Raw genomic sequence first — 57,671 nt, 5'->3', positions numbered from 1 at the left:
ATTGATGAGCTTTATGAAAAAGGACGTTGATTTAACCAGCCGGACCAGGAACTTGAAAATGTAAATTTTTCCCAAGCCCCGGGCCATTATATCCAGATCGTCAAAATAATGAACCTTAAAGCCCTTTTGCTCCAGGTCCAGGGAAATGGGCCCGGGATGCGGGTAGACCATGATCATCCGCCATTTATCGGAGTCCATCTTTACGGCCAGATTACGCAGGGCAATATCACCGCCGCCCAACTCTGAGCCATTGGTGGCCAGGATCACCGGTTTAGGATATGATTTTTTCATAGACCTGATATGTTTTAAAAGCAGTATTGCGCCAGGTAAAATCCTTTGCCCGTTCTCGGCCTCTCTGCCTCAGCTTTTGCGCCAGAGAGGGTTCATCCAACAGCGAGGTAATCTTAACGACCCAATCGGAAGGATCTTCCGGGTCGGCCAGCAAACCGGCGGTTCCCACTACTTCCGGCAGGGCCGAGGCATTGGCGGCCACCACCGGAACCCCTGCGGCCATGGCTTCCAGAACTGGCAGACCAAACCCTTCGTACCGGGAAGGAACCAGCGCTCCCAGGGCGCTTACCATCAGGGCCGCCAGATCCTCCTGCGGCACCGGGCCGGCAAAAATAACGCTGGACCCCAGCCCAAGTTTAAGGCACTGTTCTTTGATGGCAGCGGCCCCGAAACCGTCACGCCCTATAATGCAAAGTTTCAGACCGGACCTGCCCTTTTGTCTCATGATTTTCATGGCCTGGAAGAGGACTTTCAGGTTTTTTCTGGCGGTAACCGTGGAAACCGTTATCAGGTATGGCTTCTTCAGTCCGTATCTGGCCAGAACATCATCCGCTTTGGCGGCCGGAACCTGGCTGCAGCTCGAAACGCCCAAAGGTATCGCAAATATTTTTTGGGGATCTATCCCCAACAGAGACACTATCTCCTCCTTGGAAAATTCTGAAATGGTTATTACAGCCCGGGCGGTTTTGGCGGCCTGTTGTGTAACCCAGCGCAGATAAATATTTTCTTTTAGACTGTAAAAGCCGGGGTGGCGCAAAAAGGCCAGGTCGAAAAAAGTAACGGCGGACGGCATTTTTAAACCAAACGGCAAGGTAAAAGAAGTTCCATGAAAGACATCTGTTTCATAACGATTTGCCATTGAGCCAACCCCTCGCAGGTCCCATCCAAAGCGGCCCACTTCTCCGCCAGGCCATCCAACCGGGGTTATGGTCTCCAATTGTGACCGGCCTGAGGACAGTATCAATTTTTGTTCCAAAATGTTTTTATTCAAACCGAACAAATACTTGAACGGTCCTTCATCCAAGCCATCCAAGCCCCGCAGCAGGTTGAACAGATATTGTTCGGTTCCGGTCCAAACCGGCCGTTCAAGATAACGGCAGTTAAATCCCACTTTCATGAAATACCACCAGGACTCAAGGTTCCTGCCAGTTTCTCGATCTCCTCCGCGGCCGAATCCCAGCTGTAATATTTTCGGGCTATTTCCACGGTCCGCCCCTTTAACCGTGTTTTCAATCCTTGATCCCCGGCAAAAGACACTATCCCCTCCGCCAAATCCTGCGGTTTGAGACTTTTAAAAACCAGGCTTTGGTCCAGCCGGTTAAGGATCTCCGGGATGGAACCGACCGGGGTACCCAGCACCGGAGTATCGCAGGCCAGGGATTCGGCGATAGACAGCCCAAAGCCTTCCAGCGAGGTGGTTGGCATCACCGAAAAATCGGCCGCCTGGTAAAGCCTGACCTTTTCCTCTTCGGTGACATATCCGAGAAATTTTATCCGGTCCCTCAACCCCAGTCCAACTGATCTTTTTTCCAGTTCGTCTTTTAGCGCACCCTGCCCGGCTATCAGCAACATCGCTCCCGGAAGTTTTTTTACCACAGACTGCATGGCGTCGATCAGCAAATCTACCCCTGTGCGGGGGATCAGGCGCCGTACCGTCAAGAGCAGCGGTTGCGCTTGATCGTAACCAAGTTGCTTTTTAAGAGCCGCCTTGTCTTCTGCAGGGCGATATATTTCGTTATTGGCCCCGCCTGGTATGACTGTCATTATCTTTGGAAAAAGTCCGAAATGGCGGTTAATTATCTCTTGGCTGTGCATACTTAAGGTGGCAACTGCTCCGGCGGCGGCGATATGTTTTGACGGTTGGCGTTTCATCCACCATCCCAGTAGCGGCAATCCCAAAGTAGCAACCGATCTGGCGAATACCCCTTTTGATCGGGCCAGACCCAGCAGCTCTGTCTTATATTCCAGATCCATAGGCCCGTAAAAAAAGTAGATGCTCGGTAATTTATTTCTCCGGATCCACTTGAAGGCAGCTCTGTCGGAATACAGCGAGCCACACAGAACGGCGTCATAATCATCGGAATCAATATTTTTCAGGAGATTTAAGCAGCTTCGGCCCGCCGCTATTCCCCTGCCGGGATTTTCGAACCGGCCGGCATATCTTACAACCCTTACCCCATCCGGCCAAATCTCTTCTGCCGGAGTTCCCCGGTCGGTCCGGGCGGCCACCACCGTGACCCGGTGTCCTCTTTTTTGCAGTGATTTAACGCAATTATAAACATGCACTCCGCTGCCGCCGCCGGGTTCGGGGTAAAAAACACTTGTGATCCACAATAACCGCAAACTCTTCATGACTTGAACCAACCCTTTTGCATTTCCCAGGCTTTGAAATACGATACCATGGGATACAGCAGGGAATAGGTAGCTACAAACAGCCCCATGGTACCATCCAGAAAACCCAACCTGATAAAATAGAACACTAAAAATACTTTCAACCCTTCCAGAACTGCAACAAGCCCTGAAAAATATTTACTGGTTCGTATTTTCTGAGGATAAATCTTTTTTGCCTCCAAATCGGTGTAATAATTAAATTTGGATATAAACTCGGTATAGCCGTCATAACCCAGGTGCATGATCTTGCCTTTCAGCTTTGCGGCGGGTCCCTGAAGTTTTATGGTCTCGTCCGTGAGCAGATCGTCATATTCCCCGCGGCCTTTGCGGAAGAGTCTTATCAGACACAAACCCTCAAAACACCGGATACGTCGGCTACCCAAATATGTGCTGATCCTCAGGTAAAAACCGGCCGGGGCACCCGGACGGTTGATCTCTTTGACGATCTCCCTGGCCAGACCTTCCCCTACTATCTCATCAGCATCAATGGAAAGAATCCAATCATTCCGGCATTTCCCGATACCCCAGTTTTTCTGGGGCCCGAACCCTTGCCAGGCATGGTGGTACACTTTGGCGCTTTGCTGCCGGGCGATTTCCACAGTACGGTCGGAACTGCCTGAATCCACCACCACTATCTCGTCAGCCCAGGCCAGGCTCTGCAGGCATTCTTTCAAATGCCGCTTCTCCTCGTTGTAGGTGACCAGTAAGGCAGAGATGCCCATATCTACTGCCTCCCCGCTGGCGGTTTGTCGGTTTCCAGGGATTTGACGGCGGCCGTAAACCGGTAAATGGCCGAAAACAAGGAAATGTAAAAGCCAGGCATACCGTCTTTAAATCCACCGCGTAAGATATAATAATCAAAAAAGGTCTTTACCGGCCTGGCAATCCCCTGCAAGAAAAAACTATTTCCCCAGGGTTTTTGCCTTTGGAGATCTTTAAGAATAACGGCCTCGGCGGTGGTATAACGGTTGAATTTCGCCAAATATTCATCAAGATTGGCCACCGCCCGGTGATCCATGTAACCCTTCATACTTCCGGTGGATCCCTGGACCAGCAATCTCTCGTGCACGGGTGTTGTCTCGAAACGGGCCTGACCATTCTTAAAGAGACGCTGTTGCCAGTCTGGCCACCAGCAATGCATAAACCTGTCGTTGTAATAATTCCGGCGCAAAATCCGATAAGCCGAATGCTTTGGCCTTTGTTGCAATGTTCTCTTTATTTCATCAACCAAACCAGTGGTCATCTCTTCGTCGGCATCCAGTGATATTATCCATTCCCCCTGGCAGTGCTCAAAGGCCCAGTTCTTTTGGCGACCAAAACCTTGCCACGGATGATGCATTACTTTTGCCCCATATTCCTTGGCTATCTCCAAAGTGCGGTCGGTGCTCCCCGAATCCACCACCAGGACCTCATCCGCCCAGACCACGCTTCTAAGACAACGTCCAATGTACTTTTCTTCATTCTTGGCTATTATTACCGCTGATACCAGCAAGCTCAAGTACCTCCCGTTGTCAAACGGCTGTTCCATTGGGCCAGTAGCCCCACAAAAAACCAGAAATAGATGCTTACCGGGATCGTTTCTATACCGCCGGAAAAAGTAAGCACGATTACCGCCATCATCAAGGCAAAAAGCGATGCCGACATGGAGTGATGGGGAAAATCGTCCCGGCGGGATATTTTATATGCCGTGGCTGCCGACACAACAAAAACCGCGAGCAATAAAAACAATCCGGGCCAGCCGTAGTTGGTGGCGATCGTAGCATAGTAATTATCGGTTATATAAACCGAACGGCTGTCGTTTTGTCCTAATGCGCTCTGGGCCTGACCCCGGCTTCCGCCCACCGAACCTGCTCCCAGTCCCAATGGGTGGCCCATGACGGTGGGAATCCAAGTGGTAGCCAGTGCCCCCAGGCGGCCTTGCACCGAGACGCTTTCCTTGGGATTTCTTAAACTATTTACCATAGCTAAAAACGGATCATCTGTAGTGTCCTTGGCCGCAATGTCAAAAAGGATGATTATGAAAGCAACGGCCACCGAAAAAGCCAGGAACCGGTAGATTTTGCTGCCTTTTTTAAACAGCAGATAAAACATCAGTCCCGCCGCAAACCCAACCCAGATACCGCGGACCTGGCAGGCAAAAATGCAGAATACGCAAAGCAATGCCGTAAGCAGGTAAAATAGATTTAGCAAAAATCCCTGACCCCGCTTGAACCATGAGAGGGAAATAAAGAACATGAACAGCATATAGGTGCCGAAAACTCCAGCACTGATCATGGTGGAAAAATATCGGATCCCTCCGGTGGAGGAGACCGGAGTTTCTCTTATCCACCAAGCTTCAGCTGCAGTCCAGCCAAAGATCATCTGTTTTATTGCATAAAGGCCGCACAGCCAGATAAGCACCAGAAAGAATGTCTTTAGAACCGCCAAATGCCGATCTTCAATTAAAAAAAGCGCCAGAAAAAAAGTTATGGCCGGAAAAACGTCGCCCCGGTAGCCAAATAAAGCAACACTTATAGAAGGATTCTGTGGGTTTATCACCTCCACTATACCCCACAACAAATATGTTATGGTCAACACCACCAAGTGCTGCTTGTATTGTCCAAAACCTATCGACATCTTTTTATTGAAAACGAAGCCCCCCATGCAAGCCAGCATAATGAGGTCTGTGGCCGCTCCCACATTGGGAATTATTCCCAGCCTCATGATAAAGCCCATCAAAGGAGTAACCAACAGCAGTCCCAGGAGCCCATTTAACGGATAGTTTATTCCGGCAAAGGCAATGCCGCTGCCAAAGATGAACAGCAGTATCAAACTTAAAAAACCGTTGTTTATGCCCCATCCCATAAACCATCCGGATATCACCAGCGCCAATAACCCGAATATCTGCAAAAGCAGCATCCGGGGATTCGATCCGCGCCTTTGATTTTCACTGCGCCAAAAGTATTCGGTAAACAGCAACTGTCTTTTCTCCTATGGCCTGCGGCGAGTAATGTTTTTTATATGTTTCTAAGGCTCCGGCGCCGAGTCTGTCTTTTAGTGATTGATCCATATGCAAACCAGTAATGGCTTTTACCAAGGATTCAGAATCCCCGGCAGGAACTGCCACCCAGGGAGTTTCGCCCTCAGGCCGGTTTTGCTCATCCGTCACCACCAATGGCTTGCCCAGCTGCAGCATCAACGGCAAGGTGGAATGGCGCCCCAAATCCTGGCTCTTGGTGAAAATGGCCAGCCCGATATCGGCGGCGCATAGTGTAAAACTGGTTTCCCTGACGCCAAGTTCTCCCGTAAAAACGATATCGGAGTCAAGTCCCAACTCTTTTGCCATCTTCATCAGTTCGGTCAGGTAGGTCTTTTCGTCCCCCTCGGAACCAACATGAATGTAACTCGTCCTTAGATTTTTTTCCTTCAGTGCTTTAAGTGATCTAAGGATAAGGGGGAAATCCTTGTCGCGGTAAATAAATCCGAAAGAAACCAGCAGCGGTGCCTTCGAGTCCAGGAAATATTTACGGCAAACTTCTTCCTTATGGCCCTTGCCCGGCAAATCCACTTCCATTCCCGGGCCGATAGGTATATTGAATATTCTCTTGGCTACGGCCGGATGAATACCGGCGATTTCGTCAGCCCCCGATGGATAACCGATAATTATGGCATCGGCATATTCCCACATCTTTCTCAGGACGGCCTTTTTCCGGAAGCCCAAACGGCCTGCGCCCTTGAAAAGATAAGGATAGTTCAAGTCGTGCTGGGTAACTACTACCAGGGCTTTGGGCAGCCAGCGTTTGATTTGCCCCGGCAGGGAAAGTCCCAGCCAGCCTGGATGAAACAAGGCCTGCTGATATTGTATATGAACGATATCCGGGTTTTCAGATTTTAGTATTGCTTGAATGTGCGTTTTTTGGCTTATCTTCCAATTGGAAACGGTATGCACACGGCTCAGACCGTACTGCTTAGCATCCACCGGATCGTCTCCGGTCAAAAGGGAAATCTCCAGTCCCATGCCGGTCAAGGCCTTGATCAACAAAGCGGCATAGTTTCCCACTCCGCATACCTTGGGTGGGAAAGCCGGACAAACAAAAAGAACTTTCATGGCCCGGCCAATATTTTATACTGCTCAATAATTTTCAAGGCATTTTGCCGGATGGTGAACCCCTGGGCGATACGTTTCTGCCCGGCCCGCCCCATGCGGCGCCGATACTCCGGATCGCTGGCCAGCACCATCACCTGGCGGGCCAGTTCAATGGCATCCAGTTTCCGCATGACGATCCCTGTCAGGCCGTCTTCCACCGACTCCGGCAATCCGCCCTGGTTAGAAACGATCACCGGGCGGGATTGGGCTTGGGCATCAATCGAGATCAAACCAAAAGGTTCTTCCTGCGAGGGAACCGTAACTATGTCCAAGGCGCTTAAGAATACGGGCAGGTCGGAAATAAAACCAGTGAAGCTCACCCTGGAATCCAACCTGTAATTATTTATCAATGTGTCCAGTTCCTCCAAGTAATTGAGATCGGCCGTTTCCCGGTCCCCGGCTATGATCCATTTGATGGAGGTTTCTTCCTTCAAAATATCCACGGCTTTTAGGAACAGATGCTGGCCCTTACGGGGATGGATGCGGCTACAGATGCCAACGGCAATATCGCTTGGACCCAAACCCAGACGTTTCCGCATGGCCCGGACCGGTTCAGCAGCGGCTTCCGTCAAAGGTTCAATGCCCGGCCTTATGGTCAAGCATTTATTTCCATTGATTTTGTAAGTCAGAATGACGCGTTTTCTTAGAGCCTCCGAATCTGTAAAAACCACGGGGATCTTACGCAAGGCCCAAAGGGAAAACCGGTTAGATACTTCAAAATCCTGGAGCTTGCAGCATATGGGAATCTTGCCAAATAAAGCAAAAGGCATCAGCCAATGCAGTGAGTTGGCTCCTTGAGCGTGTATCAGGTCAGGCTTAAACTTCTTTACTTCCTTAGATATCGAAATCACCGAGCGTATATATGGCAGGGGTTCGCCTTTTTTAAAAAAATCCAGACAGATCTCCGATACATTAATTCCAGCTTCAGCAGCCTTTTGCGCTAATGGGCTTTGAGGGGGGCAAAGCAGCCTTGGTTCAATCCCCATATTTTTCATTTCCTTGACCAAGGCCAGCAGATGTTTTTCGCCCCCCCCGTATTCCACCCGGCTCCAATTTATAAAAAGGATACGCATCAAGCACTCTCCATTTCGGCCTTAGCCGGCCTGATGTATTTGTGCCAAAAATCCATCCATTCGTCTTTTTCCAAAAGCCAGATGACAAGCAAGTACCCTATTGACAAAAAACCAGCCTTTAATATCAGCAACACCAATAGAGAATCTGTTTTGGGAAGATACGCCAACATCGAAAGTGCCAGCCCGGCACCGGCGGCCAGGGCCGGATTTAATAATATTTTACCGAAATTCAGATCCACTTCCTTCACCACTTGGCGGTAAACCACTATGATCCCGACGGCCGAAGAAACTGCCACACACATGGCCACGCCCTCTTTACCCCAAAGATAAACAAAGGGAAAACAGGTCAGTACCATCCAGCCCCCCTGCCAGATCAGGGCATCCATGGCCGCCTTGGGACGGCCCACTGCCGCCAGCAAACCGCCGGCCAGATCGTAGAATGGCCGCAGCAGCATCATCAGAGCCAGCCAGCGTAAAATATTTACTATGGGCAACCAACGTTCACCGATCAGAACAATGGTTCCCTCATGGGCGCAAAACACCATCCCCAGTCCGATCCACAGCGAGATGCGAAAAACAGCTGAGAGCACTTTCTGATATGCCTGGGAAAGCGCCGGCCTGTTATTTTGCAGGCGGGAATAGGTGGGAAAGGCTGTGGAGGCGATTACGTGGGCCACCTGGGTGGTCGGCAGGTTCGCCCAATTCAGGGCTTTACTGTAGAAACCAAGCTCGGTGTTGCCCCGGACTGTTCCCACCGTAAAACTGTCAAACTGCTGTGACAGGGACTGGGCGCTCATTCCCAAAAACCAGCGCCAGTAAGGGCCGTAACTTAAGAACCAGTTCTTAATATTTTTGTCGTATTCCCACCCTATGGAAAAAGGGCAGACCAGCAGGTTCCCAACCAATCCTACCACAATACCGGATACGGTTCCCGCCACTAATGCCCAGGGTCCCCATCCCAACCAGGCGGTAAAAACCATCAGCCCGGATGAAATCAAACAGGAAGCCAGGGCGATTAGGGCGATCTCCTTGTACATCATCGTTTTTTGCAATATGACACTGGGCGTCAGGGAAAATATGGCCGATCCGCTGGCAGCCATTAAGGCGATGAATATCAGTCCCACGGTCTGGCCGTAGAATTTTGCCACCAGCCAGGTGCCTGGCACAGCCAGTGATAATATGGCCGAATAAATGCCTAGGTTCAAAAGCCGGTGGGTGGAGTAATGGGCGGCAACAGGGTTGGGCTGGTGCACCAAGGCTTCGTCAAATCCCAGCATCTGAAAACGGGCCGCAAAAAAAACGAATACTCCGGCCATGGCATACTGGCCGAAAGCCTCCGGCGCCACCAGCCTGGCGGTAATGATCGAGGCTACTGCCGTCACCGCAAAGCGGATATAGTTGGCCCCGGCCACCCACAATGTGCCGCTCACGGCTTTCTGGGCAATCGCTCTGCTCATTGGATATAATTATTTTCGGTTTTCAGCATCAAATCGTCTTTAGCTGTTTTTTATAGCCAGACAAAATCCCTGTTCCCATACAGATTGCATTTTTCCTCTAAGCGTGTATTATTCGCCCGGTGTCAAAGCCCTGGCTTACCAGATGCTGCCCGGCCCGGTTATCAGTCCGGCAACTATTATGACTCATCTATTATTTTTTGCGGAGATACGGAAGGATAAGCTCCACTGCTTTATCCTTGAAATTGTGCCAGGAATAATCCAGCGCCCGAGTCCGGGCATTTTTCCCCAGATGCAAACAAAGTTCTGCATCCGAAAACAAAACCCCCATTTTCTGGGCCAATAAGCCCGTGTCGGCCACCGGCACTATCCACCCGCTTTTGCCATCATCAATGGCAGATTTCACCCCGCAGTTTTCAGTGACGATGGCGGGAAGGCCGGCCGCCATTCCTTCCATGACAGCCATCCCAAATCCATCGGCCAGCGAGGGCAGCACTGTAAACCTGGCCTTTTCAAAGTATGGTCTGAGGTCGGTTTTAACCCCTGCCAACTCCACGCTGGCATCCAACATCTGCTGATTAGCGTCCAGCCAGTTTTTTAAGCAAGGCTGCAAATTGCCAATGAGTACCAGCCTGCGACCCGGCTTTTTAACCCTCTGCCAGGCCGTAATCAGATGATGGACACCCTTGGCCAGTTCCAAACGGCCGATGTACAGGGCCCAGGGTTCCTTGGTTCCCTGAACAGCTGAAGGATGAAAGTAATCGCAATCAACACCCGGCGGCATTATCAGAAATTTATCCGGTTCGAAACCGCTGGCGATGAATGAATCCACCACCAATTGTGACGGTGCGGCTATGATATCGGCCAAGCCAAGTTCGTACAGGCTGTCTGTCACTCTTTTTGGTCCGAGGTGCCAGGGAAGCGGAATGTTGTATCTTTGGAATTCGGCTGCCAGCAGATCCCGAAAGGCGGGGGGATAGATCATGCCGCATTCCAGTACTGATTTTATTCCCTGGGAGCGGCAGGCTTCTAATGATTTCTGGGACTGCAATACCCAACCGTAATAAAGACCAGACTCTCCCCTGCAAATCTCCTGTGCCACTTTCTTTTGATAAAATGCCTCTTGTCTGGAAAGCAACAGTTTCCGGCCCCAGTCAAACCGGCCCAAAACGGGAATGCGGACTGGTGCAATGGCCCGGGAATTTTTGATGCTATTTTTTAATGGCTGGCCATCGATATGAAAAAACCTCAACAGTAAGCCGGCCTGGGCCAGCCCTTCGGCGAGATGCTGAGCCACTTTGCCTATCGCCTCCTGCCCCAGCGGACTGGATGTGGCCAATATGACTTTTTTCAATTGCTCCAGCGGAACATTCCTCAAGATCTTATTCCCATCTTGCATTTAATTCTGTTCTGCAGCCGGACCGCCGGCAGCAGTTTGAATCCTGGTTTTGCCCACACCGCCAGGGCATAAAGCGATCCTTGAGGAAGGTAGTATATTTTTACCATCCTGGCCCCGAGTTTTTTCAGATCGCTTTCGCTCCAAACAGACCTATGCCTCTCATGCGGATTATCCAGAACCTCGCCCTGGCCCCAGTCCTCACCCAGTGGAATGGCTACCAGTAACGCTTTGTTGGCCTTACTGAAAAGATCTCCGATGACATTGCTGGCCGCACTTTTCTCCAGATGCTCCAGGACATCGCCGGCAAATATTATGTCATAATTGGGAAGCTCCGGAAGCTTATCCTCAATCTTGCCCAAGTGTATCTTATCGTAAACATGCTCGTGCTGGGGGCAAAGATAATCCCGGTGAACCTCCACCCCTTCTATCCTAACCAGCCAATTTTGTTTTTGGTAGCGGCCGTGATAAATGTCTCCGAACTCCCGGGCCAAAAAACCCCAGCGGCCAAAGCCGCAGCCAATATCCAGAAAGCTCTGGTAGCCCAGATGGGAAATAATGGAGATGACATCCGAGATGTGTTCGTATCGGCTCGACGGCATGTTGCGTTCAACCTCTTTATGTTTTTTTTGCCACCACTGTCCAGTAAAACGGATACCTTTGAATACCCGGCAAAAGCCCGATTATAAAATCCATCCTGGTCAACAGTTCCACTTCCCACTGCCTGGTGCCAAGACGATCCCGGTGATCTTTATGAAGCAACCTGTAAAAAGCTTCGGTGCTTTGATACAGCAATCCGGTTAAAAAAAACTTGGGCTGAATATATAACGGCTCAAGCCCGGCCCTCTCGCAGAACCTCACGATATCGATATAACTCACTCCCCGGTTGGCCTCATCGCCCACTGATTGGCCCCACAACTGCTTGGAGCGTATCCCCATCAATTGAGCCAATGGCCTGAGGATCTTGTAAAACCAGGCATTGGGTTCGGCCGCCATAATAAACACGCCGCCTTTTTTCAAAACCCTGCCAACCTGTTCCGCCACTTTATACCGCTCCGGCATCTGGTGCAGAGCGGCGCAGATGTATACGGCATCAAAGGTCTCAGCTTCAAACGGTATCTGTTCAGCGTCAATAGCCGCCACCGCCCAGGGATGCTTACAATTAGCTTCCCGGAATTTTACTGCGGCCGCAAAACCGGCCCTGGGAGCTAGATCAGTTTCCAAAACCTCATGCCCCATTTGACATAAAGATACCCCGTGCCTGCCGTCCCCGCCGCCCAGGGTAAGTATCAGGCTGTGCGGCTTTAAAAAAGAGATGGCTTTTTCTTTTATCTTCCGTTCATATTTAGTAAAGCGGTAATAATTTCTGAAGACGCTTGATTCGCTGGGGGAAATAGCCTCACGTCCATAATAATCTGATTCCAAGTGTTTGAACTCGTCGGAAGAATTCCAAAATACCGGCACGCTGTCTTGAATTTCAAATTTTTGGCCGCATTCCAGGCACTCAAACTTGCCCAAATTGCTCCGGAGCTTGCCCAGACAATTGGTACAGGCTAAACGACGGGTTAAATATTGGGGGAGGAGTTGTCCCAGCCACTCCTGCTGAGATTTATCTTTTTTGCGATTATTCATTTTTACGCAGAATCAAGGCCGTATTGCCGTCAAAAAATAAGTCTCCGGGCCACCAAGGAATAGGTGCCATCAGGTCTTCAAGAGGAAAAGACACCCACCTTACCAAAGGGTTCATCACTTTTATCATCCACCATCTTTGCCAAAGCAGTTTTTTATCGCCCAGCAGTTTCATTTGGACCCGGTTGACGTATACAAAAAACGGCAGCAGCAGATGGTGATATGCCCACAATACCCTGCCGGGGTTTTGAGCGCCGCAAACGGCCAAATGCTTTTGAGCCGCCATGATCAGCGATCTTCGGTTATAGGCCCTGACGTGCCCGTGCCTCTCGGCTTCGCCGGGCTTTAGCTTTCCGGAGTATGAGGTGGGGCAAGCCAGCCAAAGCAAACCGTCATTCTTTAGGACCCTTTTGGCCTCTTGCAGGGCCAGATCCTCATCAGGGATATGCTCCAGCACATGGTTCATCAATATCACATCAAAAGAACAATCCTTGAAAGGTATGGCGGTGACGGTGGCGCTGGCAAATATTACGTTTTTCTTGCGCTGGCTGGCTTCCCTGGTAAACTCTATGTCAAATCCGAACAGAACGTGCCGTTCAAAGGGTTCCAAATTATCCGCCGTCTGGGAGCCAATGTCCAGCACCCGGCCGCCTCTAAGAGCCGCCAGTTTTGAAAGCTGGTGACGGGTATATTGAGAACCCAGATTATGCTCAACCTCGTAGCGTTGTTCTTCAAATGTCAGTGGCATCTGATTTCTCCCATCGGGCTGTGATAATGGCAGTAGCACACTTCGGTCCGGCATGGGAAATCGAATCCGTGTTATGTGCTGTCATGGTTTATTCTGATCGTTGTGGTCTAATCGGAATCTATTTGCTCCGCTGAACATTCAAGTTTTCTGCGGCACAGGACTTGGTAATATCTGCAAAATCGATATCAAAAACATCTCAAACACTTCCCTGGGTGCCCATGGATTAGCTGACATTCATAATGAAACCGGCCGGGTTTACTTTTTCGCGAATTGGGCTATGATAAAAGATCCTCCTTGGTTTACCACCGGCACGGAGCGCAAAAACCGGTCGCAGGTTCTATAAGCCCCGGGAATATCCCTTTCCAGGTATTCCCAGATCCTTTCCGGCAAGATCGATGCGCTTGACGACCATGTTTTTTCAAAGCCGGCTGCACGGCACATTTTGAAAAGCTCACTTCTATCCAAAAACCTCAGGTGTCCCGGGTCCTTTGAAAAGTCTTTCAGTTTTTTTCCCGACCATAGCCTCCGGGGCCAATCCTTCCATCTTATGGCCGAGGGCGTGGTTATGATCAGCGATCCTCCGGGGCAAAGCATGGCCCGGCAATTGGACAAAAATATCTGCACATCCGGAACATGCTCCAGTATCTCCGAAGCGATGATAACTTTGAAACTACCCGGGCCTAGGCCGGTCTTCTCCAGGTCGGTGACCACCACCCGCCCCCCGTTTAACGTACAAGCCCGGCGGGCTCTGTTTGGAGAGATATCCGCTCCCCATACATTTGTAAAACCGGCTTCTTTGAGCATCTTCAACAACACCCCGTCACCGCATCCGGCGTCAAGAATAGCGGCGTTTTTTTCGGCGCTTACCCGTAACATTCGCTCCACCACTGTTTCCAGCTTTTGCCTGAAAAAGGATAGTTCTTCCAGAACAACATGGTCTATCCTTTGGGCATCTTGCTGGTAGAATTGATAGTATTGTCCGCAGCCCTCCTCATCCAATAAGATCGGCACTCCCTCTTCGATCCTGTAACTTACGAGACAGCGATTGCATTTAAGTTCCATTTTCCCAATTTCAAGCCCTTCCCGGCAACGGGGACAAATATAAGTAACCACTAGGGTGGCCCTTTCTCCGGTATTGTAGCCGTCTGACACCGGTGAGGTCATAGTACTGAAGTTATTAATTCCTCTTCCAATAAAACGGAAAGTTTTTCATAGGAAAACAGTGCGTCGGCCAATCTCCGGCCGCCATCCCCCAAAAATAGTTTTTGGCGGTTATTGTACAATTCCAATATTTTCTGAGCCAACCGGGGCGGATAATCTAAATCCACAAGACCTTGGTATGGGATCAGCATTTCTTGGGGCAAAATATAATGGGCCTCGCCCACGTCGCTGGTTAAAATATAACGGTTGGCCGCCAGATACAGCGGCAACTTGCCGGTGGTGCGCACCCAAAAGGCATCCGCGTTAGGCTGGGTGTTAAGCGCTATATCGAACATGGAAATCCATTCCGAAGTTTGTTCCCGGGACATCCTGCCCAGATAACGCACGTTATCTTCCAGCCCGTATTCTTTAATCTTTGTCTCAAATTCATTTTGTCCCGGCCCGTAACCCGCCAAAGCGAATTTTATAGGGGTATCTTTTAATAGCCGGGCTGCTTCCAGCAGGTCCCACCCATACCATATCACACCCAGATTATTTGGCCAAAGCAAAAAGCCTACCAGCCCTACCACAAAAGAACCGGGGCCAAACAATTTTTCCTTAAGCGCACTGGAATTCGTCTCCCGCACTTCTGCCAGATCCACCCCGTCAGGGATCAACAGAATATTCTTAAGTCCCCCTTTTTTCAAATACTCAACATGCCAGCGACCCCTTACCACCACAGCGCTGGCAAGCCGCAGGATCAGCCATTCATATATACCGAGCAGATGGGTTTGAAGACGGGTATAAAAAAATAGCTTGGATAATTTATAAGCCAGATCTCCGGTATCGAACACAAATTTTAGCCGGGGCCAAAATATCCTGCACCCCAGGGCCAGCATTAAAATGAAATAGTTATAGCTAAAACAATAAACCGCTGCCGGCCTCTTTTTCCAGATCGAAAACCAGATATCTCTTAATCTTGCCCCACCCGGATGACAGAACACAAAAACCGGTTTAAGCCGAAGCCAGTGGCCGGCCAGATTTATTGCTCGCTGGGCATCGGACGAAGATTCGTCGCCCATTATTATGAACCAGATATCCTTATTCTGGGCTTCAAACATCATGCGTCTGCCGCTGCGGCGGGTTTTCTGGCATACAGCACCAGCGCATAGCTTAAATGATCGTCCCAAATGGTCGGCCGTTCCGGCTTGATGTCAGAGATATCTGCTTTTGCAGGACTTTCAACGGTTTCACGCTTCAGCAGGAATTTATTGACCAGCCGCCAGGGATTTAAAAGCCCCATAAAATATCCGGATTGTCTCAAAGACTCTCCGAAAACCTGGCCTTCTTCTGTTTTCAGTTTACGGCATAGCGCAAACAATTCGCGCCGGGAATATGGATATTCTTCGCCCACCAGCCATTTTCCGGTAAGCTGGGCCACAAATTTATAGAGCCGGTATGGCGGGCTGTATTTATTGGGAACCGAAATAAAAGTTACGCCGCCTGGTTTTAAAACATCTAAATGTATCCGGTTGATGGCCAGCCTCTGCTCTCCCAAAAAATGCTCGGTCAGGCCGAAGGACATGGAAACATCATACTTGCCCAGCAACCCGGAAGGAAGATTCAGGGCATCCTGTAAAATGAAATTGGCCTTTACCTGATTTCGCTCGAAAAATATTTTGGCTTTATCCAATGCTCTTGCAGAATAATCCAGTATGGTAACCTCGGCTCCCTGTCTGGCCATTAAGGCGGCATACGTGCCGGCCCCGGCGCCAATTTCTATCACTTTAAGGCCGGAAAATGATCCAAAAACTTTTTCTACCCGGTCTTTGATCTTTCTCCATCGAACCGTATACTCCTCTTTGGTCAGACAATAAATATCCTCTTCGGGAGTATTTATCTTCCAAAGATGGTCCCACAATTGAGGGGTGTTTTGGTTCATGCTTTTAAAATCTCCCGATATAATTCCGTGATTTGGGCCACCATACTTTGGATGGTAAATATTTCTTCAACTCTTTTCCGGCCGTTTTGGCCCATAGCCGCTGCCTTTTGCGGATCGCCCAACAGCTCCAGCATGGCCCGGGCCAGTTCTTCCGGATCGTTGGCTATCAGCCTCCCCGTCACATCATCCACAATGATCTCTGCGGTCCCGCCGGCTCTGATGCCAATTACCGGGCGGGCGGCAGCCATGGCTTCGATGGTGGCCCGGCCGAATGCCTCAATGGGGCAGGCCATGACTACTACATCAACTTGAGACAACAATTTCCAAATGTCGGATTCAAAGCCGGTGAATCGAAGATTATCCCTTAAACCTAGATCCGGGGCCAGCCTTTTCAAAAACCCGGCATATTCCGGGTCTCCCAAATGTGTGTCGCCGACAATCAAATACTTTACCTGATCGGTTTTTTGCGACACTAATGCCGCGGCCTTTAAAAATAATTCCTGGCCTTTGTCGGGCGACAGCCGGCCAATGATGGCCGAGGTGTATGGCTTTCTTCCAAAAGGTGGTTTTGTCAGGGAAGGAACATCTATCCCCTCGTAGATCACCTTGACCTTTGGTTTAAGCCCGCCAACTGCTCTTTTTTGTTCCAGAAATGCCAAAGGAGCTGCGGCAGCCTGTGATACCGACATAACTGCCGCACTCCAAAAATAGAGAAACCTGTAGAGCGGTCTCATGGTGAACAGGTTCCTCACCGTCCAGATCAGGGGTACGCCGGCCGCAAAACAGGGCAGACATAAGAAAGCGGCTTCCAACGCTTCATTGGCATGGGCGATTTCTATCTCTTCATCCTTTAATATTCTATACAACCGCCACAAAGCCGGTCCGACGCCAAGAACATATATGATTTTCCGGAAGACACTCTTAGGTCTTATGCTCAATAAACCGGTTGGAACCGGACCGCAAAATCTTACCTTAACCCCAAGCTTTTTAACTTCCTGGGTCAACGGGCCATCCTCAACGGCGGCAAATACCGGAATTTCCCTGATTTTATCAAGCCCTTTAAGAATGGCCAAAAGGCTTGTTTCCCCTCCTCCGATCTTAGGCACCCGGGAAAAGAAAAGTATATTTATGGGTTTTGGAATAGGCATCAAATCCTTGATAGAACTCTTTTTCCCAAAAACCTGATCCAACCAGGAACTGAGTGAGTGTGGGTGCGCCCGTAATCGTAAAAGTGTTTCAGGAATAGTTTCCATCTTTTTTTCAGCATCTGCCACGGGCCGCAGTTCTTCACTTTTTTCGCGTAGGTGATTGACCCCACCACGCCCACCTCGGCATATTGCGGTTTCAGGAAGATCTCATCGCGGACCAGCCTCTTTGGACCAAGCCAGTCTACGGAATCATGGAAAGCTATGGTCCCCCCCTCATTCAAGAAAGGGCTCCAAAGTTCAAAATCCTGTTTTACCAGTTCATACTCGTGGGCTCCGTCTATGAACAAGAGATCTATTGGACCCTTCCATTCCCGGGCCGCCTGTTCCGAAGTTTGCACCAAAGGAATCACTTCCCGATCAACTCCGGCCTTTTTGATATTGTTCTTGAATTCGTCCAAAGTATTGACCAAGCCCATTTGCTGCTTGTGCTCGCTGGAACCGGAGTGGGGATCTATGGCGTATATTTTGACGCCCTCCCGGGCTCCGGCAGCCAGGCAGACCGTGGACCGCCCCTTCCAGGATCCGATCTCCACTACCGCTCCCTGTCCTTGGCATGCTCCGGCCCGGCGGTACAGGAACTCACCTTCCTCCGGTGAAAGAAATCCTTCTGTGGCCAGAAACGCTGGCGCAGTTTTTTCCCAGGGACTGATTCCGCTCATCTAAATTCCACCTTTCTGGCGTAAGTGTCCGGATCGTTTGGGTCGTGCGGCTCGTCGGTGTAGGCCAGCAAATACATCATCTCATCTCCGATGTTCTTGATGGCATGAGCTGTACGCAGAGGGATCTCCACTGTCGCCAGGTTGTTCTCGCCGATCTCCAGTTCCCGCCTTAGCCCGGTTTCGATATCCTCGAACACCAGCAGCCCCCGCCCCTTGATGACGCAGAACCACTCGTGTTTGCGCAGATGGTAATGATGGCCCTTGGAGATACCGGGGTGGGCGGTGGTGATGAAGAATTGCCCGAACGCTTCTTTGCCGGGATGGAGGTCCTCTTGCCTTAGAATCTCTGCCAGCCAACCGCGCTCGTCGGTCTTTATGTCAAGTTTCCTGGAATTCATTTTACAGCCCTCATTTTAACTTGTCCCTAATCTGTTCGAAGCTTTCGGCAGGGCTGCAAAATCCGGTCTTCAGAAATGACCTGGCCCTTGAAATATCCAGGGAAGCATCCCTGGGCCGGGGAGCCAGGAATTTATGGTTGGAGAATGAATTGGCCTTTACCAGCGATTCTGGATACCCGAAGCTTGCGGCCAGCTGCCGCAGGAACTGATATTTGGAAATCCTTTCCGGTCCCCCCAGGTGCAGGATGCCATTTGGCCTTTGTTCAACGATCTCGGTCAGCATCTCGGCCAGATTGTAAATGGATACTGGCGAGAACCATTGATCCTCAAAGCCGTATATTTCCCGGCCGTTCCCCAACCCTTCCAGTGATCTTTCAATGAAGGTCGGTTTTTTTTCATTTCCCAGGATTCCGTAAATGCTGGTTCTTACGGCGCAACCCGAAACGGGAATCTCCTTTTCCCCCAGATATTTAGTGCGGCCATATTCCGAAATAGGACTGGCCTGGTCAATTTCCCGGTAAAGTCCTTTTTGTCCGTCGAATACGAAGTCGGTGGAGATATAGATAAAATATGCGCCGGGGCAGGCCGCAACCAGGTTCCTGGTGGCCAGGACATTCGCCTTATAAGCTTCTTCGGGATTGCTCTGGCAGAAATCCACGTCGGTTTGGGCAGCGGTGTGCACTACGGCATCAAAAGCCGGCAAAGTCAGATCACCGGCGGCCAGATCACAGGGAATGGCCGTGGCTCCTTTGAATTCGAAGCCGGTACGATGCACGGTATAGCTTACCTGACATTCCCGGGAAAGTCTGCGGACTACGGCCCTCCCCAGCATGCCTGAGCCTCCGGTGATCAGAACCTTCAATCGTTATATCTCCCCGTCCTTATCTTTTAAGTCCAGCCATCCTTCCTGCCCCAAAAGCTTTTGTATCGCTGTCCGGCTCATCCGGGCCGCCGCATCGGAACTGTATTCAAACGGCTTTTTGAAATACTTTGCTTTGCTATAGTGCCGCCCGGCCTTCTCATTTTTCACTTCCGGAATCACAATGAAGTGATCCTTGTGCTCCAGGCATCTCAGCGATTCTTCTTCGGAGATCAGGATCTCATGCATTTTTTCCCCGGAACGCATCCCCAATTGCCTGGACCTAAGCTTTTGACCGCTGGCGCCGGCCATTACTGTCGCCAGATCCCCTATACTTAGGGCTTTGGATTTTAATACAAAGATCTCGCCTCCTACCCCGTCGCGCATGGCCGTAAAAACCAGCCAAATGGCCTCTTTTAATGTTATGATAAAACGCGTCATCTCCGGCTCGGTAATGGTCAGGGGCTTTCCGGCCTGCAGTTGTTTTTTGAACAAGGGCACCACGCTTCCCCGGCTGCCCAGCACATTTCCGTAGCGCACGATCTGAAATTCAGTGCTGGCGGCATCCGGTCTGATATTGGCGGTAATGAACAACCGTTCCTGCAGCGCTTTGGTCATACCCATCACATTCACCGGCTTCACCGCCTTGTCGGTGGAGATGGCCACCGCTTCCGGTATTTTATTCTGCACGCAGGCTTCGATCACGTTGGCGGCCCCCAGGGTGTTGGTCATCACCGCTTCCATCACATTGTGCTGGCAGGAAGGCACCTGTTTCAGCGCCGCGGCATGGAATAACAGCTCCACCCCGGCGCTGGCGGATACCAGCGTTTTTCTGTTCCGGACATCGCCGATGATAAAGCGCAGCCGGGGGTCGTTGTTGAACCAGTACCGCATGTCGTCCTGCTTCTTCTCGTCCCGGCTGTATATCCGGACCTCGCGCGGAGAAAACTTCAGGATGGTGGACACTATCTGGTGCCCAAATGAGCCGGTGCCTCCGGTTACCAGAATTGTCTTTCCTTTGACGAATTCCCTCATCGCTCAAATCTCCGTCAATATTTTTTGGATGCCTTTTGCTGTTTCAGCAATTCCGAAGTGCCGCTCCGCTCTTTGCCGGGCTTTTTCCCCCATGACCTTGGCCTTGCCGGGGTCGTAGATCAGTTTTTCCAATATGAACGGCAACTCACCCGGAGTGCATAGAATCCCGGTCTTGCCGTCTTCTATGATCTCGGGTATGGCCCCGGACCTGACAGCCACCACCGGCTTGCCCAGGGACATGGCTTCCACCAGCACCCGGCCAAAAGGCTCGGGCTTGACCGGCATGTGCACCACTATATCGGCCACCGTCATGTAGGGAGCGGGGTTATCCATCCAACCACTGAAAACCACGCTGCCGCTAACCCCAAGGCGGCTGGATAGAACCCTGAGTTTCTGGGGATATGACTTGTCAGCAAATACGGCGTCTCCCACCAACAGTAACTTACAGAGTATCCCCTTTTTTATGAGAACAGCCAGCGCGGTTATCGCATGTTCCTGGCCCTTCCATGGGGTCAGCTGCCCAAAGCAGGCTATCAGAATCTCACCAGGCGCAACTTTGAGCTTTGCCTTTGTATCCAGACCGCTTGTTTCTTCGCTTTCCTGGCGCCACTGCAGATGATCGATCCCGTTATATACCACCTGCGGCCGGCATCCCGGCCAGGACAAAAAAGGCTGGACGGAGGCGGCCCGGGACACGGCTATGATTTTAGGGTGTGTCAACAGCCCAAGGCACCATAGCAGTATCCCCCCTATACCGGCAAATATATCGCGGATGTGCCAAAACAGCTGCCGTTTTTGTTTGTTTTTATAAAATCCAATGAATACTGCAGCCTTGAATGTATTGGCGTATAAAATATCCGGATTTTCAATCCGGCATATCTCCGAGAATTCTGCCTGGGCTTTGGCCAATTCCATCCAGAACCTTGGATCCAATGCTTGGAATAAAGCCTTACTCTGGGTTATATTGGCTAGTCTGGGACCAATGCTTATAGTGCGGCATTTGATCTTTAGTTTGGCCGCTTCGGGAACTATCCTGCTGTTTTCCGCCAGTAATAGAATAGGTTCTACCGGCTCAATTAAAAGAGGCAAAAATGCCAGCAGACTTTTCTCGGCGCCGCCGTAAACCTGAGAATGATCAAAAAATAAAACTTTCACTATAACCTTGAATTATAACAGATTATGTTAACATAAGATGCTTATAAAGTCAATAAAATAGGCCTGGTTATGCACATTTTTTTACCAGGCCCTGAAGGATTTATACAATTTTTGGAATTCAATGAAAACATTATCCGGGGAGAGCCGGGAAAGGCATACCGGAACAGGTTCCCGGCAGCCGTACTTGTTGGCTGGGCGATAGCAGGGACTGCATTCTGCCTGGCTTTTAACGGTCTTGGCTGACGGACCGTAAGGGCGGCTTAAGGCCGTGTCGGTGGGACCGAAGATTGTCAGTGTGGGAACCTGCAACGCTGCAGCGCAGTGGGCCAGCCCGCTGTCATTGGAAACAAAGGCTCGGCAGTGTTTGATCAGGGCCAGCGTGGCCCTAATATCCTGCCCGCCAACCATGGAAACTGCGCCAGGTCCGACCTTTAAAGCCACATCTTCCGCCAATCCCTTTTCCTCCGGGCCGCCAAAGACCATCAGGGATAATCCCCGGTCAGTCAGGGATTTTCCCAAGATAATGAAGTTCTCTTTGGACCATCTTTTTTGGGAATTCCCTGCCCCCGGGTGCAGGCCGATCAATTTAGATGGTTCAATTTTCAGCCGGAGCAGCGATCCCTTTGCCTGTTTTATCTCCTCCGGGGCAAGAGAAAGGCCGTAGCCCTGAAATTTCCGGTCGATGCCCGCCGCCCGCAGCATTTCCAGATTGCGTTCCAGATAATGCCGGGATGCGGCTTGTATTTTCAGGTTGCAAAGATCATATTTCCTCTGCTCCGGCGACACCCTGTCACGGGCACCGGAAACAAGGGCAGCCAGGCAGTATCTGATACCTGGAAAAGGCGAGCTGGTAAAGGTGATCTCCGGATCTAGTTTTCTGATGTCTCGGATCAATTTCCAGGTTCCCTTCAAACCCCGGTATTGTGGATCATCTATCGCCAGTTTTTTTTGCATCCCGGAAGGAAGCAACGAGAGCATGGCTTGCTTTTGAGAGATGACCGTGATCTTGGTGTTGGGCAGTTCCTCCCTGGCGGCCTCGATGGCCGGCAGTGCCATGATCATGTTGCCGATGCCTCCCCAGACGAAAAAGGCCAGCGACCCCGGCCTTTTTATTTTTGGCGCCTGTCCAAATCCAAAATCCCAGGGCCTTCCCCATTTTTTGGTAAAAACCCTGCGGCTGGCGGCGGCGGCCTGTTTCCAGGCATCGGACTGGCGGCCCATCTCTCCGGCAAAGCGCGAGGCCCGGCCGCCGAAGTGGTAGAACAGGCTGGAGCGGACCCTTAATAATTCCGTCTCTTTCAGCGCCAGACGGTAGAACAGATCGGGATCCGATCCGGGGCCCGGATTGAAGCGCTCGTCCAATCCATCCAGCTGCTCCCATAATCTCCGGTGGATCAAAAAGGGATAATTGACCCCCGGTTCAAAAGCCCCCTGTTTCTGCCGGTTTTCGGCCCCGGCATAGGTTAAGAATTCCTGTTCCCGGAATTCTTCGAAGGTCTGCCCAAAATCCCGTTTGATATGACAGGGCGCCACCGGCACCCACCCCGGCTCTACCTGGACCCCGCTTAAGACCCGGTCAGACGCGGCCATGGACATCAAGGCTTCATCCCATCCGGGGGAGGCAACCAGGTCATCGTTGGCCAGGAACAGATACTCGCGGTCGGCCAGGCGGGCGGCCTGGTTGGTGGCGCTGCAGATGCCCTGGTTTTTACCGAGGATGACCTTGTCGATCCCAGGATAGTTTTTAAGATATTCATTGGTGCCGTCGCTGCAGCCGTCGGCGCAGACTATTATCTGGTGGGGATATGCCGAGTGTTCCTTAAAACTTTTAAGACAAAGTTTCAGATAAGGAAGAGTATTGTAGGTGGGAATTATTATGGAAAAGCCTGGCTTCATTTAACCTTTCTGGCCGAAAGCGACAAGGGCAGTCCGAACAGCAGATGGCCCAGTTTAAGGCTTAATCCACCGAACAGCAGTCCCGGAGCCGATCTGGCCAGGCCGGAAACCGCCCGGGCGGCAACGAGAAATTTGTGCCGGGGATTAAAATTGTTTTTCTCCAACCGCATTTGAATACTCTGGGGGAAAAACACCCTGCTTTCAAATCCGCAACTGGCCAAGACCCCCCGCCAGGCGGCCAGGGAATAGCTGGCTTCCTTGACATCCTCGTCCTCGATGGCGGGCTTGGGCAAAAAGGCCTCGGCCAGCCCCTTCACCGGCTCATTGGCCAGCTCCAGCCGGCCCCCGGGGATCAGCGTCCGGCTTATTTCCCGGACCGCTCCGCTCAGGTCATAGCTGTGGTGCAAAGCGGCCGAGGCGGCCGTCAGGGACAGCGACTGGGTTTTGAATGGAAGCCGGTTCATGTCGGCCAGTATCCGGTCGAAATAAATATTGGGGCTGAAAAAACATTCTCCCAGCTCCAGCTTGTTGTCTGTGCTGATGTCCAGGGCAATGCCCTTATAGCCCAGGGCCGCTATCCGAGAAGTGGTCCAACCGGTCCCGGCGCCCAGGTCCAGGGCCCAGCCACCTCCGGCCGGCAGTCGATCGATCAACTGGGCAAAGTTGATCCGGCTGTCGCTGGTGTAAGTATTTTCAAGATGCTCCCGGCGGGCCAGCTGTTCCCGGCTCCATTTATCGGCGGTAGAGACCTTTGAGCGGCGATAGCTTCTTTGAGCGCTCTCTATCCAGGGATGGGACCTAACCAGACAATCCAGAATTCCGTTGTTTATGGGATAGATATTGCGGCAGACCAGACAAACCACGCTTCCCCGGCGGATCTCCCGGCCGTCCTCCTTTAGTGACTCAAGCCGCCAGTCGCTTTTACGGCAGCTTGGGCATTGCAGTATTTCCAGCAGTTGCCGGCGCATCAGCGTTTCTTCTGTTCTATGATTTCCATCATGGATATCATGGATCTTTCCCAGGTATGTTTTTGATAGACCAATGCCTGCCCGGCGGCGGCAATACCTGCCCGGCCGGAATCATTATGAATATATTCTTTTATGATTCTCAGCATTTCTGATTGATCCTTGAACCACGCCAGGTGTTTGAGGTTGTCAAAATAGTCTTCCAGCCCCGGAACATAGTGGGATAGGTGAAAACCCCGGCAGGCCAGTACCAGCAAAGCCCGGTCGGAAAAGTAGCCGGGATGATCGTTGCGGTTGTTGACTCCCAGGACGATCTTGGCCGAGGCGCAGACCTTGGCTAATACTTCGCCGTAGGCGAAATTCCCGGTGTAACCCAGATCCCGAGGCCAGCCCGGCTGGCCCCAGATCCTTACCTTATACCCCGCCTGGCGACAGGCTCTGAGGAGATTTATCCTGTCGGGAGCCGGAGCCCCCGCAAAAGCCACATCGCAGGCATAGTTGCCATCATAACCTGCGGGTTTATGGACCTCGGGGTCACAGCCTTCAAGCAGGTGGTGAACATTGTTCTGTCCGGTGATCAGTGATAATGGTTCTACCAGATGTTTGCCGGTGACAAAGACAAGATGGCTGGCTTTGGAATGGCCTGCCACATATTGGTGGAGCGGAGCATCCATGTACCGGTAGGCCACCAGCATCTGCCGGGCCAGTTGTTCTGTGATCCCCGGGTCCAGGCGCTTTCCTTTGACTACGATCACGGCATCAGGTACTTGGGACCGGGCCAGTCCCAGCAGTTTTTTGCCGAGGGCTTGAGCTTTGACTGAGGAGGATAGTTTGAACCACAACCTTTCGTTCATGTCCAAAGGGCGGGGGTGCGACCAGTCCAGCTCTAACGGCAATACCTGATGCCCCAGCCGTTCCAGGTGCTTCTTCATGAAATGGTTGGTGGACCAGGGAACATTGAACACTCCGGCCAGGATGATTTTCATATCAGACTCAAAGGAGGATAAAATTCTTGATTTCTTCCGAACCGCAGTTGAACAGCATATCCATTACTGACAGACCGGGCACGAATTCTCCCCAAAGCTGGGGATAGGGCTGGGGCTGGTATTTTGTATAGGTAAGCCCTATGCCGGCCCGCTGGAACTGTTCCTTATCAAGGTAGTTCTGGCCGCCGGACCCTGAGATATATTCCCGGGCCTTAAGCGCCAGACAGGCCGAGACCAGCATCTCGGTGGATTTTCCTTCGATTTTCAATTCGGATAAATTTATGAATTTTGTTTTTATACCCAGATACTCAGCCAGCCTTACTATCACCGTCCGGTTCAACTGCGAAAGGTTCTCCCAATTTTGCCGATAAACCATATCCAGCAGCCAGGAGCATTCTTTGAAATAAGGCGTCCGGGAATAGCATGATTCCAGGGTTTTCAGGTGCTCGGCCTGCCACGGCCGTTGATTGTCTATGGCCACTTGGTTGACGTTTTGAAAATACCGGCCCTTTTTGAGCACCGGCACCGAAAGCCAGCTGGCCCGACCGTCGCATTGTTTGACGGAGCAGCGGGCGGTGTAAGAGGTGCGTGAGTATTGGACGCTGTCCAGGAACACAAAGACATCGCAGCGGGCCATTTTATAAAAATAGCCCGCCCACGGCAGGTAATTCGGTTGATGAGCGGCGACGATCATGTTTTTATTGTGGTTGGCATCAGATAACCCGATTGAAGTTACTTGAGAACCCAGCGTATAACCTCAAATGCCTCGGCGTATCTGGCCCCGATCTGGGTCCCCCTGGTTGTGGCCAGCGCCCTGATGAATTCCGGATTGGCGTAAAACCGCCCCAGCTGTGACTTATAGCACTTGAGGGCCCGGATCTTGGCTTCGATATGCTTCGGCTCCAGCAGAACGAAGGACTGGGTCTCGAAGGTCTTGTTGTTCCATGGGATCTCGTAACCCAGGATGGTGCGGTCCTTGAAGGCCCGGAAACCCTCCTGGGCAATGGTCAGATGGTCCTGATGGGTATCGTTGAAACAGGGCATCAGCACCAGACCGGGATCGATCTTTCTTTTCAACTTTATCAGGTCGTCCAGAATGGCCTGGCGGTGCTGGGGAAAATCACGCACCGGATAATCATAAATGTACCGGTGCTGTTTCTTAAGCCCCAGGCTGTCCAGGGCCGCCTGCAGCTCCTTTTTAAGGGTGCCGGGATCGGCCCCTTTGGGCAGCGATTTTTCGGCCGAGGAGAACGCGGCATAATGCACCTGGGCCTTCTGCTTCAGCAGTTTGGCCATGAACCCCCCGCAGCCGAACTCCCCGTCGTCGGTGTGGGGCGCCAGCACCAGCACTTTTTTGAACATGAGGCAACCCTTTTATGTTGTCTGTTTGATGGCCTGCCGCCACAGATCATGGCAGCGGTTGAGGGAAAGCACTTCGTCCACCAGTTTAAAACCGTTCTTCCGCAGACGGGGATGATCCTCTATGAATTTCTTTTCCTTTTCCAGCGGTTCCCCGGCCTCGGGGTCCACCACCAGCCCGCAATCATATTCTCTGACCAGCCGGACCGCGCCTTCCACAAACGGGGTGCAGATCACCGGCAGTCCGGCGGCCAGGTATTCCCCCAGCTTGACCGACAGGCAGACCCTGGTGTTGGACGCTTTACGTTCCAGGATCAGCCCGGCGTCTCCCAAAGCCAGCATCTGGGAAAGCTGCTCCGTCGAAGAAGGATTGACCAGCAGGTAATCTCCCTCTTTCAGTCCGGCGGCCCCGAATGCCTGGTGTATAGAGGGGGCGAAAGCCGGAGTGCCCGAAGCCACCGCCAGAAAAGCTTCCGGCCTTGCTTTTTTAAAGCGCTGCAGGTAGGCGGCCACCAACCCCCGGTCCCCGGGAGCGCCGAATGATCCCAGGTGCAGCAGCACGAACCGGTCCTTAAGGCCGTATTGATTTTTTACTGCTTCCCGGCGGGCTGGATCGAATTTTATTTTATGCTGATCCACGCAGCAGGGGATGACCAGGGAAGGCGCATCTGGATCAATGGTCTTCAGATATTCAGCGAACGGCTCCGATACCACTACGTTCAAAGCCGCCTGAGATATCAGGGATATTTCCTGTCCTTTCCAGAACCGGTGGTCCTGCGAGCCGGCGGCAAATATCCCGGCATTGACCGATTCTTCGGGGTACATCCCCCTCAGGTCAAAGATGTATGGGATGCCGAAGTATCTCTTGGCCAGCCGGGCCAGCGACGCCGCCGGATAACTGCGGGCGACCACCAGACCAGGACGAAATAACAAAAGATAAACCAAGAACGGCCCCAGCGCCGATGCCATATAAAGGTAATATTTTGCCCGGGTCAGATTGAAATCACGGGGAAACAACGGGAATCCTATCGGCCAGATGTCGGTCCGGCAGCCCAGGCCGGAGGTGAATGATCTTACCGCCTTCCGCTTGGCCAGTCCAGCCAGATATGTTTTAAAAGGCCGGCGGCGCCCGGTGTAGAACATGAACGGAGCCAAAGACAGATACCTGAATTCCGGTCCGGGCCCGCTATTTCCGGAGCCCAGTATCGGAGACAGGAACTGCCCCTCAATCAGATTTCCGCGGAAAGGCACTTCCAGCGAGGTCAGCAGCAGCACCTTTTTCATAGATTGATCAGCTCCCGGTATTCCTGCCAGTCTTCTTTATTCAATATCAGGCTGGGAACTATCTCCACCCTTAAATGGCGCTTGAGCCAGAACAGCGACAACAAGCCGGAGCAGCTGTAGGCGGCGGCCGAGGCCCAGGCCGCGCCTATCATCCCGAACCTGGGGATCAGGATAACATCCAGCAGCAGGGTCAGGCCCAGGCCGCTTAAGGCCAAGTAACTGACGTATTGCGATTTTCCCACCCCGGCCAGATGGCTGACTATCAGCTTGGCTGGAGCCAGCATCACCACCCCGAAAAGAAGCACCTGCAGCGCCCTGACGGCCGGATCAAAGGCTGGCCCATAAAGAACTCTGATCAACCCCTGGGCCGAAAGCGCCAAGACGATCGCGGCGGTCAGGCTTAAAAATACGGTATGACGGATGGCCTTAAGGCTGATCTCTTTGGCCCTGGACTCCGAATCTGCCGAAGAAACCGCTGGTAACAAAACGGTGGAGACCGCCGCCGGAATGTACCAGATCAACTCGGCTAAAAAAACCGCGGTGGCATAAATGCCCACTTCGCGGTTGGTCCAGAACAGCGCCAGCAGGATCAGGTCCAGCCGGTAGTTGAAGAACTGGATTATCTGGCCCGGCTGGCCCTTCAGCCCATAACTTAATGATTTTTTTAAACCGCTCCATGACGGGACCAGCGACAAAGCTGTTTTTTTTATAAGTCTAAAACCGCTCCAAAGCGCCGCCAGTAAGATCGAAATATTGGCCGCCCAAAGGGCCGAGGCCACAAAACCGCCTAAGGCCGCCACCAGCAGGCCCAGTGCCAGTAGCCGGCCAAGCTGTCGCATCAGGCCAGCTTGATTGAATCCCGCCAGATCTCCCAGGCCTCGCAGCAGGTTTATCTGGTAGTCCAACAGCAGCAGCAATGGAAGCCCGCACAACACGATGCCCAAAAGGCCCATATCCACCGGCCTTTTCACGATGATCCCCAGGACCGGGAAAAGAAATATGGTCAGTACGGCCAACATGGATCCGGTCAGCACCGACATATAAAGGGAATTGGCCCAGGCCCGCCCCGGCAGTATCTGGCCGCTGCCGACCAGATGGACATTGGCCAGGCCCAGGCCCAGATTGCCAGCCAGCGCCAAAAAGCCGGCTATCAGCCCGTACAGGGCTATGGCCCCTTTGGCGGTAGGGCCCAGGTACCGGGCCACTATCACCCCGCACCCCAGGCCCAGCACCATGTTCAGGGCCTGGTATAAAAAAGTCTGCAAACTTTGGGCGCCTAATTTTTTCATTAAAGCATCATGGTGATTTATTGCCGGATAATGTCCGGTGCGGATCGTTCTGTCCCCATGGAAAACCAATTCCCACTTAAATAATCTTTAGCAAAAGACGGGGAGATTTTAACTCTGCCCCGTCTTTTAATATTTCCGTAGTCCCGGCTTTGGTGGTTATTTAGGCCTTGGTGCGTTTTTCCAACTCTATCACCTTGCGCCGGATGTCCTGGATCTTCTGAGCCAGGGCCAGTTCTTCTTTTTTGTGATTGATAATCTTCTGCATCAGGTCGCGGTCCTCCTGGGTCAGCTGGGTATGCCGCTCTTCAGGAGTGGCCTCCAGCATTTTCCGCCTCTGTTCCATCTGCACCCCCAGCTCGGTCACTTCCCTCTTCAGCCCTTCCAGTTTGTAATTCTCCTCTATCTGTTGTTTGCGCAATGATTCCACTTCGGCCGCCAGCCCGTCCTGCGCTGACTTCAACTCTTCGGCCTTGCCCAGCTCCCGGCGCAGGGATTCCAGCCTGGTGTTGATGGATGATTCTTCGGCCTTCATGGCCTGGGCTTTTCCCGCACCAACCGGGGCTGCCGAAGCAGCAGACAATTGTTTGGTCATGGCCGGTACTGCCGCAATGGGAACGATCAATCCGATCAGCATGGCCACCAGCCCTATTATGATCACCATGCTTTTGCCGCCGCCGGAGCTTTTGGCCTGTGGCAATTCCACCAGCATCCGGAGCCCGCCCTTGATCTTGTTATTATAGACCGAGGGCACGGCCACCAAAAGCTGGCCCGGGGTTATCTCCTGTATGTCCAGTTTGTCGCCGGCCGGGGGCTTGGCCCCCTTGGGCAGCTGGTAAGTTTTATCTATCTGATCTTCAATGTCAGAGCCCACTATCAGGCCGGCGGGATCGGTGACTGTGATGGACTTGATGGCCGGAAGCTTTGATTTCAGGTCGGCCAGCACCGGACTCATGTAATCTTTGACCTCGTCTGGATAGGTAAAAAATATGAAGCCCGTCAGACGGCTGGCAGTAGAGGCAAACATCTCCAGCTTGGTGTCGGCCGCACCGGGCTTGGCAGGGGCAGCACTTCCGGGCCAAGTAGCCAAAGCCACTCCCAGCACCGCTCCCACCGTCAGCAAAGCGGAAAGAGCCAGCACCATGATCATAATGCCCAAATTAGGGCTTTTATTGCCAGCCATAACGTTATCCCCTTAATTTATGATTGCTTGAAATATTCTGAAACTACAGGACATTTTTCCAGGGAAGGACGAAACTGTCTTAGGCGGGTTTGCTTTGATATCGGCTATTTTACGCCTATGGTTCTACGTTGTTTTTTTATTGAACCAGAAGGTTTCGCTAACTGGGTAAGCTTTTAGACGTCAAGAACATAATTATTAACATATTTTAATCGTTTTGTCAAATAAATTTTTTAATTATTTTTATATTTTTGGGGCTGTCCGTAAAGCCATCTCCAAAATCAGCATCAACCCGGCTAAAAAAAGGAACAGCCTGGCTGCCGGACTTTGAGCCGGAAAAGCCCCAGGGCCTGATCCGGATGACTGCCACGTAATGTTTTGCATGATAGCCTTTAGTTCCTGGTTTGAAACCGGCGTCAGATCGGACTCCTCAGCCGCTATGTTCAACGCTTCCGGTACCCCCTCTTCTGTTTGGGCCCAGCCGGATCCTTGCCTTGCTCCCGGGTTTCCGCCGGAGCTGGTTCCTTCTGATCCGGTCACCGACTGCCGGCCGGTTTTTTGGGTCAAATGGTCTGCGGTTTGCAACAGCATTACCAGAAAGGCCGGTTTAAAAACCATATCGCCAAAGCCAGTTTGCCCGCCGGTCAGGAGAACCGCCGTCTTAAATTTCTGACCGGTGCCAAAGATCAGCGCCGGGTCGGACCGGTTGATGGCCAAAACTGTGTTTTGCCGGGTGAAGGCCTTCCAGTATGTTTTTATTTTAACCGCCTCCAGCTCGGCCGGACTGAGATCGCTTAAGATGCCTTCATCACTGCCGGTTTTGTTCAGGCGATAGAGGTTATGGGACAACGAGTCCGCCAGGCCCGAAAGAGTGATGTCGGAAAACTGTTTTAGCAGCTCCTGATATTGTTCCCGGTCGGAATTGAGCGGCGGGGCAACCAGCAAACCCGCGCCGTTATGCACTGAATTCATGATTCCGGCCAGCAAAGCCTTGTTAATTGTGGCTTTGGCCACCACCACCAAATCAAAGCCCTTAGAATACTGGCTATTCCAGATGTTGGCCCGTTTTATTTCGTAACCGGCCCGGGCCATGGCCGCAAAGGCCCGGTAGAGATGCTCGCCTCCGTTATCCGTATCATCCGAAAACAGCAGGACCTTTTTAATGCCCGTGACCGCAGCCGCCAGGTAATACTTGTCGTCCAGCGGCAGGTCATCCCCGGAGGTATACAGGAAAAGAGAGTCCCGGTCCGGCAGGCCAAAGCTTAAGGAGATCGTTCCGTCCGGGGCTGGCCGGGAGCTTGCCTGATATATTGTCTTGCCGCCGGCCGCCAGTCCGATCTGGGGCGTCTGCCCGCCCAGGGTCCTGGCCCTGACGATGATCTTTTTGATCAAAGGTTTTACCTGGATCTTTTCCCAGATCAGGTTGTTCAGGCTCCGGGAGGGTTTTATCTGATATACCGTGACCGGTGGGGCGCCTGGCAGTTTGCCAAGGGGCGAAAGGCTGGGGCCAAAGGCCGTTCGCTGCAGGTCTGAAAAAACTATGATCCTTACTCCGGAAACCCCTGCGGCCTCAAGTATCCTGGCTGCCGTCTGGATCGAACCCTCCAGGTCGGTGCCGAGCTCGGTCTGGGGCAGCGCGGCCACCGCGCGTTCGGCCGTCAGGGCAGCAGACAGCCCGCAGACCACCGGGCTGCCCGGCACGGCCGAAACCACCGCCGCTCTGGCGTTGGGCCCCAGCCCTTTAAGTACCTGCCGGGCTCTCTGTTTTGCCCTTTCCAGCATAGTGGTATCCCGGCTGACGGCCCCCATGCTGGCCGAGTTGTCTATGACCAGAGCGCAGGTTTGCAAAGACCCGGAGAGCCAGCCCGGCAGATCCAGGTTAACTGCGGGCCGGGCCAGGGATAATGCCAGAAGAACGATGATCAGGGTGCGCACCGCCAGCAGCAGGTATTCCCTGATCCGGCTGGGCCGGACCGCGGCGTTCTGGACCTGCTGAAGCAGCCGGATGTCGGGGAAAGGGATCACTCCGGCCCGCCGCCTCCGGAACAGGTGGATCAACAGCGGCAGCCCGGCCAGGGGCAGAAACCAGAGGCCGGCGGGATTGGCGAAAGAGAGAAAGGGCATCGTTTGAAAAATTGAAAGTGTGCGCTGGTTTTGAAACTACCTGAACATGGGGATTCGATACGCCCTTACGGACTACTCAGCCCCTGGCCGCAAACTGAAAGGTGGCTGAGTGACCGCCTCTGGCGGTTGTATCGAAGCCACCTTCTTCTACCTCACAAACATCAGCATGCTCACCGCCATCACCGCCATGCCGGCCAGCAGCCCGTAGATGGCCAGGTGATGCTGTCCGCACTCCCGGGCGGTGGGGAAAAGCTCGTCGAAGGAGATGAACACCATGATCCCGGCCACCGCCGCCAAAAGGACCCCGAAGACAGCATCGGTCAGGAATTCATGGAACAGCAGGTAGGCCGCCACCGCCCCCAGCGGCTCGGCCACCGCCGACAGGAATGAATACCAAAGAGCCTTGCGCTTGCTGCCGGTGGCGTGATAGATGGGGACCGCCACGGCGATCCCCTCGGGTACGTTGTGTATGGCGATGGCCAGGGCGATGAACAGCCCCAGGGTGGGGTCCTTGAGCGTGGCGGTGAACGTGGCCATGCCCTCGGGGAAGTTGTGGATGGCGATGGCCAAAGCGGTGAAGGTTCCCATCCGCAGCAGGTCTATGTTCTTCTTGTCTTTCAGTTCCTTGGCGGCGTGGGTCTCGTGGGGGTTTTCTATGGCCGGCACCAGCTTGTCTATGATCCCGATCAGCAGCACCCCGCCGAAGAAGGCGGCCACCGCATACCAGCTTCCGGCCAGGTTGCCGAAATGGGAGACCAGCCTTAAGCGGGCCTCGGGCAGTAATTCCATGAACGAGACATAGACCATCACCCCGGCCGAAAAACCCAGGGAGACCGACAGCACCCTGGTGCTGGTTTTTTTGGTGAACAGCACCAGAAAACTGCCCACCATGGTGGAAAGGCCGGCCAAAGCGGTCAGGACGAAGGCCATTAAAAATGAAGGAGAGTGCATGGCGTGCTTACCTGAAAAGTTGATAACGAGGACGGCGGGATTATTTTATTTCGGTCTCCCAGAAATGATCCAGAGGGCCGTGGCCGTGGCCGATGGACAGGGAATTCTTTATCCCCCCGGTCACATAGCGCTTGGCCCGGGCCACGGCGCTGTCGATCTTCTCTCCCCTGGCCAGAAAGGCTGTGATGGCCGCCGAATAAGTGCAGCCTGTGCCGTGGGTGTTGGAGGTGTTGATGCGCGGGGCCTCCAGCACGGTGAACTTGTGGCCGTCGAACAAAAGATCGGTGGCATTGCCCGGCAGATGCCCGCCCTTGATCAGCACGTGGCGCGGACCAAGCACCGAGATCTTGAAGGCCGCCTCCTTCATCTGGTCCAGATTGGCGATGGTCTTCATCTTGGATATCCGCTTGGCTTCGTCCAGGTTGGGGGTCACCAAAAAGGCCAGGGGGAAAAGGCAGGATACCAGGGCCGCTTCGGCCTCGGGCTGCAGCAGCGAATGGCCGCCCTTGGCCACCATCACCGGGTCCACTACCAGAGGTCCCATCTTGTGCTTGCGGAGGTCGTGGGCCACGGTCTCTATCACCTGGCGGTTGAAAAGCATCCCGGTCTTGACGGCCTGGCAGCCCATGTCCTTAAGCAGAACCTCCAGCTGCCGGCTGATGAACTCGGGCTTGACCGGAAAGATGCCGAACACGCCCTGGGTGTTTTGGGCGGTCAGGGCGGTGATGACGTTGATGCCGTAGACCCCGCAGGCGGCGAAGGTCTTGAGATCGGCCTGGATCCCGGCCCCGGCCCCGCTGTCGGAGCCGGCGATGGTCAAAGCAATTTTCATTTGCGCTTTATCTGGTTGAGTTGGGGGATGTCGTACAGCACTGTTCCGAAATCATGGCCTATGTCCTGGACCCGGTGGGCGTCGCTGCCCAGGGTCAGCCTGGTGCCCCCCATTTTCAGGTATTCCAGCACCGCCGGGTAGGGGGGAAAGGTCTCCTTCACCTGCTGGCGCAGGCCGGAGGTGTTGACCTCCAGCATCATGCCGGCCTGGATCAGATGCTTCAATATTTTCTTATAATTCTTCTCGTACTTTTTGTAGACCAGCGGACCGTAATGCAGATGCCCGTATCTTTTGCACAGGTCCAGGTGGCCCAGGCAGTCGAACAGCCGGCTGTCTGTCAGCTTCTCCACTTCCTGAAAATACTCGCCGTAGGCCTGTTCCTCCTCGATGGCGCTGTAATGTTTTTTGGCCAGCTCCGGTCTCGAGATATCCTTGGAGCCCACCATGTGCACCGAACCGATGGTGAAGTCGAACTGGTGCCGGTGGATGAAGTCCAGGATCTGCTGGCGCCGCCGGGGCTGGTAGGTGATCTCTATGCCCTTGTAGATTTTAAGCGAGCGGCCCATGGCCACCCGGGCCTCGGTTAGCTCTTCATTGTACTTCCGGTCATCATAAAAACCGCAGCCCTGATCCGAAGGGTCAAAGTCAGCGTGCTCGGTAAAGACCAGTGCCTTCAGCCCCAGCTTAAGGGCCTGGCGGCAGGCGGCCTGCATGCCCATCTCGGAATCGCAGGAGATCCGGCTGTGAAGGTGGGTATCTATAGCGTCCAGGGGATATTTTAGGATTTCAGAATTCATGATGGCGAATTATTCACAATATGATGATTTCTTTGTCCCGGCAGCCGGAATTATTACCGGAACAGGATCAACGCCGGTGGGGCCTCAGAGCCTCCTCCACCCTGGCATCAGGGGTCATCCCCAGACTTATCGCTTTGTCATAATGATCAATGGCTTTTGGATATTCCCGGGCCCGGTAGTACAGCGAGGCCAGATGAAAGTTCACTTTTATGTCTTCGGGATCAAGCGCCGCCGCCTGCAGAAAATATTGTTCGGCCTGGGGAAGCGATCCCCGTTTAAAATGGACCACCCCCAGGTTATCGTAAATCTCCGCCTTGCCGGGGTTCAATTTTGCCGACTCCAGAAACTCCCGTTCGGCTTCGTCCAGCCGGTTCTGCTGCAGGTAAAGCAGGCCCAGATTATTGCGGGCCCCGGCATTGGAAGGCTCCCTGGCCAGCAGTTCCCGGAAGACCGCCTCGGCCTCGCCGGCCCGGCCCTGGCCCAGATACAGCAGCCCCAGATCGTTATAGGCTGTGGTGTGCTGCGGATTCATCTTCCAGGAAATGATGAATTCCTCCTCCGCCCTGGCGTAGGACCCCTCCTGGGCATAGCACCGGCCCAGCATGTTATGGGCATGATAGGAATGGGGGGAATTCTTTACGGTGTTGCCCCAGTAGCTGAACCGATTGGCATAGTTTCTTGTGTGAAGAACATTCAGCAGGACAAAAGCCAGCAGCCAGATCGTAACGACGGCGGCCGCAGCCGTTCGCTCCGGGCGGCTTGACAGCTTCAGGCCCGACTGGAGCAGCATCACTGCAAAACCGCACAGGGGAAGGTACATCCGGTGCTCGGCAAAATTGGCATAGGAGGTGTTGCCCAAAAAGGTCGGCACCAGGAACAAGATGAACCACGACAGACCGAACCAGAACAGCTTCCGGTCCCTGATGCCTCCCAGGATAAATACGGCGGCCAGCCCGGCCAGAGAGAACAAGCCGTAGCCTACCGGCAGATCGGCCGGGATCGGGTCCCCGGATAGTTTAAAGGGGAAGAACACTTTGCCGATATAGCTTACAAACCCCGTCAGGTTCTGGGATAAGGTATTGACCCTGGCGGCGGCCACGCCGGCCCCGGGCTTAATTGCGTTCATCCTTAATAAATAATAGACCGCAGCCATCATTATCCATCCCGCTATCGGCAAAATGATATTCACGCCGCCGTCATTTTTGTCATTCTTCCTTGAAAGCAGCCAATAGACAAAAGCCATGACCGGCAGGAAAACCGCGGTCTCTTTGCTAAGCAGTGCCAGGAGGAAGAGCACTAAATGGGCGTCCAAAACCCAATTACTTCCTTTTTGGAGGTATTCAATGAAAGCCAGGAACGAACCCAAAACCAATACTGTCAAAAGCGGGTCGTTCCGGCCGGGGATCCAGCCCACCCCCTGGGCCAGCAGCGGGTGCACGGCAAAGAACAGGGAGGCCACCAAGCCCCGCCCGGGAGGTATTCCCAGCCGCGACAGGAACCGGAACAGTAAAAGCACCGCCAGCAGGTGCAGCAGCAGGTTGCCCAGATGAAAGGCGAAGGGTTTCATCCCGCCCCAGATGGCGTCGGCCATGAAGGAAAGCGTCAGCACCGGGCGATAATACATCTCCTGATGTCCCCAGACCACGTCTGTTTCAAAGGCTTTCAGGACATTGGCCAGGTTGGTAAGCATCCCGGCCTTTTCCTTGATGAGCTGGTAGTCGTCGTGGCCGGAAAAATCAAAGCGCAGGGTCTGGGCATAAAGACCCGCTACCACCAGAGCCAACAGGACATACGGCCGCCAGGAAGCTGTCATAGAGCGAAAAATATTTCCGGCCGCTGCCGCATTCTTACCGGACATGTTATCTGCTTCCTTTTAATTGTTGGAGTTGGGAAAAATGCTGTCGGGCCGCCGAGTCAGCGGGGTTCAGGGAAAGTGCTTTCTTCAAATGATATTCGGCAGAATCCAGTTTGCCTGCCTGCATTAAAAGCACGCCCAGATTGTCGTACGGCTGGGGGGCCGAAGGATCAAGCCTGATGGCCTCCTGAAGCTGATGTCGCGAAGAATCCAGCATCCCCAGGTTGAAATATACCAGCGCCAGGTTGTTGCGGACATTGGCGTAGTTAGGGTCAAGCTGCAGCACTTTCTGGAATTGCTCCCCCGCCTTTTGAAATCTGCCATAATCCAGGTACAGCAGGGCCAGGTCGTTGGGTATCGACGGCCCTTTGGGATCCAGTTGCGCGGCCCGCAGGAATTCCCACTCGGCCAAAGCCGGCTGCTGTGCCCTTACCCATGCCCTTCCCAGCATTTGGTGGGCCAGGCCTGAGTTGGGCGAGGTTCGGGCGGCGTTGCCCCAGAATGTCTGGTCACTTTTAAAGTCGGCAATGTGCCTTGTCGCAAGCACCCCGAAGACAATAAGGACGGGCAATCCGGCCATCAGCGCTGGTTTCAGGGTGATTTTTCGGACGAGGTTCGTTTCCAGCAGCATTACCACCACGCCGGTCAGCGGCAGGTAGAGCCTGTGTTCCAGGTAGTTGATCTGCCCGGCCAGTTTGACGAAGGTGGGCAGCAGGAACAGCAGGTACCAGCCTAACCCAAAGAAGAACATTTTACGATTGTGGATCCCTTTGACCAGCGCCAAGGCAAGCATCAGCGCTATTGCCATCAGACCCCAGAATATCTTGACGTCCCCGGCCAGCGGCAGGACTGATAGATTGAAGGGGAAAAAGACTTTGCCGGTGTAGGAGACCAAACCTATCAGAATTTCCTTAAAGTTGGCGAACTGTCTTTCGTGGGCGTTGACCGCCGGAGAGATAGCCAGCCACCGCATCCCGTACCAACCGGCCAGTATGATGACCCAACCAGTGATCAATGGGGTCAGTTTTTTTAAAGACAGATTTTCTTTGAAACCGGCCCAGATAAAAACGAGCCCCATGACCGGAAAGACCACGGCTGCTTCCTTGGTCAGGCAGGCCAGCCCGAAGAAAATAAAGTGTCCAAAAAGATCGTAGACCTTGTGTTTCTCAAGATAGCGGATCAGAAATATGAACCCGGCCAGGATCATCAGGGTCAGCAGGGTATCGTTGCGTCCGGGGATCCAGGCCGCAGCCTGGACCAGCGCCGGGTGGGCTATGTAGAACAACGAGTCGGCGAAAGACCGCAACCGGCCAAACCCAAGCTTCTGGAAAAAAGCAAATATAAGCAGGCCGCAAGCCAGGTGCAGCAGGATGTTGGTAAAGTGATAGGCAAAGGGCTTCGTGCCGCCCCAGGCGGCGTCCAGCATCAGCGATACGTTCAACAGCGGACGGTAGTAGGTTCCGGGGTTGCGCCAGTAGACGTCTTTGAGAAAGGCCTGGGGCAGGTTGGCATGATTTGAGATGTGAGGGTAGTTTTGGACGATCAGATGTTCGTCGTCCAGGGAAACATAGCCCAGGCCCAAGGCCCGGAAATAGAGGAGGAACCCCAGGCCCATGATCCATAGATAGGGCCGGAAGCTTTTTAGAAATATTTTTTGATAATCAAATTGCAACAAATGTGTTTTAAGATCTTATTGTTTTCAACAATTCTTCTGACTTTTGATCTAAAAGTGACTGCGACTCCGCCTCCACGTTCAGCCTCAGCAGAGGCTCGGTGTTGGAGGGCCGGATGTTGGCCCACCAGTCGGGATAGGAAATGGTCAAACCGTCCAAATGGTCCAGCTGGGCGCCTTTGGCGGAATAGATCTTCTCCAGCTCGGCCAGTTTCCCCGGGATGTCCTGCACGGTGGTGTTGGTCTCGGGAATGCGCACATAGCGGTCTATCTCGTCCACCAGCTGGGACAGCGGCTTGTTCTCCTCGGAGATCAACTGCCAGCAGACCAGGAAGGCTATCAGCCCGGAATCGGCGAACCAGTTGTCCCTAAAGTAGAAATGCCCGGAGTGCTCGCCGCCGAAAATGGCGTTGTGTTCCCGCATCAGCGGCTTGATCAGGGCGTGGCCCACCTTGCTGCGCACGGCCTTGCCCCCGTATTTCTCCACAGTCTCCTTGACGCAGCGGGAACAGATGGCGTTGTACAATATGGCCGAGCCGGGGTTCTTCTTCAACAGCATTTTGGAAACCAGGGCCGCCACGTCCGAGCCGGCCAGGCCCCGGCCCTTCTCGTCCACTAAGAACATCCGGTCGGCGTCGCCGTCAAAAGCCGCCCCAAAGTCGCAGTGTTCCTTGACCACCGTCTCCTGCAGGGCCGCGATGTTCTCCGGCTCTATGGGACTGGCCGGGTGGTTGGGGAAGGTCCCGTCCAGGTCAAAGAACATCGGCACCAGGGTGCCCGGCAGCTGGCGGAAAATGGGCGGGATGGTGCGCCCGGCCATGCCGTTGCCGGCGTCCACCGCTATCTTGTATCCCCAGATCTTCTTGTGGTCCACAAACGACAGACAGTGGCTGATGTAATCCAGGTCTATGTCCCGGGATATTATCGTTCCCTTGGAGGCCCCCGTTTTCAGCTTGCCCTGGTTTATCAGGTCCCGCATCTGGTTCAGGCCCTCGTCCCCGGAAAGCGGGATGGCGTTGGCCTGGCAGATCTTCAGGCCGTTGTACTGGGCCGGATTGTGGCTGGCGGTGATCATCACCCCGGCATCAAAGCCGAACTTGCCCACCGCAAAATACAGGCCGTCGGTGGAGACCAGCCCCACGTCTATCACCTGAGCCCCTTGCATGGTGATGCCCTCAGCCAGGGCGGTGAACAGCGGCTGGGACGAGGTCCGCATGTCCCGGCCCACGGCCACGGTCTTGCAGTTCAGGTGGTCCACCAAAGCCCGCCCGATCTCCTTGGCCTGGGCCTCGTCCAGCTCATTGGGATAGACCCCGCGGATGTCGTAGGCCTTGAATATTTTTGGATTGACCGGCATATTGCTCCTTGCTATATGATGGTTAAAGATTTATTTTAAATTTAGTAATTCAGGTACCTGTTTGAACTCATCCCCCGTCCCCTTCTCTTTAAAAGAGAAGGGGATATAGGGGTTGAGTTTACAGCTTATAGAACTTAAAACGGTTTGTTGAACCGTTTTACCATAACTTATAAGTTTAACCCCGCCATATTTCAAAGTCAACAAAAAAATGATGCAAAAAGGCCTCTTCCCAAAGGGAAGGGCCTTTTTCATTGATTTCTACATTTCCCGGGAGAACCTTTATTTCAGCTTGTCCTTGGCCAGGGCGGCTTCGGGGCTTTTGGGGTATTTTTTAACCAGCAGCTGCCAGTATTGCCGGGCCTTGGCCTTGTCGCCCATCTCCTGGAGGCACAGGCCCATCTTGTAAAGCGCGGCCGGTTCCTTGTCCTTGCCCGGATAGTTTCCCACCACTTTTTCGAACTCGGTCAAAGCCGGCTCATACTTCTTCTGGGCGTAATACCCTTCGCCGATCCAGTACTGGGCGTTGTCGGCCAGGTCGTGCTTGGGGAACCGCTTGATGAACTCGTTGAACCCGGCCAAAGCCAGGTCGTAGTTGCCCTTGGTGATGTCCAGATACGAAGCATCGTAAAGTTTCTTGGGGTTGGTCTCGGCGGGAACTTCAGCTTTCGGCTCCGGGGCCGGCCCCTTGGGGTCCGGCTGACTGGGGCCGATGGGCAGGGGGCGGTACTTGTTGTCCTCCTGCTGCTGCTCGGCTATGCTCCACTTCTCCCCGGCGGTGGAGGAAAGGCTTTTAAGCTCGGCCCGCAGTTCGTAGATCATCCCCATCTGCACCTGGATCAGGCTGTCCATCACCGCGGTCCGGCGGTCGATCTTCTTCTCCCGCACTTCGATGGAATCCAGCTGATCGGTGACCCGGATGTATTCCTTCTTCATCCCGCAGCCCATGAAGACAGCCAGGGATAGTGAGACCAAGAGCAATGTTTTTTTCATGATGTATTTTTGAAATTATTGTTGTAAGATAAAATTGTCAAAGGTTTGTTGGCCTTCGTGGTTCCCGGTATTTTAAGTGATCCTGTCGATCATGTAAATCCTGTCCTTCCCGGGAAATACTATTTGGCTGCCGGAACGATCTCCACCCTGCGGTTCTTGGCCCAGCTGGCTTCATCGTTGCCTGCTACGGCGGGTTTTTCCTTGCCGAAGCTGACGGTGGACAGCCGGGAGCGGCTGACGCCCAGGTTCTCCAGGTACTCCCGGACGGCGTTGGCCCGCTTTTCGCCCAGGGCCAGGTTATATTCGGCCGTGCCCCGCTCGTCGCAGTGGCCTTCCAGCCGCAGGGCGACATCGGGATAACTGCGCAGCAGGCCGCCGGCCTGGTTAAGCAAAGCCTTGCCCTCTTCGTTCAGGGAATAGGAATCAAAGGCGAAGAATATCGTCTTGAATTCTATCTTAGGAACCACCGGCTGGGCCTCGGCCGGCGGGGTGGCCACAGGCGGTGTTTGAATAGCCACCTCCGGTTGTTTGATGGGTTCTTCCTGTTTCACGGTCTGCTTTTTGGTACAGCCAAAACCAAGCGCCAGGATCAGGCACATCGCAATTACGGTAAAATATTTGTTCATTGATTTCCTCAGATTTAATTTTGAACTGATTATTGGTGCCCAAAAAAGGTCAGCCTTGATTATATACTAAATCACTTATTTATTCAACCGGAAACGCCTTACTGGGCCGGGCCCCAGGCAGGCATGTACGAGCCGCCGTTGTTGGTGATGGCCTGCTGGGCGCTGCCGTCCCAGTGCATCCGCCAGACCTGGTGACTGCCGGTGCGGCTGGAGGAGAAGCACAGGTGCAGGCCGTCCGGCGACCAGCTGGGGTCCTCGTTGTCGCCCTCGTAGGTCAGCTGGGCGAAGTTGTCCCCGGTGATGTCTATGGTGCAGACCTGGAATTTCCCGTCGATCCGGGAGACGAAAGCGATCTTGTCGCCCCGGGGAGACCAGCTGGGAGAGGTGTTGTAGCCGCCCTGGTAGGTCAGCCGCCGGATGTTAGCCCCTTCCGTGTCCATGATATAAAGTTGGGGCGAGCCGGGCCGGTCGGAATTGAAGACCAGTTCCCGCCCGTTGGGCGACCAGGCCGGCGAGCAGTCTATGGCCCAGGTATTGGTGAGGCGGCGCAGTTCCTTGGTTTCCGGCGACAGCAGGTAGATCTCGGCGTTGCCGTCCTTGGACAATGTAAGAGCCAGGGACTTTCCGTCCGGGGACCAGGCCGGAGAGGTGTTAAGCCCCTCGGTCTGGGAGATGATGGCCGTTTTGCCGCTGGCCAGGTTCAGGGAAACAATGTCGGTACGGTTGCGGTAGAAGGAGACGAAGGCCAGCGCCCCGCCGCCCGGCTGCCAGTCGGGTGAGATGTTGATGGAGTTGAAGTTGGTGAGGGCCCTGAACCCGCCGCCGTCGTAATCGGCCAGCATCAGTTCCTTGTTCTTTCCGCTTTTCAGGCTGAAGGCTATCTTGGTGGAGGAGACGCCGTTCTCGCCGCTCAGGTTCTTGATGATCTGGTCGCTGGCGGCGTGGGCCGTGGCCCTTGAGCCGTCCGGCTCGATGGCCTTGCTGAATACCTGGCGCTGGATGCCAAGGTCGAAGACCGAGAGTTTAAGAATGACCTTCTTCTTCTCCTGTTTCAGCTCCGGGATCAGCACCTGCCTGGCCCCCAGCATCTGCCAGGCCCCGATGTCCAGCTGGCCCTTCTTCAGCCCGTAGCCTTCCAGCAATGACGGCGGGTAGACCATCTTGAAGTACAGGGAAAAGGCCAGGTCGTCGCCGATGATGTCCAGCATCTTCTGGGCGTTAAACGCGGCATCGGGAGAAGCTTTGGTATCCAGGGTCTGCAAAGGCGCGATGCCCAACTCCAGCTGCCGCCGCTCCGAGGTGGAAAGTTTCAGATAGACGTCGGCCTGGCCAAATGCACTCTGGCAGATTATCAATGGTGTCAGGAAAAGGAGAAGAATTTTCGTTTTCATATATAAATGGTGTCTCTTCTTTCGCGTGTTTCGCGGGCGGTCACTTCACGTACTCAAACTCAAAATGCACCCCCAAGGTGGCCAGTTTCATCTCCTCGGGTAGCGGCGGAAACACTTTGGCCTCGTACACCGCCCGCAGAGCCGACTGGTCGAAGATGGCGTCCCCGGAGGAGTTCTCGATCTTCACCTCCTGCAGTTTCCCGTTCTTGTCTATCCTAAAATAGACCTGGGCCCGTACCGTTTCCCTTTTTCCCTGGTAGGGGTTGTTCCAGTTCTGGCTGATCTTGGACAGGATCAGCGCCAAGTAATAGTTGTCTGACGGTACGCCACCCTCTGAGGACAGTATCTTCATGCCCTTGGCCAGCCCGGTGGTATTGGATTTTGGGGATGCTGCTTTGGCCTTTGTGGTGTCTTTGGCTTTCTTGTCAGCCTTGGGCTTTTCCTTTTTGGCCGAAGGTTCTTTCATGGCCTTGTCATCCGGTAGCTGCGGTCCCACCATTTCCCTGGCTCCTGATTCCTCGGAACCCTCGGACACCGCGGCCGGCAATGAGACCAGGCTGACCTGGTAGATCTGGGGATAGATGGGCTTGGCCGACGCTTTAAGGATGTAGGAAGCGCCGAAGATGCCCAGCAAAAATGCCAGGTGGATGAAGAATGATATGACGAAGGCTTTTTTCATGTATACTTTTGACCTCACCCTTCCCTCTCCTAATGCTTTAGGAGAGGGAAGGGGATCGGTCCGGTTCCATTTTACATAATTCTCATTTACCACACACAAAGCAAAGAGTCTGACCAGTGTTGTTTTTCTGATCGTTAAAATCATAAAACAATTCCGGCTTAAAACCTGCTTCTGTTAAAAGTGCAAAATAATCTTCTTCCTGCAAAACCGGAGAAACAAAGGGACATTCCTCAAACCGCGTTGTGCCCTGCGAATCGACTATCCTATAAATGTAGATCCCATTTACCCGCCTTTTGTCATCCGATAATGTAAACTTCACCTTTCGTGATACTTTATGACTATTTGAAGGATCACTGATCGGTTTTGACCAGGGAATTTCTCTTGTGCTATCAGTATAACTTGAAAGATCAAAACGCCTGACAGTCAGTAAAAATGCACCTTTGGGCGATAAATGCTTGAGGACGGTTTTTAAACAAGTTGTTTGATCTTCCCTGGTGCGAAGCTCGCGAAAAGAATTATCAGCGACAACTATTAGCCCGAATTTTTGTTCCATGCCAAAATCCCTTATGTCGCCTTTGACAAGCTTGATCCTATTCCTTATTTCCTTTGGCAGTTTTCCTATGTTGTTGCCAGCCACCTCAATCATTTTGTCGGAGAGATCGATCCCGGTAACATCAAAACCATTTTCAGCCAACTTGGTTAACAGACGGCCAGTGCCGCAGGCCAACTCCAAAATTGGGCCTCCGGCCTTGCGGGCATAGTTCTTATACCAATTGACCTCATTTTCATTCAACGGGCTGAAATGCTCGTAATCCCAGCCGAATAATTGATATCTTTTAATATCTGCGTTCAAAACAAAATATTCTATTGTCTTATTTGTGTTCCCGTGATTCCATTAATGTTTTCCATTAAAGAATAAATCTGCGTAAATCTGCGTAATCTGCGGATAGTGCCCTATTTCCCCAGCTTGGGTTCTGTCACCAAGCCCAGGTTGGTGACCTTCAGCTCCTTCAGCTGCCCGATCACCTCCACCACCAGCCCGTAGGGCACGGTCTTGTCGGCCTTCAGGTAGACCGGCTGGCCGGGGTTGGCCGCCAGCAGGCCGCTAATGACCTTGGGAAAAGCGCTTTGGGACACGGTCTGGTTGGAGACGACGATCTTGCCGCCCGAGGTCAAAGTGATGGTCAGGCCCTCCTCCTCCTGGGGCTTGGTGGACGACGACTTGGGCAAGGCCACGTCCACCCCGGAGCGCATCATGGGGGCGGTGATCATAAAGGTTATCAGCAGCACCATGCAGACGTCGATCAGATTGGTCATGTTGATGGCAGCCATGGGCTGCAGGCCGGTGCGCGGGCGCCGCATCTTACTTTCCTCCGTAGACCGAGTGCATCCTCAGGTCGCCCAAAAATTCCGAGGACAGGTTCTCCATCTCCAGCGTCATCTGGCGGATGTTGGTGTTGAAGGCGTTGTAGGCCATGGAGGCCGGGATGGCCACCACCAGCCCGGCGATGGTGGTCACCAGGGCCTCGGCTATCCCCGGGGCCACCACCTGAATGCTTGACGACCCGAAATTTTTGATGTCCACAAAGGCGATCATGATGCCCCAGACCGTTCCCAGCAGGCCCAGCAGCGGGGAGATGCTGGTGATGGAGGCCAGCGAGATCAGCTTGCCGGAAAGGTCCTCCTCCTGCTGGCCGATGGACCGCTCCATGGCCGCCTGGATGTTGGGCAGCACCTCCAGCGGAAAGGAGACCTGCTCGCCGCCGGAAAGGCGGTGGGCCTCGGCCAGGCCCTCGGCCAGCACGGAGAAGCTGGCGGAATCGGGGTTGGCGGACTTGAAGGGGTCGTTGAAGGTCTTGCGCCGGCGGAAGGATTCCATGAACTTCTTGTTGGCCTGTTTTATTTTCTTGAAATAGCGATGCTTGTATATTATCACCGACCAGGAATAGACCGAGAGGTAGACCAGCGAGAACATGATCAGGTTGGTGAATACGTCGTAGCCCAGGATCAGGCCCCAGACGGAGCCCTTGGCGAAAGTGTGGAACATGAAGCTCTCCGAGTTTATTTAATTTATAATTCTATTTACATGAGTGCGGTGGCTTCGACAGGCTCGGCCACCGACGAACCAGGCTCAGCCACCAACAAACAAGACTCAGACATCATCTCCGGTTGTTGAGCTTGTCGAAACAACCGGCTCTTCATACTTCCCAAACTGCGTATAATTTTTAGCCAACAACGGCAGTTTATTCTTTTTCCCCTCAATCAATGCTTTCTTCTTGGCATGGTTCCAGCCTTGAACCTGTTTTTCCCGATAAAAAGCAGTGTCAATTCTTGGATACTCTTCGTAATAAACCAACCGAACCGGATGTTTCTTCTTTGTATAGTTTGCACCAAGAAGATTGTCGTGCTCATTTAACCTTTTTGCCAGATCCTTTGTGCTCCCGGTATAATAACTGCCAGGGGAATGCTCCAAAGCTTGCCGAAGCCTTGTCGAAGTGCCCGGCTCAGTCTTTCACTCCCAGCATCTCTTTCGCATGCTTGACCGTGGTCTCGGTCACCTTGCTCCCCCCCAGCATCCGGGCCAGCTCGTCCACCCGCTGCTTCTGGTCCAGTTGCTGCACATTGGTGATGGTCCGGCCCCTGTTCTCCTGCTTGCTGACCACGTAATGGGAATCGCCCAGGGCCGCGATCTGCGGCAGATGGGTGATGCACAGCACCTGGCGCTTATTGCCGATCTCCTTCAACTTATGGCCCACCGCCTCGGCCACCCGGCCGCCTATCCCGGCGTCGATCTCGTCGAACACCAGCACCGGCACGGCATCGGCCTCGGCCAGTATGGTCTTGATGGCCAGCATCACCCGGGAGATCTCGCCGCCCGAAGCTATCTTGGCCAAAGGCTTGGGGTCTTCCCCGGGATTGGGTGAGATCAGGAACCGCACCTGGTCAATGCCCCACGACTCCGTTTTCTGCCTTTGCTTTTTGACTTCCACCAGTCCGTCTGCATCCGGCGTCTGAGCGACCTCGGTCTTGAACACGGCCTTCTCCATCCCCAGGTCCTTCAACTGCCCGATCACTTCCTTGGAAAGCTTCTTGGCGGCCTCGGCCCGTTTGGAGGAAAGCGACAGGGCCTGCTTTTCCAGCTCCAGCCTTTCGTTTTCCATTTCCGCCCTTAACTTGGCAATGATCTCCTCGCCGTGCTCCACGCTGTCCAGTTCCAGCTTGACCCGCTGGGCATGCTCCAGCACCGCCTCTATGGTCCCCTGTTTCTGGCCGTATTTCTTCTTCAGCGTCTTGATCAGGTCCAGCCGGTCCCGGATCACCTCCAGCCGCTCGGGATCGAACTGCAGTTTGTCCCGGTATTGGCGCAAGGACCGGACGGTCTCCTCCAGCTGTGCCAGCGAGTTTTGGACCGCGTCCCGGCTTTCGTTCTGGCGCTCGTCTATGGAGGACAGGTCGGAGAAAAGGTTCTCCAGCGTCCCCAGCCGTTCGATTATGGAGCCCTCTCCGTCGTACAAAAGTTCGTAGGCCTGGCTGGCCGAAGCAAAAAGTTTTTCGGTGTTCTCCTGGATGAACTTTTCCTTCTCCAGCTCCTCCTCCTGCCCGGCCTGCAGGCCGGCGTCAGTGATCTCCTTCAGCTGGAACTGGTACAGGTCTATCTTCTCCCGGGTCAGCTGTTCCTTGTGGACCAGCTCGTCCAGCTGTTTTTTGGTCTTGTGGTAATCCGAGAACAGCTGGGACACCTGCCCCTGCAATGATTCCAGATGCCCGAAGGCGTCCAGGTAATCCAGGTGCCGCTCCTCGTAGAGCAGCGACTGGTGCTGGTGCTGGCCGTGCATATCCAGCAGGATGTCGCCCAGGCGCTTCAGGCCGGCCAGGTTCACCGGGCTGTCGTTGACAAAGGCCCGGCTCTTGCCGGCGGCGTTCACCTCCCGGCGCAGGATCAAAGGGTCAACTGAAGGCTCTGTCTCCAGCTCCTTCAGCAATTCGGCCGCCGGGCGGTAAGCCTTGACCTGGAACTCGGCCTCCACCACCGCCGCCTTGGCCCCGGTGCGGACGCTGTCGATGCCGGCCCTCTCGCCCAGGGCCAGACCCAGGGCGCCTATTAAAATGGATTTTCCCGCGCCGGTCTCTCCGGTCAGGATGTTGAGGCCGGGGGCAAAATCCACTTCCAGCGATTCTATCAGGGCGTAGTCTTTTACGGTTAGTTTGGTGAGCATAGGTAAAATTCTTGGTTAGACGCTAACTTTCAAAGGACTTATCTTGAACTCAACCCCTTGATCCCCTTCTCTTTTTAAGAGAAGGGGCGGCTGGGGATGAGTTCGGTTATAAATCACGGGGTGACCGCTATCCCCCAGGGCCCGGAGCCAACCGTAACGGTGCTTAACAAGGTGTAGGTGTTCCCACTGCGGGTGATAACTGATACATTGCTGCTGCCGGAATTTAAGACATAGAGCTTGGTTCCGTCCGGGCTGTAGCAAAGCCCCTTGGGCCGGGTGCCTGCGGCGGCGGTGGTAACATATGTCCCGGAAGTGGTGTATACCTTGACTGCATTCTCGTCATAACAGGCCAGGGCCAGATGCGCGCCGTCCGGCGAAAACGCCAGACCGAAGGGATGGTTGCTGAGGCCGGTCAGGTCGTTGAATACTTTGGAACCGTCGCCAAAACTTATGGCCGAGATCCCGGTGCCTGATGCCGCGTAAAGAGTATCCCCGTTGCCTTTGACCAATTCTTCCCCGTTGTTGGGCACAATGGTTGTGTACTGCAGCGCCAGGCTGGAAGTGTATATCTCCACTTTACCCCAGCACAGAACGGCAACTTTTCCGCCCTGATTGAAACAGACACCTTTGGGAATTCCGCCGGTTTTCACGGATCCGGTTTTTTGCATGGTGGCGGTGCTGATGATGTACAGGCTGTCATTCGTGGTGTCGGTCACGGCCAGCTGCAACCCGTTGGGCGAAAGAGCCAGGCCGTAGCAGGTCTGGGGCAGGTTGACGGTGCCCAGATGGTTGTTCTGATTCTTCAGCTGGATGAACTCCACCCCGTTCTGGGTCAGGACATAAGCCAGGCTGTCGTCGGCCGAGATCCGGATCTGACGGGGCGACGAATAGGGCCTTAAGTATCCTTCGAACTTCAGGTCGGCCTGCTGGTAGCTGTAGATCTCGTTGGCGGTATTGCACAGCACCAACAGTCCGCGCAAAGTGGAGAAACCGGCCGAGTACGATGAAGCCAATTGGTTGCCGCTTACATCCAGGGCAGCGGTGCTGATGTTGATGCGATACTGTTTTTTGAAGGAAAGGGTGTCGGCTAGGGTGGCGGTCATCAAAGTGTCTCCCTGCCAGCTGTAACCGTAGAAGGCGACGGCCGGGGTCAGGGATAGCGCTGCCTGGGCCGTGTTATGATCCATGGGCTCGGAGAAACAGACCGTTATGGAAGTATTCACCGTGACATTGGTGTCGCCGGCCGCCGGGGAAACGGAGACCACTGTTGGCTTGACCAGATCTTTCTCGGTCCGGAACGTCCAGGTGTATTGCGCCGCCAAACGGTTCCAGCACATGTCGCGCAGGGTCGTGTCTATGGTCACATAATAACGGGTATTATATTTAAGGGCCGAACTGGGCATGAAATTCAGGGCCGTGGCGGAAAGGGCCAGGGCTGTATTTCCGGTTACCTTGACCCCGGCGGAATCAGTCAAGGTCAGGGAGTTCGTGGACCAGTCTATTAGCTCCTCCGAAGCATAGGCCATCACATCGGTGCCGATGGATATATTCTGGGAATCCGGCAGGGGGTTTTGGGCCCAGACCGTGGGGGCCTTGGAATCCAGAGAGTCCGAGGTCCGGTACCAGCTGGAAAAAGCCGGATTTAAACCCGTTCCTGCCAGGTCCAGGGCATTGCCGGTAATGGACACCGTCACTGTCGTGTCGGCGGAAAATGCGGTATCGGGCACAAAGGTCATCTCATTGCCCTGCCAGTAAAAGTTGCCCGCTGCGCCATTTGCTGAAAAGGCGCTTTGCACCGACGACCGGTCCATGGCCGTGCTGAAAACGATGATGATGGCATGATTGCGAACGAACAGGTGAAGAGTGTCGCCCGGAGGGTAGCTGGCGGTAACTACCGGATAAATAGGAGTTGGTACTGGTATGATCTCTTCCCCCTTCTTTCCGCAACCACTGATGGCAGTGATGAGCACCATGGCCGCGATGGCCTAAAAGTGTCTTCTCATTTTAATGACCTCCTGTTGGTTCGTGCTACGGGACCAGTTGGAAAAATAAGTGTGATATTTTGAGATCGATCTGCGAAAATCCTCGTCCCATAAGGGCCCCGGTTTACTTTCCGTCCTCGCCCCGGGCCCCCCATTTGAGCTTGGTGCGGAGGATGTTGTAGAACGAGGATTTCTGGGTCTTCACCAGCTTGGCCTTGATCCCGGCCTTCTCGAAGACTATCTGCTGGCCGGCCTTAAAGGAAAGCCTCTGCTGGCCGTCCACCACCATGATGGCCTCCTCCCTCTTGCCGTGGACGGTCACCTCCACCGTCCGGTCCATGGGTACGATCATCGGCCGGATGGACAGGGTGTGGGGGCAGATGGGAGTGATCACCATCACCTCCATGGTGGGCTCCACGATGGGCCCGCCGGCCGAAAGGGAATAGGCGGTGGAGCCGGTGGGGGTGGAGATCAGCATCCCGTCGGCATAGTAGCGGCTCAGGAACTCTCCGCCCACCGAGACCGAAAGCTCCACCAGCCGGGTGGGCACCCGGATGTCAAAGTCGTTCAGGGCGTAGTATTCCTGCCCCTCGGTCCGGCCTTTGATGATGGCCCTCTCTTCTATCTGGTACTGTCCCCGGGCCACCTGCTCCAGGCTCTGCCACATCTGGTCCTGCGAGGTCTCGGTCAAAAAGCCCAGCGAGCCCAGGTTGATGCCCAGGATGGGCTTTTGCTGAGAGCCCATCAGATGGACCGAGCGCAGCATGGTGCCGTCGCCGCCCAGGGCCAAAAGCAGCTCGCAGCTTTGGACCACCTCGCTTTCCTCCGCGCACTGAAAGCCTTCCAGCTGGATGCCCTGCTCGATGACCGGGGCGATGCCGTGGTCCTTGAGCCAAGTGGAGAGCTCCCGGATCACGTTCTCGGCCCCGGGCCGCTGGCGATTGTAAATGATTCCCCAGTTCTTCATATTTATTCCCTTTTTAACTTAACCACTAAGACACAAAGGCACTAAAAATACGTCTTTAATAATATCTGGTTTACACTCTAGTGTTTTGGTCTATTTATGGTATGTAAAGAAATCAAAAGTTATTTGTGTCTTTGTGCCTTTGTGGTAAGCCCCGTTAATCCGTGGCACTCAGCTCCGCTTCCGTTATCTGCACCACCTTCTGCACCGCGTCCTCCAGCGTGGTGTTCAGCCGGGCCCCGGCCGCCGAGATGTGCCCCCCGCCGCCGAACTTGCCGGCCAGCTGGTTGACATCCACCCGGCCCTTGGCCCTAAAGGAGACCCGGATGATGCCGTCGCCCTGCTCCTTGAACAATATGGCCACCTCGGCCCCCTTCACCGCCAGGGCGTATTTGACGAACTCCTCGCTCTCCGACAGGTCGAAATCGTATCTTTTAATCAGCTCCTGGGTCAGCGACATATAGGCCAGCTGGCCGTTAGCCCCGGTCTTTAAACGGCTCAGCAGTTCCCCCAGTATCTTAAGCTGGTTGATGGGCTGCTGGTAATAGAGCTGTTCGGCCACCTCGGCTATTTTAGCGCCGTAGTCCGACAGAAGCCCGGCCGCCCTCAAAGTGTCGGCCGATGTGCTGGCGTAGCGGAAGCCCCCGGTGTCGGACATCATCCCGGTCAGAATGGTCTGGGCCTGCTCCGGAGTAGGCTTCACCCTCAGCTTCTGGCACAGGCGCAGGACCAGCTCGCAGGTGGACGAGGCTTCCGGGTCCACGTAGTGGAAATGCCCGTAAAGTGTGTTGGAGACGTGATGGTCTATGTTGACCAGCTCCATGGTGGCCGGGGTGATGAGGTCCGCCGCCCTTCCTATCCGGTCGATGTTGCCGCAGTCCAGCACCACGGCACAGCTGGCGTTCTGGGGGACAATCTGGTTGCTTATCGATTCCCAGCCGGGCAGAAAGCGGTAGCGCCCCGGCACCGGGTCCTGGTCGACGATCGAGACCTGCTTGTTGAGCGATCTCAGGATCGAGGCCAGGGCCAGCTGGGATGCGATGTTGTCGCCGTCCGGGTTGTAGTGGCTGGTTAAAAGAAAACGTCGGTGCCTAACCAGCGCCTCGGTTACGTCATTGATCGGCATCGGGCTTCTTTTCTTTGGCTATCTGGTTCAACAGATGGTCTATCTTGTCGCCCTGGGCTATGGACTCGTCTATCCTGAAATCGAAATCCGGGCAGTTGCGCAGCTGCAGGCGCTGTCCCAGCTCCCGCCGGATGTAGCCCTTGGCGCTCTTCAGCCCCTTCAGGGTCTGCTTCTGCTTATCCGGGTCGCCGTAGATGCTGATGAACACCTTGGCATAACGCAGGTCGTCGGCCAGCTCCACGTCGGTGACCGTGACAAAACCCAGCCGGGGATCCTTGAGCTGCCCGGCGATTATCTCCGAAAGTTCCCGCTTCATCTGCTGGCCCACCTGGCTTGATCGTTTGAATGGCATGCTTGCTCCTTTATTGCCTACCCGGATAAACCGGGACTACCTAACCGCAAAGGCGCAAAGAGCGCGAAGGGTATAATTATAAAGAATCTTGGCGGCCTTGGCGTCTTGGCGGTTCAAAATATTCCATACTAAATGTACGGAATTTAACATGTTAACAACTAACCTCTTATTTTACCACTTTTTAGGGGTAATTCAAGCAAAAAATCACATTTCCGCGGCCCGGGAAGATCGGACGTCACGGGCCTGGCATAAGACCGGGGAAGGCCCGAAGTTTATTTCCGCCCTCATATTGACAAAGCGCTTAAATAGGATTATATTAGTCTTATTAAGCATCCGTTAAAACCTACCCAAAGGAGAGACATGTTCTACATAAAGAGCCTGCTGGTCCTGGCCCTGCTGTCGCTGGCCGCCGCGCCCGCTTTGGCCCAGCACGACTGCGCCAACTGTCCATCGGCCAAAGCCGCTGCCAACGGCGGAATCCAGGCAAATGCGGCCGAGCCGTCAGCCGTCAAAGCGCCAGTCTACAATCAGCTTCCCGGCTACGGCAAAAAGGCCTGGATCGGACAGGATTTTTACTTCACCTACAACTTCGACAAAAAGCCCAAGATGGGCCCGGCCGTGCTAAAGGTCCAGCTGTTCTCAAAGGACGGCAAAAAGGCCCCGGGCTGGGAGATCCTGGGAAGGTCCGGCATGCCTTCCATGAGCGGAGCCCACGACGCCGAGGCGGTCTTTAAACTTAACAAGAAAGGCGACTACCTGCTGCCGGTCACTTTTGTGATGCCCGGGGAGTGGGAGATCAAATTGACATTTAAGAAGGACGGGAATGTAGTCTATCTGGGTAATTTCAAACTGAATGTTTAAAAATACTTTTATAATTCTGGGACTACTGACGCTGGCAGTATCGCAATCATTGGCTTCCAGCCGCTTATTTTATCTGGAGGCCCAGGCGGTGGCAGGATTTCCCTTTTCCGGGGATGACCGAACCTTCCAATGGTATTCCATGGACCAGATGGATGTGATGCAGAAGCCCAGCCTGGGGTTCGACTACATCCAGCGGTTCTCCGGCGCCGGCGGAGACTGGGGGATGCTGGCCGTCCAGGCCCGTCTGGCTTACGATTCGACGGCAAAGCATGATGTGGAGCCCCAGCTGTACAACGCTTATCTTAAGGTCAAGCCGGGCTTCGGGGACATTTTGCTGGGCCACAACAAGCCGGCCTTCGGACTGGCGTCGTATCTGGACAATCACGGCATCTTGCTACAATCCTTGTCCATGTATGGTTACGGATATGACCGGGACTGGGGCGCAGGATACTACCGGGACTTCGACTGGGGCAATGCCGGATTATCGGTTACTTCGGGATCGGGAATGCCGCTGTACCTAAAAGGGAATTATCAGGTTTCGGGCCGGATATCAAAGAGCGACCTGAACCAGCAGAATTACAATATCGGGTTTTCGGCCTCCTACGGAAAGAACCTTGAGACCATGGGCTATCATCTAATATATGAAACCCCCATGGAAACAGCAATGTTCGGAGCCGATGCCGCGGTCAACAGTGACCGGTTTGAATACCGGACCGAGCTGATACGAAAGACCACTTTGATGAACAACTGGCGGAATGACCTCTGGGGATGTTTTTTCAGGATGACCGCCAATGTGCTTGAAGACAACCGTTTGAAGCTGGAACTGCAATATGTCTACGATGGGTATGATCATAGGCTCTCTCCTGGCTTGACTTATTCAGTAACGCCGGACCTGACCTTAAGGCTGACTGGCGATATCAACCGTGACCTGGATCATATTACCGCCCAGCTGTACTGGTACCACAAATTGTGATCGCCAGAATTTATAATCAAGGAGGCTCAAAATGCAACATATTTACGGCATAAAGAACATCCTTTCCTTCGTGTTCCTGGTGATCCTGTCCGCCTGGCTGGTCGGTTGCGGCAAAAGCCCTACTTCCACACTCGCTCCATTTGAGCCGCAGATCGTCAACAATCAGGACGCCTTCCAGCTTCAAGCCACCGGTGTTACCACCGTTTCGACCACCCTGGTATATGCCTGGAAGAACTCCGGCACCCGGGCAACAATAAATCATTCAACCACGACCACCGCGGGCTCGACTTTACTGACCATCAGGGATTCCCTGGGAACAACCTTGTACTCAAAAGCCCTTGTGCCCAGCTTGAATGAGCCGACAGCTGTCGGTGTTCCCGGCACCTGGTCGGTCACCCTGACGCTGACGAACTATTCGGGCACGCTTAACTTCCGGGCCGAGAAACTTTAAAGGGATGGGAGATGTTTTAGTGCCGTTTTTAAATAAAATAATCCCATTGATCATTTTGTCCCTGTCCGTCCCCCGTTTGCTTTTCGCCGCGGTGGGCTGCGACCTGAACGATCCGGACAAGGACGTCAAACACCTGTTCCCCGGCTCCACCGGCTACAAGACCGAGTACGTCTCCATCGCCCAGAAGGGCGGTGATTCCCTGCTGGCGGCTATTGAGCATCGGCTGGGCAACAAGTTCCAGGGCCTGTTCGAGACCGGCGACGTGCCCTACACCATGTACCGGGTATTCAGGAAGAAGGAGTTGGTGGGCTTCATCCACGGGGTGAATCAGAAAGGCCAGTACGGCGGCATTCAGGTGTTTCTGGCGCTGGACACCGCCGGCGTGATCAAGACCCTGTACTTTCAGAAGCTAACCTCCAAAGCCGCAAACAAAATGCGGGAACCCTCTTTCGGCAAACAGTTCGCCGGGCTGACCCTGCGGGATTTCTACCAGTACGACGTGGTTAGCGGCAGGGAAAGCGGATCCGATATGATCACGGCCATCAAGAATCCCGCTCCCGACGCAGCTCCGGACTTCCGGGCCGCCCTGCGGGCGGTCAAGAAGAACCTGATACTGGTGGACGAGTTTTTGCTGGGAAACAGGTATCTGAGATACTACAAACCAAACTAAGCGGTCGTCTTTGCGAGTCCGACTATTCCTCCTGCACTAACGAAGCAATCAACCGGGCCTTGTCAGATCGCTTCGTCGTTAAATATCGGAAGCCTTCCTCGCGATGACACCAAGCACAAAGGACAATCCTATGATAAACATCTTCCAAGTCGCCTACAAGAATTTGCTGCGCAAGAGATCCCGCAGCGGGCTGACCATCGTGGGCATCGCCCTGGCCGCCTGGGTGCTGATCAGCCTGCTGGGCTTTAACAAGGGATACGAGGCCTCGCTCAATTCGGACATCGACAACCTTGGCTTCCAGATGCTGGTCACCGCCAAGGGCTGCCCCTACGAGGCGGCCACCTTGATGCTCAAGGGCGGCACCGGACTGCGCTACATGAAGGCCGACATCGCCGACTCCATCGCCAAGCAGCCCGAGGTGGACAAGGTGACCCCCATGCTGATGCAGGCGGTGTTCGACCCCAACAAGGGCGAGAGCGGCGGCATCTCCGCCTTTCTGGGGGTGGATCCTATGACCTTCCCGGCCATGAAGAAAGTGTTGGAGTTCAAGCAGGGCGCCTGGTTCACCGATCCCAACGCTTATGAAGCGGTGCTGGGCTACGAGGCGGCCGAACTGGAACAGCGCGAGGTCGGCGACAAGTACCTGATCCCGGAGAAGGAGGTCGAGATGACCGTGGTCGGCATCCTCAAGCGCTCCGGCACCCAGGACGACGGGACCATCTTCCTTCCCATCGGGGCGGTACAAAAGATCTTCAACCAGCCGGGAGAGCTGACCGGCATCGGCATCAAGGTCAAAAAGGACGCCGACATCGCCAAGTTCGAGGAGCGGATGTACAAACTGCCCGATGTCCAGGTGGTCAGCCTGGCCCAGGTGAAGCAGACCATCATGTCTCTGGTCTCCACCGCCAAGGTGATGGTCTTCTCCATCGCGGTGATCGCCATATTGATAGCCATCGTGGGGGTGATCAACACCATTCTGATGTCGGTGATGGAGCGCCTGCAGGAGATCGGGATCCTGAAATCCATGGGGGCCATGGCCTCGGACATCTTCAAGTTGATCTGGCTGGAGACCCTGATCCTCTGCGTTTCCGGGGGGTTCATCGGGACCCTGTTGGCCCTGCTGACCGCCAGGCTGACCGAGGCCCTGATCCGGGGCCTGTTGCCCTACACCCCCACCGGCGGTCTGGTGCGGATCGATGCCCCGCTGGTGCTTTTGACCTTCGGGGTGGTGACCCTGATCGGCTTGCTCTCCGGCATCTATCCCTCCTGGCGGGCCGGCCGGGTCCGGCCGCTGGAAGCCATTAGAAGCGAAACGGATTAATCAAGGAAGAAGCATGACAGATAAATTTTCCATCGAAGCCCACGATCTGAAAAAGATCTACCGCCGCGGCAGCGAGGAGATCCCGGCCGTCAACGGCGTTTCGCTCAACATCAGCCAAGGCGAGTTCATCTCCTTTGTCGGGCCCTCGGGCAGCGGCAAGACCACGCTGATCAACATCCTGGGCTGCCTGGACAACCCCAGCTCCGGGCGCCTGCGAGTGGACGGCCGCGACATCTTCACCGAGGGCAGGACCCTGTCCGAGGCCGATCTGACCAGGATAAGGCGCGACTTGTTCGGCTACGTGTTCCAGAAGTTCTATCTGATCCCTACCCTGACCGTGCTGGAGAACGTGGTGCTGCCCTTCACCTTTTACAAGAAGCCCGGTGCCGAAAAAGGGGTGGACGAGATCCTGAAGATGCTGGGCATTGACCACCGCAAACATCACCTGCCGGGGCAGATCTCAGGCGGAGAGATGCAGCGGGTGGCCATCGCCCGGGCCCTGGTCAACAAGCCAAGGATCCTGCTGGCCGACGAGCCCACAGGCAACCTGGATACCCGGAGAAGCAGTGAGATCGGGGTGCTGCTGGGGGAGCTCAACAAATGGGAGGGCCTGACCGTGATCCTGGTGACCCACAACCCCAACCTGGCCCAGATGGCCCACCGCTCGGTGGAACTGCGGGACGGGATGATCTATACCGGGGCCCAGGCCTGCAAACCGGATGAAGGCTGCGCTTAGATTTAAAAAGGCTCTTTTAAAAGAGCCTTTTTAATGTTACTACAGACATAAATTTACCCATTGCCTCACCCCTTGACTTTGCCCCTTTTCATGGTTACATTGATATATGAAGGAGGAAACATGAATGAGATATATTTACCTGGCTCTGCTCTTGCTGGCGGGAGGACTGGCTATGATTGACGCCGACACCGGCAATAAGACCGAGACCGCCATCTTCGCCGGAGGCTGTTTCTGGTGCCTGGAACACCCCTTTGACTCCCTGCCCGGTGTGATAGAAGTGATGC

At 53.9% G+C, this 57,671-nt stretch carries 56 protein-coding genes (2 of these 56 running past the window's edge); 7 read left to right on the top strand and 49 right to left on the bottom strand.

The window, feature by feature from the left end; genetic code table 11:
* The 49 genes from HZA73_01770 to rbfA all read right to left on the bottom strand — a co-directional run.
* Positions 1-291: the 5' portion of a glycosyltransferase family 4 protein gene (locus tag HZA73_01770; protein MBI5804756.1), read on the bottom strand. It extends 903 nt beyond the left edge of the window; only the first 291 of its 1,194 coding nucleotides appear in the window; its start codon is at positions 289-291; its stop codon lies off the left edge, out of view.
* Positions 272-1,408 (bottom strand): glycosyltransferase family 4 protein, encoded by a 1,137-nt coding sequence (locus HZA73_01765; protein ID MBI5804755.1) that lies wholly within the window; start codon positions 1,406-1,408, stop codon positions 272-274. The genes HZA73_01770 and HZA73_01765 overlap by 20 nt, the downstream gene beginning before the upstream one ends.
* Positions 1,405-2,643 carry a glycosyltransferase family 4 protein gene (locus HZA73_01760; protein ID MBI5804754.1) on the bottom strand — a complete coding sequence of 413 codons (1,239 nt, stop codon included), beginning with the start codon at positions 2,641-2,643 and terminating at the stop codon, positions 1,405-1,407. The genes HZA73_01765 and HZA73_01760 overlap by 4 nt, the downstream gene beginning before the upstream one ends.
* On the bottom strand, positions 2,640-3,404 hold the full coding sequence (locus tag HZA73_01755; protein MBI5804753.1) for a glycosyltransferase family 2 protein: 765 nt from the start codon (positions 3,402-3,404) through the stop codon (positions 2,640-2,642). Before HZA73_01755 ends, HZA73_01760 begins: the two co-directional genes overlap by 4 nt.
* 2 nt (positions 3,405-3,406) lie before the next feature.
* Positions 3,407-4,180: a glycosyltransferase family 2 protein gene (locus HZA73_01750; protein ID MBI5804752.1), complete on the bottom strand. Its 774-nt coding sequence runs from the start codon at positions 4,178-4,180 to the stop codon at positions 3,407-3,409.
* A complete protein-coding gene (locus HZA73_01745; GenBank protein MBI5804751.1) occupies positions 4,177-5,640 on the bottom strand; it encodes an O-antigen ligase family protein in 1,464 nt (487 codons plus the stop codon). The genes HZA73_01750 and HZA73_01745 overlap by 4 nt, the downstream gene beginning before the upstream one ends.
* Complete coding sequence (locus HZA73_01740) at positions 5,609-6,769, bottom strand: glycosyltransferase family 4 protein (GenBank protein MBI5804750.1); 1,161 nt, start codon at positions 6,767-6,769, stop codon at positions 5,609-5,611. Before HZA73_01740 ends, HZA73_01745 begins: the two co-directional genes overlap by 32 nt.
* Complete coding sequence (locus tag HZA73_01735; protein MBI5804749.1) at positions 6,766-7,815, bottom strand: glycosyltransferase family 4 protein; 1,050 nt, start codon at positions 7,813-7,815, stop codon at positions 6,766-6,768. The genes HZA73_01740 and HZA73_01735 overlap by 4 nt, the downstream gene beginning before the upstream one ends.
* Before the next feature lie 65 nt (positions 7,816-7,880).
* A complete protein-coding gene (locus tag HZA73_01730; GenBank protein MBI5804748.1) occupies positions 7,881-9,338 on the bottom strand; it encodes an oligosaccharide flippase family protein in 1,458 nt (485 codons plus the stop codon).
* Between the two features lie 190 nt (positions 9,339-9,528).
* On the bottom strand, positions 9,529-10,689 hold the full coding sequence (locus HZA73_01725) for a glycosyltransferase family 4 protein (protein MBI5804747.1): 1,161 nt from the start codon (positions 10,687-10,689) through the stop codon (positions 9,529-9,531).
* A gap of 20 nt (positions 10,690-10,709) precedes the next feature.
* Positions 10,710-11,333, bottom strand: a complete 624-nt coding sequence (locus tag HZA73_01720; protein ID MBI5804746.1) for a class I SAM-dependent methyltransferase — start codon at positions 11,331-11,333, stop codon at positions 10,710-10,712.
* Positions 11,334-11,349: 16 nt separating this feature from the next.
* Positions 11,350-12,249 carry a class I SAM-dependent methyltransferase gene (locus HZA73_01715; GenBank protein MBI5804745.1) on the bottom strand — a complete coding sequence of 300 codons (900 nt, stop codon included), beginning with the start codon at positions 12,247-12,249 and terminating at the stop codon, positions 11,350-11,352.
* 106 nt (positions 12,250-12,355) lie between these two features.
* Positions 12,356-13,162: a class I SAM-dependent methyltransferase gene (locus HZA73_01710; GenBank protein ID MBI5804744.1), complete on the bottom strand. Its 807-nt coding sequence runs from the start codon at positions 13,160-13,162 to the stop codon at positions 12,356-12,358.
* A gap of 201 nt (positions 13,163-13,363) precedes the next feature.
* Positions 13,364-14,119: a methyltransferase domain-containing protein gene (locus tag HZA73_01705; GenBank protein ID MBI5804743.1), complete on the bottom strand. Its 756-nt coding sequence runs from the start codon at positions 14,117-14,119 to the stop codon at positions 13,364-13,366.
* A 149-nt stretch (positions 14,120-14,268) separates the two neighbouring features.
* Complete coding sequence (locus HZA73_01700; protein MBI5804742.1) at positions 14,269-15,372, bottom strand: glycosyltransferase; 1,104 nt, start codon at positions 15,370-15,372, stop codon at positions 14,269-14,271.
* Complete coding sequence (locus HZA73_01695) at positions 15,369-16,190, bottom strand: class I SAM-dependent methyltransferase (GenBank protein MBI5804741.1); 822 nt, start codon at positions 16,188-16,190, stop codon at positions 15,369-15,371. Before HZA73_01695 ends, HZA73_01700 begins: the two co-directional genes overlap by 4 nt.
* Positions 16,187-17,464 carry a glycosyltransferase family 4 protein gene (locus HZA73_01690; GenBank protein MBI5804740.1) on the bottom strand — a complete coding sequence of 426 codons (1,278 nt, stop codon included), beginning with the start codon at positions 17,462-17,464 and terminating at the stop codon, positions 16,187-16,189. Before HZA73_01690 ends, HZA73_01695 begins: the two co-directional genes overlap by 4 nt.
* Before the next feature lie 589 nt (positions 17,465-18,053).
* Positions 18,054-18,455 carry a hypothetical protein gene (locus HZA73_01685; protein ID MBI5804739.1) on the bottom strand — a complete coding sequence of 134 codons (402 nt, stop codon included), beginning with the start codon at positions 18,453-18,455 and terminating at the stop codon, positions 18,054-18,056.
* A 10-nt stretch (positions 18,456-18,465) separates the two neighbouring features.
* The gene (locus HZA73_01680; GenBank protein MBI5804738.1) at positions 18,466-19,317 is read right to left on the bottom strand and encodes an SDR family oxidoreductase; all 852 of its coding nucleotides are present in this window, start codon (positions 19,315-19,317) and stop codon (positions 18,466-18,468) included.
* 3 nt (positions 19,318-19,320) lie between these two features.
* Positions 19,321-20,349: a polysaccharide biosynthesis protein gene (locus HZA73_01675; GenBank protein MBI5804737.1), complete on the bottom strand. Its 1,029-nt coding sequence runs from the start codon at positions 20,347-20,349 to the stop codon at positions 19,321-19,323.
* Positions 20,350-20,352: 3 nt separating this feature from the next.
* Positions 20,353-21,504, bottom strand: coding sequence for a glycosyltransferase family 4 protein (locus HZA73_01670; protein MBI5804736.1), 1,152 nt, complete (start codon positions 21,502-21,504; stop codon positions 20,353-20,355).
* Positions 21,505-21,585: 81 nt separating this feature from the next.
* Positions 21,586-23,400 carry a glycosyltransferase gene (locus HZA73_01665; GenBank protein MBI5804735.1) on the bottom strand — a complete coding sequence of 605 codons (1,815 nt, stop codon included), beginning with the start codon at positions 23,398-23,400 and terminating at the stop codon, positions 21,586-21,588.
* Positions 23,397-24,368 carry a methyltransferase domain-containing protein gene (locus HZA73_01660; GenBank protein MBI5804734.1) on the bottom strand — a complete coding sequence of 324 codons (972 nt, stop codon included), beginning with the start codon at positions 24,366-24,368 and terminating at the stop codon, positions 23,397-23,399. Before HZA73_01660 ends, HZA73_01665 begins: the two co-directional genes overlap by 4 nt.
* Positions 24,368-25,351: a glycosyltransferase gene (locus tag HZA73_01655; protein ID MBI5804733.1), complete on the bottom strand. Its 984-nt coding sequence runs from the start codon at positions 25,349-25,351 to the stop codon at positions 24,368-24,370. The genes HZA73_01660 and HZA73_01655 overlap by 1 nt, the downstream gene beginning before the upstream one ends.
* Before the next feature lie 7 nt (positions 25,352-25,358).
* On the bottom strand, positions 25,359-26,045 hold the full coding sequence (locus tag HZA73_01650) for a WbqC family protein (GenBank protein MBI5804732.1): 687 nt from the start codon (positions 26,043-26,045) through the stop codon (positions 25,359-25,361).
* 38 nt (positions 26,046-26,083) lie between these two features.
* Complete coding sequence (locus tag HZA73_01645; protein MBI5804731.1) at positions 26,084-26,713, bottom strand: PIG-L family deacetylase; 630 nt, start codon at positions 26,711-26,713, stop codon at positions 26,084-26,086.
* A gap of 12 nt (positions 26,714-26,725) precedes the next feature.
* Entirely contained in the window at positions 26,726-27,994 is a 1,269-nt protein-coding gene (locus HZA73_01640) for a hypothetical protein (GenBank protein ID MBI5804730.1), read from the bottom strand.
* Positions 27,991-29,283 carry an oligosaccharide flippase family protein gene (locus HZA73_01635; GenBank protein MBI5804729.1) on the bottom strand — a complete coding sequence of 431 codons (1,293 nt, stop codon included), beginning with the start codon at positions 29,281-29,283 and terminating at the stop codon, positions 27,991-27,993. The genes HZA73_01640 and HZA73_01635 overlap by 4 nt, the downstream gene beginning before the upstream one ends.
* A gap of 160 nt (positions 29,284-29,443) precedes the next feature.
* Positions 29,444-30,463: a hypothetical protein gene (locus HZA73_01630; protein ID MBI5804728.1), complete on the bottom strand. Its 1,020-nt coding sequence runs from the start codon at positions 30,461-30,463 to the stop codon at positions 29,444-29,446.
* A 240-nt stretch (positions 30,464-30,703) separates the two neighbouring features.
* Entirely contained in the window at positions 30,704-32,584 is a 1,881-nt protein-coding gene (locus HZA73_01625) for a BatA domain-containing protein (protein MBI5804727.1), read from the bottom strand.
* A 147-nt stretch (positions 32,585-32,731) separates the two neighbouring features.
* The gene (gene zupT, locus HZA73_01620) at positions 32,732-33,535 is read right to left on the bottom strand and encodes a zinc transporter ZupT (GenBank protein MBI5804726.1); all 804 of its coding nucleotides are present in this window, start codon (positions 33,533-33,535) and stop codon (positions 32,732-32,734) included.
* Between the two features lie 40 nt (positions 33,536-33,575).
* Positions 33,576-34,367 (bottom strand): bifunctional hydroxymethylpyrimidine kinase/phosphomethylpyrimidine kinase, encoded by a 792-nt coding sequence (gene thiD, locus HZA73_01615; GenBank protein ID MBI5804725.1) that lies wholly within the window; start codon positions 34,365-34,367, stop codon positions 33,576-33,578.
* Entirely contained in the window at positions 34,364-35,164 is an 801-nt protein-coding gene (locus HZA73_01610) for a histidinol-phosphatase HisJ family protein (GenBank protein ID MBI5804724.1), read from the bottom strand. Before HZA73_01610 ends, thiD begins: the two co-directional genes overlap by 4 nt.
* A gap of 67 nt (positions 35,165-35,231) precedes the next feature.
* Positions 35,232-37,022: a tetratricopeptide repeat protein gene (locus HZA73_01605; GenBank protein MBI5804723.1), complete on the bottom strand. Its 1,791-nt coding sequence runs from the start codon at positions 37,020-37,022 to the stop codon at positions 35,232-35,234.
* A gap of 1 nt (position 37,023) precedes the next feature.
* Complete coding sequence (locus tag HZA73_01600; GenBank protein MBI5804722.1) at positions 37,024-38,634, bottom strand: tetratricopeptide repeat protein; 1,611 nt, start codon at positions 38,632-38,634, stop codon at positions 37,024-37,026.
* 67 nt (positions 38,635-38,701) lie between these two features.
* Positions 38,702-40,048 (bottom strand): phosphomannomutase/phosphoglucomutase, encoded by a 1,347-nt coding sequence (locus HZA73_01595; protein ID MBI5804721.1) that lies wholly within the window; start codon positions 40,046-40,048, stop codon positions 38,702-38,704.
* A 279-nt stretch (positions 40,049-40,327) separates the two neighbouring features.
* Positions 40,328-41,038 carry a tol-pal system protein YbgF gene (ybgF, locus tag HZA73_01590; protein MBI5804720.1) on the bottom strand — a complete coding sequence of 237 codons (711 nt, stop codon included), beginning with the start codon at positions 41,036-41,038 and terminating at the stop codon, positions 40,328-40,330.
* 119 nt (positions 41,039-41,157) lie between these two features.
* Positions 41,158-41,664 carry a peptidoglycan-associated lipoprotein Pal gene (gene pal / locus HZA73_01585; protein ID MBI5804719.1) on the bottom strand — a complete coding sequence of 169 codons (507 nt, stop codon included), beginning with the start codon at positions 41,662-41,664 and terminating at the stop codon, positions 41,158-41,160.
* Between the two features lie 98 nt (positions 41,665-41,762).
* On the bottom strand, positions 41,763-43,055 hold the full coding sequence (gene tolB, locus HZA73_01580; protein ID MBI5804718.1) for a Tol-Pal system beta propeller repeat protein TolB: 1,293 nt from the start codon (positions 43,053-43,055) through the stop codon (positions 41,763-41,765).
* 40 nt (positions 43,056-43,095) lie between these two features.
* The gene (locus HZA73_01575) at positions 43,096-43,752 is read right to left on the bottom strand and encodes a TonB C-terminal domain-containing protein (GenBank protein ID MBI5804717.1); all 657 of its coding nucleotides are present in this window, start codon (positions 43,750-43,752) and stop codon (positions 43,096-43,098) included.
* A 64-nt stretch (positions 43,753-43,816) separates the two neighbouring features.
* Positions 43,817-44,587, bottom strand: coding sequence for a class I SAM-dependent methyltransferase (locus HZA73_01570; GenBank protein ID MBI5804716.1), 771 nt, complete (start codon positions 44,585-44,587; stop codon positions 43,817-43,819).
* A 101-nt stretch (positions 44,588-44,688) separates the two neighbouring features.
* Complete coding sequence (locus HZA73_01565; GenBank protein MBI5804715.1) at positions 44,689-45,096, bottom strand: biopolymer transporter ExbD; 408 nt, start codon at positions 45,094-45,096, stop codon at positions 44,689-44,691.
* A gap of 1 nt (position 45,097) precedes the next feature.
* Entirely contained in the window at positions 45,098-45,781 is a 684-nt protein-coding gene (locus HZA73_01560; protein MBI5804714.1) for a MotA/TolQ/ExbB proton channel family protein, read from the bottom strand.
* Positions 45,782-45,886: 105 nt separating this feature from the next.
* A complete protein-coding gene (locus HZA73_01555; GenBank protein ID MBI5804713.1) occupies positions 45,887-46,207 on the bottom strand; it encodes a GIY-YIG nuclease family protein in 321 nt (106 codons plus the stop codon).
* Between the two features lie 31 nt (positions 46,208-46,238).
* Entirely contained in the window at positions 46,239-47,951 is a 1,713-nt protein-coding gene (gene recN, locus HZA73_01550) for a DNA repair protein RecN (protein ID MBI5804712.1), read from the bottom strand.
* A 113-nt stretch (positions 47,952-48,064) separates the two neighbouring features.
* The gene (locus HZA73_01545) at positions 48,065-49,924 is read right to left on the bottom strand and encodes an Ig-like domain-containing protein (protein ID MBI5804711.1); all 1,860 of its coding nucleotides are present in this window, start codon (positions 49,922-49,924) and stop codon (positions 48,065-48,067) included.
* Between the two features lie 133 nt (positions 49,925-50,057).
* Positions 50,058-50,900: an NAD(+)/NADH kinase gene (locus HZA73_01540; GenBank protein MBI5804710.1), complete on the bottom strand. Its 843-nt coding sequence runs from the start codon at positions 50,898-50,900 to the stop codon at positions 50,058-50,060.
* Positions 50,901-51,054: 154 nt separating this feature from the next.
* Positions 51,055-52,023 carry a bifunctional oligoribonuclease/PAP phosphatase NrnA gene (locus HZA73_01535; protein MBI5804709.1) on the bottom strand — a complete coding sequence of 323 codons (969 nt, stop codon included), beginning with the start codon at positions 52,021-52,023 and terminating at the stop codon, positions 51,055-51,057.
* Positions 52,010-52,375: a 30S ribosome-binding factor RbfA gene (gene rbfA, locus HZA73_01530; GenBank protein MBI5804708.1), complete on the bottom strand. Its 366-nt coding sequence runs from the start codon at positions 52,373-52,375 to the stop codon at positions 52,010-52,012. The genes HZA73_01535 and rbfA overlap by 14 nt, the downstream gene beginning before the upstream one ends.
* A 360-nt stretch (positions 52,376-52,735) precedes the next feature.
* Here rbfA and HZA73_01525 point away from each other — a divergent pair, with 360 nt between their 5' ends.
* The 7 genes from HZA73_01525 to msrB form a co-directional block, all read left to right on the top strand.
* Positions 52,736-53,236, top strand: a complete 501-nt coding sequence (locus HZA73_01525; protein ID MBI5804707.1) for a FixH family protein — start codon at positions 52,736-52,738, stop codon at positions 53,234-53,236.
* A complete protein-coding gene (locus tag HZA73_01520; protein MBI5804706.1) occupies positions 53,229-54,209 on the top strand; it encodes a hypothetical protein in 981 nt (326 codons plus the stop codon). The genes HZA73_01525 and HZA73_01520 overlap by 8 nt, the downstream gene beginning before the upstream one ends.
* Before the next feature lie 31 nt (positions 54,210-54,240).
* Positions 54,241-54,660 (top strand): hypothetical protein, encoded by a 420-nt coding sequence (locus tag HZA73_01515; protein MBI5804705.1) that lies wholly within the window; start codon positions 54,241-54,243, stop codon positions 54,658-54,660.
* A 19-nt stretch (positions 54,661-54,679) separates the two neighbouring features.
* Complete coding sequence (locus tag HZA73_01510; protein ID MBI5804704.1) at positions 54,680-55,330, top strand: hypothetical protein; 651 nt, start codon at positions 54,680-54,682, stop codon at positions 55,328-55,330.
* 130 nt (positions 55,331-55,460) lie between these two features.
* Positions 55,461-56,651 carry an ABC transporter permease gene (locus HZA73_01505; protein MBI5804703.1) on the top strand — a complete coding sequence of 397 codons (1,191 nt, stop codon included), beginning with the start codon at positions 55,461-55,463 and terminating at the stop codon, positions 56,649-56,651.
* 13 nt (positions 56,652-56,664) lie between these two features.
* A complete protein-coding gene (locus HZA73_01500) occupies positions 56,665-57,387 on the top strand; it encodes an ABC transporter ATP-binding protein (GenBank protein ID MBI5804702.1) in 723 nt (240 codons plus the stop codon).
* 124 nt (positions 57,388-57,511) lie between these two features.
* Positions 57,512-57,671, top strand: the 5' end (the start) of a protein-coding gene (msrB, locus tag HZA73_01495) for a peptide-methionine (R)-S-oxide reductase MsrB (protein MBI5804701.1). 881 nt of this gene lie beyond the right edge of the window; only the first 160 of its 1,041 coding nucleotides appear in the window; the start codon lies at positions 57,512-57,514; the stop codon falls past the right edge of the window.

The organism is candidate division TA06 bacterium (genome assembly GCA_016235665.1).
Lineage (GTDB): Bacteria > Edwardsbacteria > AC1 > AC1 > EtOH8 > UBA5202.
Note: the sequence above shows the minus strand (reverse complement) of the source record. Positions and strands in the feature narration are given on the sequence as shown.

Excerpts from the sequence above, each read along its gene's own strand:
- HZA73_01685 (MBI5804739.1), bottom strand. The coding sequence starts at position 18,455 with ATGAATTCCAGGAAACTTGACATAAAGACCGACGAGCGCGGTTGGCTG.
- HZA73_01600 (MBI5804722.1), bottom strand. The coding sequence starts at position 38,634 with ATGGGCCTGGGGTTCCTCCTCTATTTCCGGGCCTTGGGCCTGGGCTAT.
- HZA73_01695 (MBI5804741.1), bottom strand. The coding sequence starts at position 16,190 with ATGAACCAAAACACCCCTCAATTGTGGGACCATCTTTGGAAGATAAAT.
- HZA73_01625 (MBI5804727.1), bottom strand. The coding sequence starts at position 32,584 with ATGCCCTTTCTCTCTTTCGCCAATCCCGCCGGCCTCTGGTTTCTGCCC.
- tolB (MBI5804718.1), bottom strand. The coding sequence starts at position 43,055 with ATGAAAACGAAAATTCTTCTCCTTTTCCTGACACCATTGATAATCTGC.
- ybgF (MBI5804720.1), bottom strand. The coding sequence starts at position 41,038 with ATGAAAAAAACATTGCTCTTGGTCTCACTATCCCTGGCTGTCTTCATG.
- HZA73_01535 (MBI5804709.1), bottom strand. The coding sequence starts at position 52,023 with ATGCCGATCAATGACGTAACCGAGGCGCTGGTTAGGCACCGACGTTTT.
- rbfA (MBI5804708.1), bottom strand. The coding sequence starts at position 52,375 with ATGCCATTCAAACGATCAAGCCAGGTGGGCCAGCAGATGAAGCGGGAA.
- pal (MBI5804719.1), bottom strand. The coding sequence starts at position 41,664 with ATGAACAAATATTTTACCGTAATTGCGATGTGCCTGATCCTGGCGCTT.
- HZA73_01640 (MBI5804730.1), bottom strand. The coding sequence starts at position 27,994 with ATGAAAAAGGTGCTGCTGCTGACCTCGCTGGAAGTGCCTTTCCGCGGA.
- HZA73_01665 (MBI5804735.1), bottom strand. The coding sequence starts at position 23,400 with ATGAAGCCAGGCTTTTCCATAATAATTCCCACCTACAATACTCTTCCT.
- HZA73_01740 (MBI5804750.1), bottom strand. The coding sequence starts at position 6,769 with ATGAAAGTTCTTTTTGTTTGTCCGGCTTTCCCACCCAAGGTATGCGGA.
- recN (MBI5804712.1), bottom strand. The coding sequence starts at position 47,951 with ATGCTCACCAAACTAACCGTAAAAGACTACGCCCTGATAGAATCGCTG.
- HZA73_01755 (MBI5804753.1), bottom strand. The coding sequence starts at position 3,404 with ATGGGCATCTCTGCCTTACTGGTCACCTACAACGAGGAGAAGCGGCAT.
- HZA73_01540 (MBI5804710.1), bottom strand. The coding sequence starts at position 50,900 with ATGAAGAACTGGGGAATCATTTACAATCGCCAGCGGCCCGGGGCCGAG.
- HZA73_01610 (MBI5804724.1), bottom strand. The coding sequence starts at position 35,164 with ATGAATTCTGAAATCCTAAAATATCCCCTGGACGCTATAGATACCCAC.
- HZA73_01605 (MBI5804723.1), bottom strand. The coding sequence starts at position 37,022 with ATGTCCGGTAAGAATGCGGCAGCGGCCGGAAATATTTTTCGCTCTATG.
- HZA73_01500 (MBI5804702.1), top strand. The coding sequence starts at position 56,665 with ATGACAGATAAATTTTCCATCGAAGCCCACGATCTGAAAAAGATCTAC.
- HZA73_01565 (MBI5804715.1), bottom strand. The coding sequence starts at position 45,096 with ATGCGGCGCCCGCGCACCGGCCTGCAGCCCATGGCTGCCATCAACATG.
- HZA73_01730 (MBI5804748.1), bottom strand. The coding sequence starts at position 9,338 with ATGAGCAGAGCGATTGCCCAGAAAGCCGTGAGCGGCACATTGTGGGTG.
- HZA73_01560 (MBI5804714.1), bottom strand. The coding sequence starts at position 45,781 with ATGTTCCACACTTTCGCCAAGGGCTCCGTCTGGGGCCTGATCCTGGGC.
- HZA73_01760 (MBI5804754.1), bottom strand. The coding sequence starts at position 2,643 with ATGAAGAGTTTGCGGTTATTGTGGATCACAAGTGTTTTTTACCCCGAA.
- HZA73_01515 (MBI5804705.1), top strand. The coding sequence starts at position 54,241 with ATGCAACATATTTACGGCATAAAGAACATCCTTTCCTTCGTGTTCCTG.
- HZA73_01645 (MBI5804731.1), bottom strand. The coding sequence starts at position 26,713 with ATGTTCAAAAAAGTGCTGGTGCTGGCGCCCCACACCGACGACGGGGAG.
- HZA73_01520 (MBI5804706.1), top strand. The coding sequence starts at position 53,229 with ATGTTTAAAAATACTTTTATAATTCTGGGACTACTGACGCTGGCAGTA.
- HZA73_01595 (MBI5804721.1), bottom strand. The coding sequence starts at position 40,048 with ATGCCGGTCAATCCAAAAATATTCAAGGCCTACGACATCCGCGGGGTC.
- HZA73_01655 (MBI5804733.1), bottom strand. The coding sequence starts at position 25,351 with ATGAAAATCATCCTGGCCGGAGTGTTCAATGTTCCCTGGTCCACCAAC.
- HZA73_01765 (MBI5804755.1), bottom strand. The coding sequence starts at position 1,408 with ATGAAAGTGGGATTTAACTGCCGTTATCTTGAACGGCCGGTTTGGACC.
- HZA73_01525 (MBI5804707.1), top strand. The coding sequence starts at position 52,736 with ATGTTCTACATAAAGAGCCTGCTGGTCCTGGCCCTGCTGTCGCTGGCC.
- HZA73_01505 (MBI5804703.1), top strand. The coding sequence starts at position 55,461 with ATGATAAACATCTTCCAAGTCGCCTACAAGAATTTGCTGCGCAAGAGA.
- HZA73_01700 (MBI5804742.1), bottom strand. The coding sequence starts at position 15,372 with ATGATGTTTGAAGCCCAGAATAAGGATATCTGGTTCATAATAATGGGC.
- HZA73_01720 (MBI5804746.1), bottom strand. The coding sequence starts at position 11,333 with ATGCCGTCGAGCCGATACGAACACATCTCGGATGTCATCTCCATTATT.
- HZA73_01710 (MBI5804744.1), bottom strand. The coding sequence starts at position 13,162 with ATGCCGGACCGAAGTGTGCTACTGCCATTATCACAGCCCGATGGGAGA.
- HZA73_01650 (MBI5804732.1), bottom strand. The coding sequence starts at position 26,045 with ATGATCGTCGCCGCTCATCAACCGAATTACCTGCCGTGGGCGGGCTAT.
- HZA73_01545 (MBI5804711.1), bottom strand. The coding sequence starts at position 49,924 with ATGGTGCTCATCACTGCCATCAGTGGTTGCGGAAAGAAGGGGGAAGAG.
- thiD (MBI5804725.1), bottom strand. The coding sequence starts at position 34,367 with ATGAAAATTGCTTTGACCATCGCCGGCTCCGACAGCGGGGCCGGGGCC.
- HZA73_01635 (MBI5804729.1), bottom strand. The coding sequence starts at position 29,283 with ATGAAAAAATTAGGCGCCCAAAGTTTGCAGACTTTTTTATACCAGGCC.
- HZA73_01630 (MBI5804728.1), bottom strand. The coding sequence starts at position 30,463 with ATGGCTGGCAATAAAAGCCCTAATTTGGGCATTATGATCATGGTGCTG.
- HZA73_01675 (MBI5804737.1), bottom strand. The coding sequence starts at position 20,349 with ATGAGGGAATTCGTCAAAGGAAAGACAATTCTGGTAACCGGAGGCACC.
- HZA73_01660 (MBI5804734.1), bottom strand. The coding sequence starts at position 24,368 with ATGCGCCGGCAACTGCTGGAAATACTGCAATGCCCAAGCTGCCGTAAA.
- zupT (MBI5804726.1), bottom strand. The coding sequence starts at position 33,535 with ATGCACTCTCCTTCATTTTTAATGGCCTTCGTCCTGACCGCTTTGGCC.